Source organism: Streptomyces sp. NPDC096046 (assembly GCF_040303285.1).
In the GTDB taxonomy this organism is placed as follows: Bacteria; Actinomycetota; Actinomycetes; order Streptomycetales; family Streptomycetaceae; genus Streptomyces.
In genome coordinates this window covers 258,134-315,143 of sequence record NZ_JBEOSZ010000001.1, presented here as the reverse complement: position 1 = coordinate 315,143, position 57,010 = coordinate 258,134, and the positions used below count along the sequence as shown (strand labels likewise).

The 57,010-nt window shown below is 68.1% G+C and carries 50 protein-coding genes and 3 pseudogenes (2 of these 53 cut by a window edge); 26 read left to right on the top strand and 27 right to left on the bottom strand.

What is annotated here, in order from left to right; translation table 11 throughout:
* A protein-coding gene (gene thiC / locus ABTX62_RS01485; protein WP_352114271.1) for a phosphomethylpyrimidine synthase ThiC crosses the window boundary here: on the bottom strand, positions 1 to 1,750 show its 5' portion. The gene continues 53 nt to the left of window position 1, outside the view; 1,750 of the gene's 1,803 nt are visible here — the first part of the coding sequence; it begins with the start codon at positions 1,748 to 1,750; its stop codon lies beyond the left edge, outside the window.
* Positions 1,751 to 2,004: 254 nt separating this feature from the next.
* Between thiC and ABTX62_RS01480 the strand changes: the two genes are divergently transcribed.
* Positions 2,005 to 3,816: a YibE/F family protein gene (locus ABTX62_RS01480; RefSeq protein WP_502997884.1), complete on the top strand. Its 1,812-nt coding sequence runs from the start codon at positions 2,005 to 2,007 to the stop codon at positions 3,814 to 3,816.
* Between the two features lie 339 nt (positions 3,817 to 4,155).
* On the opposite strand, the gene ABTX62_RS01475 is transcribed toward ABTX62_RS01480, so the two are convergent.
* The 4 genes from ABTX62_RS01475 to ABTX62_RS01460 all read right to left on the bottom strand — a co-directional run bounded on the left by ABTX62_RS01475 (position 4,156) and on the right by ABTX62_RS01460 (position 6,439).
* Positions 4,156 to 4,590 (bottom strand): SsgA family sporulation/cell division regulator, encoded by a 435-nt coding sequence (locus ABTX62_RS01475; protein WP_031137704.1) that lies wholly within the window; start codon positions 4,588 to 4,590, stop codon positions 4,156 to 4,158.
* Positions 4,591 to 4,688: 98 nt separating this feature from the next.
* Positions 4,689 to 5,423: an IclR family transcriptional regulator gene (locus tag ABTX62_RS01470; protein WP_352114412.1), complete on the bottom strand. Its 735-nt coding sequence runs from the start codon at positions 5,421 to 5,423 to the stop codon at positions 4,689 to 4,691.
* Between the two features lie 320 nt (positions 5,424 to 5,743).
* Positions 5,744 to 5,956: a DUF5326 family protein gene (locus tag ABTX62_RS01465; protein WP_352114269.1), complete on the bottom strand. Its 213-nt coding sequence runs from the start codon at positions 5,954 to 5,956 to the stop codon at positions 5,744 to 5,746.
* A 165-nt stretch (positions 5,957 to 6,121) separates the two neighbouring features.
* Positions 6,122 to 6,439, bottom strand: a complete 318-nt coding sequence (locus tag ABTX62_RS01460; protein ID WP_352114268.1) for a cupin domain-containing protein — start codon at positions 6,437 to 6,439, stop codon at positions 6,122 to 6,124.
* A gap of 60 nt (positions 6,440 to 6,499) precedes the next feature.
* On the opposite strand from ABTX62_RS01460, the gene ABTX62_RS01455 reads away from it, so the two are divergent.
* From ABTX62_RS01455 to ABTX62_RS01435, 5 genes are all read left to right on the top strand, one after another.
* Entirely contained in the window at positions 6,500 to 6,877 is a 378-nt protein-coding gene (locus tag ABTX62_RS01455) for a phage holin family protein (protein WP_352114267.1), read from the top strand.
* A 5-nt stretch (positions 6,878 to 6,882) separates the two neighbouring features.
* Entirely contained in the window at positions 6,883 to 7,374 is a 492-nt protein-coding gene (locus tag ABTX62_RS01450; RefSeq protein WP_352114266.1) for a low molecular weight protein-tyrosine-phosphatase, read from the top strand.
* The gene (locus tag ABTX62_RS01445; protein WP_352114265.1) at positions 7,371 to 8,660 is read left to right on the top strand and encodes a cystathionine gamma-lyase; all 1,290 of its coding nucleotides are present in this window, start codon (positions 7,371 to 7,373) and stop codon (positions 8,658 to 8,660) included. Before ABTX62_RS01450 ends, ABTX62_RS01445 begins: the two co-directional genes overlap by 4 nt.
* Before the next feature lie 194 nt (positions 8,661 to 8,854).
* Entirely contained in the window at positions 8,855 to 9,760 is a 906-nt protein-coding gene (locus tag ABTX62_RS01440; protein ID WP_352114264.1) for a LysR family transcriptional regulator, read from the top strand.
* Between the two features lie 174 nt (positions 9,761 to 9,934).
* Entirely contained in the window at positions 9,935 to 10,417 is a 483-nt protein-coding gene (locus ABTX62_RS01435; RefSeq protein WP_352114263.1) for an NUDIX domain-containing protein, read from the top strand.
* Positions 10,418 to 10,426: 9 nt separating this feature from the next.
* On the opposite strand, the gene ABTX62_RS01430 is transcribed toward ABTX62_RS01435, so the two are convergent.
* Complete coding sequence (locus tag ABTX62_RS01430) at positions 10,427 to 12,052, bottom strand: globin domain-containing protein (RefSeq protein ID WP_502997883.1); 1,626 nt, start codon at positions 12,050 to 12,052, stop codon at positions 10,427 to 10,429.
* A 569-nt stretch (positions 12,053 to 12,621) separates the two neighbouring features.
* Here ABTX62_RS01430 and ABTX62_RS01425 point away from each other — a divergent pair.
* Positions 12,622 to 13,485 (top strand): GNAT family N-acetyltransferase, encoded by an 864-nt coding sequence (locus ABTX62_RS01425; RefSeq protein ID WP_352114261.1) that lies wholly within the window; start codon positions 12,622 to 12,624, stop codon positions 13,483 to 13,485.
* Positions 13,486 to 13,560: 75 nt separating this feature from the next.
* Here ABTX62_RS01425 and ABTX62_RS01420 read toward each other — a convergent pair.
* Together ABTX62_RS01420 and ABTX62_RS01415 are read right to left on the bottom strand one after the other, a co-directional pair.
* Positions 13,561 to 13,980, bottom strand: a pseudogene (locus ABTX62_RS01420) (GlcG/HbpS family heme-binding protein); the annotation flags it as partial.
* 66 nt (positions 13,981 to 14,046) lie between these two features.
* Entirely contained in the window at positions 14,047 to 15,255 is a 1,209-nt protein-coding gene (locus ABTX62_RS01415; protein WP_352114260.1) for an MFS transporter, read from the bottom strand.
* 141 nt (positions 15,256 to 15,396) lie between these two features.
* Here ABTX62_RS01415 and ABTX62_RS01410 point away from each other — a divergent pair, with 141 nt between their 5' ends.
* Together ABTX62_RS01410 and ABTX62_RS01405 are read left to right on the top strand one after the other, a co-directional pair.
* Positions 15,397 to 15,861 carry a MarR family winged helix-turn-helix transcriptional regulator gene (locus tag ABTX62_RS01410; RefSeq protein WP_352114259.1) on the top strand — a complete coding sequence of 155 codons (465 nt, stop codon included), beginning with the start codon at positions 15,397 to 15,399 and terminating at the stop codon, positions 15,859 to 15,861.
* A gap of 71 nt (positions 15,862 to 15,932) precedes the next feature.
* On the top strand, positions 15,933 to 16,385 hold the full coding sequence (locus ABTX62_RS01405; protein WP_352114258.1) for a GNAT family N-acetyltransferase: 453 nt from the start codon (positions 15,933 to 15,935) through the stop codon (positions 16,383 to 16,385).
* 62 nt (positions 16,386 to 16,447) lie between these two features.
* On the opposite strand, the gene ABTX62_RS01400 is transcribed toward ABTX62_RS01405, so the two are convergent.
* The 3 genes from ABTX62_RS01400 to dnaB form a co-directional block, all read right to left on the bottom strand.
* Positions 16,448 to 17,833 (bottom strand): serine hydrolase domain-containing protein, encoded by a 1,386-nt coding sequence (locus ABTX62_RS01400; RefSeq protein ID WP_352114257.1) that lies wholly within the window; start codon positions 17,831 to 17,833, stop codon positions 16,448 to 16,450.
* A 276-nt stretch (positions 17,834 to 18,109) separates the two neighbouring features.
* The gene (locus tag ABTX62_RS01395; protein ID WP_352114256.1) at positions 18,110 to 19,054 is read right to left on the bottom strand and encodes a DUF3626 domain-containing protein; all 945 of its coding nucleotides are present in this window, start codon (positions 19,052 to 19,054) and stop codon (positions 18,110 to 18,112) included.
* Positions 19,055 to 19,510: 456 nt separating this feature from the next.
* Entirely contained in the window at positions 19,511 to 20,992 is a 1,482-nt protein-coding gene (gene dnaB / locus ABTX62_RS01390) for a replicative DNA helicase (RefSeq protein WP_352114255.1), read from the bottom strand.
* Positions 20,993 to 21,452: 460 nt separating this feature from the next.
* Between dnaB and ABTX62_RS01385 the strand changes: the two genes are divergently transcribed.
* The gene (locus ABTX62_RS01385) at positions 21,453 to 22,790 is read left to right on the top strand and encodes an MATE family efflux transporter (protein WP_352114254.1); all 1,338 of its coding nucleotides are present in this window, start codon (positions 21,453 to 21,455) and stop codon (positions 22,788 to 22,790) included.
* Between the two features lie 172 nt (positions 22,791 to 22,962).
* On the opposite strand, the gene rplI is transcribed toward ABTX62_RS01385, so the two are convergent.
* The 4 genes from rplI to rpsF form a co-directional block, all read right to left on the bottom strand.
* Positions 22,963 to 23,409: a 50S ribosomal protein L9 gene (gene rplI, locus ABTX62_RS01380; RefSeq protein ID WP_062927880.1), complete on the bottom strand. Its 447-nt coding sequence runs from the start codon at positions 23,407 to 23,409 to the stop codon at positions 22,963 to 22,965.
* Between the two features lie 18 nt (positions 23,410 to 23,427).
* The gene (rpsR, locus tag ABTX62_RS01375; RefSeq protein WP_003949403.1) at positions 23,428 to 23,664 is read right to left on the bottom strand and encodes a 30S ribosomal protein S18; all 237 of its coding nucleotides are present in this window, start codon (positions 23,662 to 23,664) and stop codon (positions 23,428 to 23,430) included.
* Between the two features lie 45 nt (positions 23,665 to 23,709).
* Complete coding sequence (locus tag ABTX62_RS01370; RefSeq protein ID WP_352114253.1) at positions 23,710 to 24,300, bottom strand: single-stranded DNA-binding protein; 591 nt, start codon at positions 24,298 to 24,300, stop codon at positions 23,710 to 23,712.
* 70 nt (positions 24,301 to 24,370) lie between these two features.
* Positions 24,371 to 24,661 (bottom strand): 30S ribosomal protein S6, encoded by a 291-nt coding sequence (rpsF, locus tag ABTX62_RS01365; RefSeq protein ID WP_104779105.1) that lies wholly within the window; start codon positions 24,659 to 24,661, stop codon positions 24,371 to 24,373.
* A gap of 264 nt (positions 24,662 to 24,925) precedes the next feature.
* Here rpsF and ABTX62_RS01360 point away from each other — a divergent pair, with 264 nt between their 5' ends.
* From ABTX62_RS01360 to ABTX62_RS01350, 3 genes are all read left to right on the top strand, one after another.
* Positions 24,926 to 25,231 carry a hypothetical protein gene (locus tag ABTX62_RS01360; protein ID WP_352114252.1) on the top strand — a complete coding sequence of 102 codons (306 nt, stop codon included), beginning with the start codon at positions 24,926 to 24,928 and terminating at the stop codon, positions 25,229 to 25,231.
* Between the two features lie 164 nt (positions 25,232 to 25,395).
* On the top strand, positions 25,396 to 26,517 hold the full coding sequence (gene femX / locus ABTX62_RS01355; protein ID WP_031137685.1) for a peptidoglycan bridge formation glycyltransferase FemX: 1,122 nt from the start codon (positions 25,396 to 25,398) through the stop codon (positions 26,515 to 26,517).
* Positions 26,518 to 26,599: 82 nt separating this feature from the next.
* Complete coding sequence (locus ABTX62_RS01350) at positions 26,600 to 27,631, top strand: alanine racemase (RefSeq protein ID WP_283972227.1); 1,032 nt, start codon at positions 26,600 to 26,602, stop codon at positions 27,629 to 27,631.
* A 102-nt stretch (positions 27,632 to 27,733) separates the two neighbouring features.
* Here the strand turns inward: ABTX62_RS01350 and ABTX62_RS01345 are convergent, their stop codons facing one another.
* Positions 27,734 to 29,245 carry a glycosyltransferase family 87 protein gene (locus ABTX62_RS01345; RefSeq protein WP_352114251.1) on the bottom strand — a complete coding sequence of 504 codons (1,512 nt, stop codon included), beginning with the start codon at positions 29,243 to 29,245 and terminating at the stop codon, positions 27,734 to 27,736.
* 121 nt (positions 29,246 to 29,366) lie between these two features.
* On the bottom strand, positions 29,367 to 32,036 hold the full coding sequence (locus ABTX62_RS01340; protein ID WP_352114250.1) for a transglycosylase domain-containing protein: 2,670 nt from the start codon (positions 32,034 to 32,036) through the stop codon (positions 29,367 to 29,369).
* 402 nt (positions 32,037 to 32,438) lie between these two features.
* On the opposite strand from ABTX62_RS01340, the gene ABTX62_RS01335 reads away from it, so the two are divergent.
* The 4 genes from ABTX62_RS01335 (at position 32,439) to ABTX62_RS01320 (ending at position 36,237) form a co-directional block, all read left to right on the top strand.
* Positions 32,439 to 33,122 (top strand): PadR family transcriptional regulator, encoded by a 684-nt coding sequence (locus ABTX62_RS01335; protein ID WP_352114249.1) that lies wholly within the window; start codon positions 32,439 to 32,441, stop codon positions 33,120 to 33,122.
* Positions 33,123 to 33,166: 44 nt separating this feature from the next.
* Positions 33,167 to 34,249, top strand: coding sequence for an inositol-3-phosphate synthase (locus ABTX62_RS01330; RefSeq protein WP_283972223.1), 1,083 nt, complete (start codon positions 33,167 to 33,169; stop codon positions 34,247 to 34,249).
* A gap of 89 nt (positions 34,250 to 34,338) precedes the next feature.
* Positions 34,339 to 35,601, top strand: coding sequence for an MFS transporter (locus ABTX62_RS01325; protein WP_352114248.1), 1,263 nt, complete (start codon positions 34,339 to 34,341; stop codon positions 35,599 to 35,601).
* 123 nt (positions 35,602 to 35,724) lie between these two features.
* Entirely contained in the window at positions 35,725 to 36,237 is a 513-nt protein-coding gene (locus ABTX62_RS01320; RefSeq protein WP_352114247.1) for an LppU/SCO3897 family protein, read from the top strand.
* A 104-nt stretch (positions 36,238 to 36,341) separates the two neighbouring features.
* On the opposite strand, the gene ABTX62_RS01315 is transcribed toward ABTX62_RS01320, so the two are convergent.
* On the bottom strand, positions 36,342 to 37,787 hold the full coding sequence (locus ABTX62_RS01315; RefSeq protein WP_352114246.1) for a CCA tRNA nucleotidyltransferase: 1,446 nt from the start codon (positions 37,785 to 37,787) through the stop codon (positions 36,342 to 36,344).
* A gap of 265 nt (positions 37,788 to 38,052) precedes the next feature.
* Here ABTX62_RS01315 and ABTX62_RS01310 point away from each other — a divergent pair, with 265 nt between their 5' ends.
* From ABTX62_RS01310 to trxA, 7 genes are all read left to right on the top strand, one after another.
* Positions 38,053 to 40,458 (top strand): DUF6049 family protein, encoded by a 2,406-nt coding sequence (locus ABTX62_RS01310; protein WP_352114245.1) that lies wholly within the window; start codon positions 38,053 to 38,055, stop codon positions 40,456 to 40,458.
* A gap of 42 nt (positions 40,459 to 40,500) precedes the next feature.
* Entirely contained in the window at positions 40,501 to 42,798 is a 2,298-nt protein-coding gene (gene murJ, locus ABTX62_RS01305; RefSeq protein ID WP_352114244.1) for a murein biosynthesis integral membrane protein MurJ, read from the top strand.
* Positions 42,799 to 42,939: 141 nt separating this feature from the next.
* Positions 42,940 to 44,637 (top strand): protein kinase family protein, encoded by a 1,698-nt coding sequence (locus ABTX62_RS01300; RefSeq protein ID WP_352114243.1) that lies wholly within the window; start codon positions 42,940 to 42,942, stop codon positions 44,635 to 44,637.
* Between the two features lie 27 nt (positions 44,638 to 44,664).
* Positions 44,665 to 45,390, top strand: coding sequence for an RNA polymerase sigma factor SigM (gene sigM, locus ABTX62_RS01295; RefSeq protein WP_352114242.1), 726 nt, complete (start codon positions 44,665 to 44,667; stop codon positions 45,388 to 45,390).
* The gene (locus tag ABTX62_RS01290; RefSeq protein ID WP_352114241.1) at positions 45,387 to 46,319 is read left to right on the top strand and encodes an anti-sigma factor family protein; all 933 of its coding nucleotides are present in this window, start codon (positions 45,387 to 45,389) and stop codon (positions 46,317 to 46,319) included. The genes sigM and ABTX62_RS01290 overlap by 4 nt, the downstream gene beginning before the upstream one ends.
* A 167-nt stretch (positions 46,320 to 46,486) precedes the next feature.
* Positions 46,487 to 47,455 (top strand): thioredoxin-disulfide reductase, encoded by a 969-nt coding sequence (gene trxB, locus ABTX62_RS01285; protein ID WP_352114240.1) that lies wholly within the window; start codon positions 46,487 to 46,489, stop codon positions 47,453 to 47,455.
* Between the two features lie 44 nt (positions 47,456 to 47,499).
* On the top strand, positions 47,500 to 47,832 hold the full coding sequence (gene trxA, locus ABTX62_RS01280) for a thioredoxin (protein ID WP_030847066.1): 333 nt from the start codon (positions 47,500 to 47,502) through the stop codon (positions 47,830 to 47,832).
* A gap of 90 nt (positions 47,833 to 47,922) precedes the next feature.
* Here trxA and ABTX62_RS01275 read toward each other — a convergent pair whose 3' ends face one another.
* The 9 genes from ABTX62_RS01275 to rpmH all read right to left on the bottom strand — a co-directional run bounded on the left by ABTX62_RS01275 (position 47,923) and on the right by rpmH (position 55,020).
* Entirely contained in the window at positions 47,923 to 48,540 is a 618-nt protein-coding gene (locus ABTX62_RS01275) for a GNAT family N-acetyltransferase (protein WP_352114239.1), read from the bottom strand.
* Positions 48,541 to 48,865: 325 nt separating this feature from the next.
* Positions 48,866 to 49,966, bottom strand: coding sequence for a ParB/RepB/Spo0J family partition protein (locus tag ABTX62_RS01270; RefSeq protein WP_352114238.1), 1,101 nt, complete (start codon positions 49,964 to 49,966; stop codon positions 48,866 to 48,868).
* Positions 49,963 to 51,039, bottom strand: a complete 1,077-nt coding sequence (locus tag ABTX62_RS01265) for a ParA family protein (RefSeq protein WP_352114411.1) — start codon at positions 51,037 to 51,039, stop codon at positions 49,963 to 49,965. The genes ABTX62_RS01270 and ABTX62_RS01265 overlap by 4 nt, the downstream gene beginning before the upstream one ends.
* 417 nt (positions 51,040 to 51,456) lie before the next feature.
* Complete coding sequence (gene rsmG / locus ABTX62_RS01260) at positions 51,457 to 52,173, bottom strand: 16S rRNA (guanine(527)-N(7))-methyltransferase RsmG (RefSeq protein WP_352114237.1); 717 nt, start codon at positions 52,171 to 52,173, stop codon at positions 51,457 to 51,459.
* A 124-nt stretch (positions 52,174 to 52,297) separates the two neighbouring features.
* A complete protein-coding gene (locus ABTX62_RS01255; protein ID WP_283972210.1) occupies positions 52,298 to 52,810 on the bottom strand; it encodes a Jag family protein in 513 nt (170 codons plus the stop codon).
* Positions 52,811 to 52,825: 15 nt separating this feature from the next.
* On the bottom strand, positions 52,826 to 54,115 hold the full coding sequence (yidC, locus tag ABTX62_RS01250) for a membrane protein insertase YidC (RefSeq protein ID WP_352114236.1): 1,290 nt from the start codon (positions 54,113 to 54,115) through the stop codon (positions 52,826 to 52,828).
* A 3-nt stretch (positions 54,116 to 54,118) separates the two neighbouring features.
* Complete coding sequence (yidD, locus tag ABTX62_RS01245; protein WP_352114235.1) at positions 54,119 to 54,493, bottom strand: membrane protein insertion efficiency factor YidD; 375 nt, start codon at positions 54,491 to 54,493, stop codon at positions 54,119 to 54,121.
* Positions 54,490 to 54,861, bottom strand: a complete 372-nt coding sequence (gene rnpA, locus ABTX62_RS01240; RefSeq protein ID WP_078615240.1) for a ribonuclease P protein component — start codon at positions 54,859 to 54,861, stop codon at positions 54,490 to 54,492. The genes yidD and rnpA overlap by 4 nt, the downstream gene beginning before the upstream one ends.
* Positions 54,862 to 54,882: 21 nt before the next feature.
* The gene (gene rpmH, locus ABTX62_RS01235) at positions 54,883 to 55,020 is read right to left on the bottom strand and encodes a 50S ribosomal protein L34 (RefSeq protein WP_005482975.1); all 138 of its coding nucleotides are present in this window, start codon (positions 55,018 to 55,020) and stop codon (positions 54,883 to 54,885) included.
* Positions 55,021 to 55,394: 374 nt separating this feature from the next.
* On the opposite strand from rpmH, the pseudogene dnaA (ABTX62_RS37840) reads away from it, so the two are divergent.
* Both dnaA (ABTX62_RS37840) and dnaA (ABTX62_RS01230) read left to right on the top strand, forming a co-directional pair.
* Positions 55,395 to 55,742: pseudogene (dnaA, locus tag ABTX62_RS37840) on the top strand (chromosomal replication initiator protein DnaA); the annotation flags it as partial.
* A gap of 138 nt (positions 55,743 to 55,880) precedes the next feature.
* Positions 55,881 to 57,010, top strand: a pseudogene (gene dnaA / locus ABTX62_RS01230) (chromosomal replication initiator protein DnaA); its annotated part runs 472 nt beyond the window's last position; the annotation flags it as partial.

Here is a 57,010-nt window from a genome sequence, read left to right as displayed (position 1 = left end):
ACTTCTGGAGCATCCCCTCAGCGATCTCCTCGGACGAGGCCCCCTCAGCCGCTGCCCCACCGAACCGCTCTGTGATGCTTTGGCTAATCTTCATGCTGCAAAACTTGGGACCGCACATCGAGCAGAAGTGGGCCGTCTTGGCCGGTTCTGCGGGCAGGGTCTCGTCGTGGAACTCCCGTGCCGTGTCCGGGTCGAGGGCCAGGTTGAACTGGTCCTCCCACCGGAACTCGAAACGGGCGTCGGACAGCGCGTCGTCCCACTCCTGCGCACCCGGGTGTCCCTTGGCGAGGTCGGCTGCGTGGGCGGCGATCTTGTAGGTGATGACGCCGGTCTTCACGTCATCGCGGTTCGGCAGGCCCAGGTGCTCCTTGGGCGTGACGTAACAGAGCATCGCCGTGCCCCACCAGGCGATCATCGCGGCACCGATGCCGGAGGTGATGTGGTCGTACGCCGGGGCGACGTCCGTGGTCAGCGGGCCGAGCGTATAGAACGGAGCTTCATCGCAGATCTCCTGCTGAAGGTCGATGTTCTCCTTGATCTTGTGCATCGGGACATGGCCCGGGCCCTCGATCATGGTCTGCACGTGGAAACGCTTCGCGACCTGGTTGAGTTCCCCGAGCGTGCGCAACTCCGCGAACTGCGCCTCGTCGTTGGCGTCCGCGATCGATCCGGGCCTGAGACCGTCGCCGAGCGAGTACGTGACGTCGTACGCGGCGAGGATGTCGCAGAGCTCCTCGAAGTTGTCGTACAGGAACGACTCCTTGTGGTGCGCGAGGCACCAGGCGGCCATGATCGAGCCGCCGCGGGAGACGATGCCGGTCTTGCGGTTCGCCGTCAGCGGCACGTACGCCAGGCGCACGCCCGCGTGGACCGTCATGTAGTCCACACCCTGCTCGGCCTGTTCGATGACCGTGTCCTTGTAGATCTCCCAGGTCAGCTCCTCGGCCCGGCCGTCGACCTTCTCCAGAGCCTGGTAGAGCGGCACGGTGCCGATCGGGACGGGGGAGTTGCGCAGCACCCACTCGCGCGTGGTGTGGATGTTGCGGCCGGTGGACAGGTCCATGACCGTGTCGGCGCCCCAGCGGGTCGCCCAGGTCATCTTCTCGACCTCCTCCTCGATGGAGGACGTCACGGCCGAGTTGCCGATGTTGGCGTTGACCTTCACCAGGAACCGCTTGCCGATGATCATCGGCTCGATCTCCGGGTGATTCACGTTGGCCGGCAGCACGGCCCGGCCCGCGGCGATCTCGTCCCGCACGACCTCCGGCGCCACGTTCTCCCGGATGGCCACGTACTCCATCTCGGGCGTGATCTCGCCGCGACGGGCGTACGCGAGCTGTGTGACCGCCTGCCCCTCCCTGCCCCGGCGGGGCTGACGCGGCCGACCGGGGAAGACTGCGTCCAGGTTGCGGAGGCCGCCGCGGGGCGAGGTGTGCTTGATGCCGTCGTCCTCGGGACGGACAGGACGGCCCGCGTACTCCTCGGTGTCGCCGCGGGCGATGATCCAGTTCTCGCGCAGCGGCGACAGGCCCCTGCGGACATCGGTGTCGACGAGTGGATCGGTGTACGGGCCCGACGTGTCGTACAGCGTGACCGACTGGCCGTTGGTGAGGTGCACCTGACGGACCGGCACGCGCAGGTCTGGGCGAGAGCCCTCGACATACGCCTTGTGCCAGCCGATGGACTTCCCGGCCCCCTCGGACTTCTCGTCCTGAATGGAGGCAGGCGTGCGTGCGTCCTTGCTGGTCATGAGACCTACTCCCTACGCCGGCATTACCCGGTAACAGGTTCGGCGGTCGACGCAGCGGCTTCCGTCCGGCGACGTTCCGTGTGAAACATCACTCGACTCCGGCGATGTTTCATGTGAAACATCGCTGGGACGGAGGTCAGCGCCCTCTCAGCCCGGTGCTCCGAGCTCCCGCGTGTACAAAAGGTGCCTCCACGCTAGCGGCAATTCTGGCGCGGTGAACAGAGGGCCCCCCTCGTTCTTGCGATGATCGGTCGGTGACCACGACGCAGCGACCCCCCTACCCTCCGCCCGAACCGCCCCGCGGATCCGGCGCCGGAAACGGCAACGGCCGTGGTGACGGCCATGACAGCACCGCCGGGGCCCGGCAGGAGCAGGCTCAGAGACAGGGCCCTGGGTCTGGCTACGGGCGCGGCGGGAGCTACGGTTCCGGAGGCGGCGGTGCGCGTGGTTCCGGCTCGGGCGGTGGACACAGCTCTGGCTTCGGCGGCGGATACCGATCGGACTCCGGCGATGAGTACGGCTCGGGCTCCGGAGGCGGATACGACTCGGGTCCGGGCGGGCCGTACGGTTCTCGTTCCGGCGGAGAGTTCGGGCCGGGCGCCGGTGGCGGCCCTGGTGCCGGTCCTTCCGGTGGCGGCCACGGTGGCCCCACCGGCGGGCAGGACTCCGGTTCTGGCGGCGGGCGCGGTTCCGGGTCCGGCAGAGGTGACGGGCACGGCCACGGCGGGGGCGACGGACCCGGCCCCGGCTCCGCACCGGGTGGCGGCCACGGTCATTCCCATAGTCACAATCACGGCCCGGCGACGCCCGTTTCCCTGCATCTGCGCAAGGTCATCGCGGCGGTCCTGATCCCGTTCGCCGTAGCGGTGCTGGTCGGTCTCGCCGTGTTGTGGCCGGGCGGCGCCCCGCCGCACGAGCGCACCGGCGTCGGCTTCGACCGGCAGACGCAGGAGGCCACGGTCACCAAGGTGGTCGAGGTGAGCTGCCAGGAGGCCGGCGCCTCGGGCGTTCCGCCGACCGGTGACACCTCCACCGCGGAGGGTTCCTCGGCGGTGCAGCAGGAGAAGGGCACCTGTAAGAGGGCCACGATCCGGGTGGACAGCGGCAACGACAAGGGCCGTACGTTCACCGAGATCGTCCAGCCGGACCAGTCCCGCCAGTTGCACGAGGGCCAGGAGGTCGTGGTCGCCTACGAGCCCTCTGCGCCGGAGGACCTCCAGTACTCGGTCACCGACATCAACCGCCGTCTGCCCTTGGGGCTGCTCGCGGGCATCTTCGCGCTCGCCGTCGTGGTCGTCGGGCGGTTGCGAGGTGTCATGGCCCTGGTGGCGCTGGCCATGAGCTTCCTGGTGCTGAACTTCTTCATCCTGCCGGCGATCCTGCAGGGCTCGAATCCCTTGATCGTGGCGGTGGTGGGTGCGAGCGCCATCATGCTCATCGCCCTGTATCTGTGTCACGGCCTGTCCGCCCGGACGTCCGTGGCGGTGCTCGGCACGCTCATCTCCCTGGTGCTCATCGGCATCCTGGGCTCGGTGTTCATCGACTGGGCCGCGCTCACCGGCAACACCGACGACAACACCGGGCTCATCCACGGCCTCTATCCGACGATCGACATGAGTGGTCTGCTGCTGGCCGGCGTCATCATCGGCTCGCTGGGCGTACTCGACGACGTGACGGTCACCCAGACCTCGGCGGTCTGGGAACTGCATGACGCCAACCCGTCGATGGGCTGGCGCGGGCTCTACCGCGCGGGCATCCGGATCGGCCGTGACCACATCGCCTCGGTCGTCAACACGCTCGTCCTCGCCTACGCGGGCGCGGCGCTGCCGTTGCTGCTGCTGTTCTCGATCGCGCAGAGCAGTGTGGGGACGGTCGCCAACAGCGAGCTGGTGGCGGAGGAGATCGTGCGCACGCTGATCGGTTCGATCGGCCTGGTCGCCTCGGTGCCGGTCACCACGGCCCTGGCGGCGCTGGTGGTCTCGGCCGACCGCCCCGGAGCGGTGCCCGCCGCAGAAGCCGCAGCGGTCCCGGCGCGCGGGGGGAAGGGCCGGCGCCGGAAGCGCTGACGCCTCCGCGCCTGCCGTAGGTGGCCTGAGCCTGAGTCCTGCGCAAGCCTTGAACAGTGGTGGGGAAGACACCCACGCTCAGGCCCCGTGCCGGGCTCTTGGTGTCGGGGCACCTGGGGCCCAGGGTGCCTCGGGCTCGGCCGCTTACCCGCGCCTCCAGCGGTTCAGCCGCATCCCACGCTTCCGGCGCCTGAGCCGCCTGCATCATCTCCGGCGGCGGAAGAGTCCGCCTGCCGCGAGAAGATCGCCCGGTCATACGACCATCGCAGGAAGAAGCGTTCCTGCACAGCTCGGCGGCATCCGGTGAAGCGTTCCTCCACCGTGCCGCCGGGCCATGTCTCAACCAGCGCCCTGCTCCGCCAGGATGCGGTCCAGGGCCTCGTCCAAGTGAGCGTCGAAGTCGGCGAGCGACCCCTCCTGGCCCAGCGGCACCAACTTGTCCGTACGGTCGAGGAAAGCGACGAGCGGTGCCGTCGACGACCGGAACAAGGCCTGGTCGCTGCCCACCTGAAGCCTGATCAACACCTCGCCCAGCGTGTCGGGTTCGACGGGCGTGACCCGCACATCGCCCTCCCCGCACGGTCGGCCGACGCCGTCGATCAACAACTCCCGCCCAAAGGCCCACGTCACGGGGGCATCGCCGGGCAAATGGAACGTCAGCCGGACGGCATAGGGATCACTGGACTCATAGCGCAGCTCCACCGGAATGCGGAAGGAGAGCTCCTCGGACACAAGAAAGCTCATCATGACCTCTGCTTGCACGGACTCGCGCATCGATAACCCCGTCATTCGCCGTGACTGGCCGGGAACGAACCTCTGACACCTGATGGAATCTTGCTTAACGTACACAGCAGATCACAAGGAGTGAGTTTTCACATACTGATAGAGAGGGCGAGCGAGCCGAGCGAGCGCCCGATCTCGGCCTGCAGCTGCCGGGCCGCGGGCAGCAACCGATCGGCCTGGTGTGCGGGGAGTGAAATGGCCATCGTCGCTGCCGTGGTGCCGAGCGTGAGCGGGATCGCGGCGCAGACCGCGCCCAGGGCGTACTCCTGACGCTCGATCACCGGTTCCATGCGCCGGATGCGTTCCAGACGCCTCAGCAGGCTGTGGTTGTCGCGCACGGTGTACGGCGTGAGCGGCTGTACCCGGTAGCGGTCGAGGTGGTCACGCCGTGCGTCCTCGTCCAGCTGGGACAACAGGCACTGCCCGACGGCGTGCGCGTGCCCGGTCTCCCGGAAGTCGGCCCACTCCTCGACGGCCGGATTGTTCGGGGTGTCGGAGACGCACATGACCTCGATCTCGCCCTCGCGGTACACCGCGTAGTAGACGGGCACGCCGAGGACGTCCCGCCAGTGCGCGAGTGCGTCGACCACCGTGCTGCGACGTTTCTGCCGCGCTCCGCTGCTGCTCAGCCGCTCCGCCGCCTCACCGAGGAAGAACAGGCCCTTGTCCCGGCGCAGATAGCCCTCGTGCACGAGCGTGCGCAGCAGGTGATAGGTCGTCGGCAGCGCCAGCCCCGTCTCACGGGCCAGTTGCTTGGCGGGGGCGCCGTACTCGTGCACGGCGACGGTCTCCAGCAGGCGCATCGCGCGCTGCACGGACCCGATGAGGGTCGGCGCAGGGGCGGGTGCGGAGAGGGCCGGTGGCCCGGGAGGTGCCGCCGAGCGTGGTTGTGCGGGGACGGTGTGGAGGTGGACGGGTGCGGTGTCAGCCGGGACCAAGGGTCTCTCCCGAAGCGCGAGGGGGGCAGACCGTGCGGAGGAACACGGGTGGGGTGAATGCCGCTCGCGGGGAAGTCCCCGCGTCGAGTTCCGGACTCTATTCGTCTGCCACCGCGTGCAGACGGCCCCGCCGGGAAACTTCCCCCGCCCGAGGGAACCGGTGATTCCAGGTGTTTCCCGCTACCCCCACCGGTTTCCCACCGGTCTCACCAGTCGTTGCGCGACGAGGAGCTCGATGTGAACTTCCGTACGACGTAGATCAGTCCCCCGACCAGTGCCACGAAGACCAACACCTTGAAGAGCAGTCCGATGACGAACCCGACCACGCTGGCGATCAGTCCGCCGAACACGACCAGGGCGATGACCGGCACCGCGATCCACTTCACCCACCACGGCAGTCCCGTGAAGATCTCTCGCATAGCCCTCGTCCTTGCCTCTCCGCCCGTTCGAGTGCCGGGTCCGGTCGTTCTTACTGGATCTCTGACGTCCTGCACTCGATGCTAGGTCCGGGGAGGGGTCGAACGGGGGCCTCGCACCCCTTGTCCTCCCCTGACCGATCCCCTAGGGAACCCTGAGGCGGTCCGTCACCGCTCGGGCGGAGAGAAGACCACCAGCACCCTCAGGTCCTCGGTGATGTGGTGGAACCTGTGGGTCACGCCCGCCGGCACGTAGATCACGCTACCGCGCGCCACCTGGGTCGTCTCCAGGCCGACGGTGATCGCGGCCCGGCCGCTCACAACGAAGTAGACCTCGTCCTGATGGTGCGGCTTCTGTGGATCCTGCGCGCCCGCGTCGAGGGCGTACAGGCCGACCGACATGTTCTGCTCCCGCAGAAACTGCAGGTAGGCACCGTTGTTGGCGGCGCGCTCCGCCTCCAGTTCATCCAGCCGGAATGCCTTCATCGCCTTGCCCGCCCCTGCCTCTTGTGCCCATGTCCGATCACGTCTGCCACGATCAGACACATGATGAATTTCGTAGTCAAGACGATCGCCAACGCGGGTGCCCTGGCAGTCGCCGTATGGCTGCTCGACAAAATCACCCTGACCGGTGACAGCACGGGCAAGAAGGTCGGCACCCTGATCATCGTGGCACTGCTCTTCGGCCTGGTGAACTTCCTCGTCAAGCCGGTCGTCAAGCTCCTCAGCCTTCCGCTGCTGATACTGACGCTCGGGCTGTTCACCCTCGTCGTGAACGCGCTGATGTTGCTGCTCACCTCGTGGTTGGCGGACACGCTCGACCTGAGCTTCCACGTGGAGGGCTTCTGGACGGCCGTCCTGGGCGGTCTGATCATCTCGGTCGTCTCCTGGGCCCTGCACGTCGTCCTGCCCGACCGGGACTGAGCACCATGACGTACCGCGTCTGTTTCGTCTGCACGGGCAACATCTGCCGTTCCCCGATGGCTGAGATCGTCTTCCGCGCGCGGGTGGCGGAGGCCGGCCTCGACGGGCTGGTGGAGGTCGACAGCGCCGGCACCGGCGGCTGGCACGAGGGCGACGGCGCCGACCCGCGCACGGTGGCCGTCCTGGAGGACAACGGCTACGCCGGCGGCCACACCGCCCGGCAGTTCCAGCCGTCCTGGTTCTCCCGCCTCGATCTGGTGATCGCGCTCGACTCCGGCCACCTCGGAGCTCTGCGCCGCCTCGCCCCCACGGAACAGGACGCGCAGAAGGTACGACTGCTGCGCTCGTACGATCCCGCCACCGACGAGGACCTCGACGTACCGGACCCCTACTACGGGGGCATGGACGGCTTCGAGGAGTGCCTTGAGATGGTGGAGGCGGCGAGCACAGGGCTGCTCGCCGCAGTACGCGAGAACGTGGAAGGACAGGCGGCATGAGTGATTCCGCGAGGGGTGAGGCGGACCGGGCGACGGGCGACGCGGACCGGGTACAGGAGGCCGCGAGCCGGGTGACGGGCGCAGCGGGCCGAGCGGCGGGCGTCGTGGACGACGTGACGGCCGCCGTGGACGAGGCGACGGGTGCCGCGGGCCTCGCTGCCGCGGACGCCGGTGACGGCACGCGCGCGGTGCGGGCCGGGCTGCCCGAGCCGGTCAAGCACGAGCCCACCCTGCCCGGTCCCGTGTTCGCCGCTCACTTCCACCTGCCGGGCGACCCGACCGGCCCCTACACCTACGGCCGCGACGAGAACCCGACCTGGACACTGCTCGAGCGCGCCATCGGCGAGTTGGAGGCGCCCGGCCCGGACGGTGCCGAGACGCTCGTCTTCGCCTCCGGCATGGCCGCGATCTCAGCGGTGCTCTTCTCCCAGTTGCGCACCGGTGACGTGTGCGTCCTGCCCGACGACGGCTATCAGGCTCTGCCGCTGGTCCGCGCTCAGCTGGAGTCCTACGGCATCGAGGTGCGCACCGCGCCGACCGGCGGTGACGCCCAGCTCGACGTCCTCGACGGCGCGAAGCTGCTGTGGATCGAGACCCCGTCGAACCCCGGGCTGGACGTGTGCGACATCAGACGGCTCGCCGAGGCGGCACACACGCGTGGCGCCCTGGTGGCCGTCGACAACACCCTCGCGACGCCGCTCGGCCAGCGTCCGCTGGAACTCGGCGCCGACTTCGCGGTGGCCAGCGGCACCAAGCAGCTCACGGGCCACGGCGACGTCCTGCTGGGTTATGTCGTCGGCCGGGACGCGGAGGCCATGGCCGCCGTACGCCGCTGGCGCAAGATCGTCGGTGCGATCCCCGGACCCATGGAAGCCTGGCTCGCGCACCGTTCGATCGCGACGCTCCAGATGCGGGTCGACCGGCAGAGCGCGACGGCCTTGACGGTCGCCGAGGCGCTGCGTGAACGGCCCGAGGTGTCGGGCCTGCGCTACCCGGGGCTCCCCGACGACCCCTCGCACGCGGTCGCCGCGCGGCAGATGCGGTGCTTCGGGTGCGTGGTGTCGTTCACGCTGCCCACGCGCGCACATGCCGATCGCTTCCTGGACGCGCTGCGGCTCGTGGACGACGCGACGAGCTTCGGCGGAGTGCGGTCCACGGCTGAGCGACGCGGGCGCTGGGGCGGGGACGCGGTGCCGCAGGGCTTCATCCGCCTGTCGGTCGGTGCCGAGGACCCCGAGGACCTGGTGGCGGACGTGCTGCGTGCGCTGGACGCGTCGGCCGCCTGACATCCCCATGGACGGTCCGAGCCTCCCCCCTTGTGGCTCGGACCGTCCTCCGGTTCCCCGCGCAAGAACCGCGCGACCAAGGCTAGTTGACTGTCTGTCAGTGTCCAATCACCGTAGCGACAGGGGCCTATCGACTTATTTATAGTTGAGCGCGGCCGGGGGCATGAGCGGGGCCGAAGAGGGGAGCTTGCGCGGTGGATCTGGCCTTGCTGCGGACCTTCGTGACCGTGCACCGAGCCGGCTCCTTCACTCGCGCCGCCGCCCTGCTCGGCCTCTCCCAGCCGGCCGTCACCTCGCAGATACGGACGCTGGAACGGCAGCTGGGCCGCCCCTTGTTCCTGCGGCAGGCCCGCGGCGTGACCCCGACGAGCATCGGCGACGAACTCGCCCACAAGGCCGCACCGCATCTCGACGCCCTGGTGGAGATCACCGAGACCGGCCTCGACGACGACTCCTCCTTACGGACGCTGCACCTCGCAGGTCCTCCGGAGTTCACCGCCGAACGAGCCCTGCCCGCCCTCACGGAGCTCACCGGCGAGGACGGTCAGGGCTTCGCCTTGCGCGCTTCGTTCGGGAGTGCCGAGGAAGCCCTGGAAGGGCTTTCCGCCGGGCATCATGATCTGGCCATCAGTACAGCCCAGCCACGCGGCGCCCTGCTCACGGCGACCGCGCTCTGCGACGAGGAGCACGTCCTGGTCGCCGCCCCGCGCTGGGCCGAGGAGACCGGCGCCGGGCAGCCGGACGGCAAGCCGATACCGGCCGTGAAGCAGGTGCCCGTGGTGGAGGTGCACGAGTCGCTGCCCTTCGTCTCCCGCTACTGGGCCTCTGTCTTCGACTCGCCCCCGGCCGCCCCGGGCACCGTCATCGTTCCCGACCTGCGTGCGGTCCTGGCCTGTGCGGTCGCGGGGGCGGGGCTGGCGGTGCTGCCCCGCTATCTGTGCGCGGCGGCGCTGGAGCGGGGCGATGTCGTGCTCCTGTACGAGCCTGCGGTGCCGCCGTTGCGAACGTATTTCCTCGTGGTCCGCACCGGGACGCTCGCCATGCCTCATGTCGCGCGGGCGCACGACTGGTTGCTGCGGTCCGCGGCCGACTGGTGCTGAGGCGCTCGGGGTCGAGCGCGGGCCGTGCCGAGGTGCGCTGCGGGGCGCCCCGACGGGCGGTGGCGGGCGCCATGGCGCGGATGCCGGGCGCTCGGGACGGTGTCTGACTCTGAGGGCTCGAGTGGTCACGTTTCGCGATGTTTCACGTGGAACCAGCCGGGCCACATTTCACTCATGACCGTCCGACCCGTGGTCAAGCGCACCGCCCGCGCCGTTCTGCTGGACGGTGACGACCTGATCTTGATCAAGCGCACCAAGCCTGGTGTGGATCCCTACTGGCTCACCCCCGGCGGCGGGGTCGAGCCCAGCGACTCGACCGTCGTCGATGCCCTCCACCGCGAGGTGTACGAGGAGCTCGGCGCGAAGGTCACCGATGTGGTGCCCTGCTTCGTGGACACCATGGAGCACATCGGGGAGGACGGTGGTGCGAGCGGTGTGAAGGTGCAGCACTTCTTCGTCTGCCGCCTGGAGTCCCTGGACCCTTCTCTGCGTCACGGTCCTGAGGTCGACGAGCCCGTCGGTGAGTACGAGATCGTGCGTGTGCCCTTCACCCGGGTCGGGATCGCGTCCGTCCATCTTGTGCCGCTGTCGCTGCGGCACTACCTGGACGGCAACATCGAGGGTGTTCTCGCCATGCACGCGCCCGACCTGGGTTGAGGCGCCTGTTCAGTTCCCGGCCGCGACCAGTTCCTCGACGGAGTCGTGCCGTATGCGGTCCGACGGGATGCCGAGGTCTCTCAGGGCGTCCACACCGCTGCGGATCATCCCGGGCGGACCCGAGAGATAGGCGTCGAACTCGTTCCACGGCCCGTAGGCGCGGATCGCGTCCGGCAGCTGCTGGTGCGCCTGCTGGTCGATGATCGCGCGGACCGAGAGCCAGGGGTGGATCTGCTGGAGGCGGAGCATGGTGTCGATGTCGTACAGGTCATGGTCGGTGCGGGCCCCGTAGAAGACCTCCACCGGCCGGCGGTCCCCGTGCTCGGCGACATCCTCGATCAGAGCCTTGATGGGCGCGATGCCCGTGCCGCCGCCCAGGCAGAGGAGGCCACTGGCTGTGGTGTGGTCGACGGTCATCGAACCCGCAGGCGGGCCGAGCCGGATGATGTCGCCGGGGCGTGCGCGGTGTACCAGGGCGTTGGACACCCAGCCGGCCGGAACGGCCTTCACGTGGAAGGACAGCAGACCGTCGGAGCGGGGGGCCGAGGCGAAGGAGTAGTGCCGCCAGATCCGCGGCCACCAGGGCGTCTCCAGGCTGGTGTACTGCCCGGCGAGGAAGGGGTACGGCTGGTCGGAGCGGACCGTCACGACGGCGACGTCCGGGGTTCTCAGCTCGTGCGTGACGATCTCGGCGTACCACCACGCCGGTGCACGCAGTTCGTCCGCGGCCGCCGCATCGATCATGACCTGGGAGATCGTGGTGTAGGCCCGGACCCAGGCCGCCTCCATCTCCGGGCTCCAGACTTCGGCGGCGTACTTGCTCAGCGCGCCGATGAGGCATTCGCCGACGGCCGGGTAGTGCTCGGCCCGCGTCCCGTACTTCCGGTGGCCCCGGCCGAGGTTCTGCAGGTAGTCGACGAGGACGTTCTTGTCGTCGATGTGCTCGGCGGCCGTGAGCAGCGCCCTGAGCAACCGGTCCCGCTGGGTGTCCATCGCGGCCGGGAACAGCGACCGCAGGTCGGGGTGACGGACGAAGAGCAGGGCGTAGAAGTACGACGTGACCTTGTCGGAAACAGGGGCGACCTCGGCCATGGCGCGGCGGATGAGTAGGGCGTCGGGGGACGCCGCTTCGCCCGGGGCTGTGGCGGCTGGTGCCGAACTCGACGCCGGTGCGTGCCGCTGGGAGGGAACACGCGGCTCTGGAGCGGCAGACGGAGGCGCCGCCACGGTGGAGGCGAAGGGCGCCGGGGTGAGCGCTGTGGGTGCGGGACCCGGCGACGAGGCGGCGGCCTGACGTGAGAACGCGTGAGACGGGTCGTGCTGCGCGGCTGAACGGGTGGACGTGGGGATCTCGTTCGGGGATTCACGAACGGAGTCCGGCCCATCGGCGTTAGCGCCGCCGGGCGACGAGGCGGGTGGCTCGGACATGCCGTCCTCCGGCACATCCGGGGCGGGCCTGGACGTTCCCACGGGACGTATCACGGCCGGTCGGCGTCCGTCTGCCGTCCCGGGTCGGCTTTCCGGCGATGTCGTCGGGTTCTTGCGGGGTGTGAACCAGCCGCCCCCGCCGCCAGAAGTGCCGTTGTCGGCCGACGTGGTGGTCGGAGCGTCCATGGTGTGCCTCGCCTCGAGCATCTTTCGGTCGGTCTGCGCACTTCCTCGGTCGGAAGGTGCCTGCTTCCCCCGTGGACGGTCTGCGTTCCCCTCCTTGTCGCGGCCAATACGGTCACATTCAACCTGTATTCCAGCTCCGTACGGACAAGTAAGGCGAGAGTGTGACATTGGCCGCAGCAACTCTCATCGCGCTTCTCACTCGCCCGGACGCTTCGGTCGCACACCCGGAACGCGGGTCTTCGATCTCTCCGTCCCGTTATGCTGCACGCCCCTGGACCCGGCCCACACGGAACGTGCCGGCTCGCCCCGGACGCGAACCGGAGTCGACCCTACCGGCCGCCACTGTGCATACAAGTCCCGCCTTCACCCGTCGCGAATGAGGGCACGACGCGTATCGGCGAGTCGGCCAACGATGTGACGGGGAACCCCGTTCACGGCCTCGATCGGACACCAGATGTTCTTACGTGTTTCACGTGAAACATCCAGTCCCGGTCCGTGCGTCGGCCGAGCGGTGACAACTGGCCAAAAGGTCGTATGTCTCCGTCGAAACAGGTGGACGCCGGGGTGCCTTGTCAGACAGCCTGACCCGCGTGCCGACTCCTTCTCTTGCCTCATTGTCCATCCGTCGTCTGACGCTCCGCGATCAAGCCGCCTGCGCCGACGGGTCCGAGGATCGGGGGTGGCCACGGGAGGAGCACAAGTGGGCTTTCCTTCTCACGGCCGGGAAGGGCTACGGCATCGACGACCCCGAGGGGGGCCTCGTCAGCGCCTGTGTCGTCACCGAGTACGGGCCGCAGGATCCCGCCCTCGCCGCGATCGGCATGGTTCTGGTCGCCGGACGGCATGCCCGCAAGGGCGTGGGGCGCCGACTGATGCGCCACGTCGTCTCCGCAATGGGCACCACGCCTCTCACCCTGCACGCGACGCCGCACGGCCGACCCCTCTACGAGGAACTGGGCTTCAAGACCATCGGGCGGGCAGAGATGGTCGCCGGGCGCTTCACTCCCGGCGGACCGGAGTCGGAAGTGGCCACCCGTGCCGCGACCGCCGAGGACATCACCGCGATCCTCCGGCTCGACGAGCAGGTGTTCGGGGCCGACCGTACGCACATCGTCACCCGGTTGCCCGCTTTCGCGGACCAGTTGCGCGTGGCCGAGGAGCACGGGCGCATCATCGGATACGCGGCGGCCTGGCCCAACATGGACACCCACGTCGTCGGCCCGCTCATCGCGCGCGACACATCGGTGGCCCAGGCGCTCATCGCCTCACTCGCCGCGCACACCGACCGTCCCCTGCGCACCGACATCGACGTGCGGCACGAAGAGCTCCTCGCATGGGTGAAGGAGCGCGGTCTGGAGGCCGTCGCCTTCAACTCGGTGATGTCCTACGGCATCTCCGAGTCGCTCGGAGACTGGAGCCGGCGGTTCGCACCGGTCACCGTCGCGGCGGGCTGAAGAGCCGCGATACGACGACGCCGGCTCCCCATGGATCGGGAAACCGGCGTTGTCGCGCTGACGCGGGCCAGGTCGAGCGAGGGCCTCCACAGCGGTCGCGGCGAAGCCGTGGTCCTGTTCCGGGGCACCCCCACCGACGCCGATCGCGCCGATCAGGCGGCCGTCGCGGTGCACCGGCACACCACCGGTGATGAACAGCAGCGGCCGGTCGAGGGCGGTCGGCAGCGTGTGGAAGAGACCTCAAGGCTGTACCGCGTCGGCGAGGTCGGCGGTGGGCGCGTTCAGCTGGAGAGCCGTGTAGGCCTTGCGGGTGCTGGTCTCGCCTGAAATCAGCACGGCACGGTCATCGCGACGGAAGGCGAGCAGATGGCCGCCCACATCCAGAACGGTGACGCTGATCGTGACGCCCGCGGTCTCAGCGGCACGGTGGGCGACGGCGACGAGGACCTCGGCGTCACGGGTGGTCAGCGGGGCCACAGCGGTCGTGGTGCTCATGAGGGGGTTCTCCTGGACGGCTTGCAGGGGTGCTGAGGCATGTAGGGGTCGGGACGTTGAGACTGCTCAGTGGTGGGCAGCGACCCGCTGCTCCGTCGGCGCGGGTCCTGTGACGACGGTGCTGGAACCACCGGAACGACGCTCCAGGGCGGCCGAGACGACGGCCAGAACCAGGGCTCCGGCAGCCAGGGCGGCACCGACCCAGTTGGGGGCGGTATAGCCGAGGCCGGCCGCGATCACGAGTCCGCCGAGCCAGGCGGATAGGGCGTTGCCGAGGTTGAAGGCGCCGATGTTCACTGCGGAGGCCAGGGTGGGAGCGCCGTGCGCCTGGTCGAGGACCCGCTTCTGGAGCGGCGGCACGGTGGCGAAGCCCAGGGCACCGATCAGCGTGATGGTGATCGCCGACAGCAGCTTGTCGTGCGCGGTGAGGGTGAACAGCGCCAGGACGACGGCCAGGGCACTCAGGGCGATGTAGAGCATCGGCATCAGGGCGCGGTCGGCGAACTTGCCACCGACGAGGTTGCCGCCGACCATGCCGAGGCCGAAGAGGACCAGTAGCCAGGTGACGGAGCCGTCGGCGAAGCCCGCGACGTGGGTCATCATCGGCGCGATGTAGGTGATGGCGGCGAAGACACCGCCGAAGCCGAGGACGGTCATGGCCATCGCAAGCAGCACCTGCACGTTCTTGAAAGCGGCCAGCTCGTGTCGCAGGCGCACGCCCTCTGTCTCGGGCATGTCGGGGACGAGCCGGGCGATGCCGACCAGGCCGATGACACCGAGCGCGGCGACGATGCCGAAAGTCACCCGCCAGCCGACGGACTGCCCGACGAGAGTGCCCAGCGGGACGCCCACGACGTTGGCGACAGTCAGACCGGTGAACATCATGGCGATGGCTCCGGCCTTCTTGTCGGGGACGACGAGGTCGGCCGCGACCACCGAGCCGATGCCGAAGAAGGCTCCATGCGCCAGCGAGGCGACGATCCGGCCGATCAGCATGACGGAGAAGGCCGGGGCGAGGGCCGAGAGCAGGTTGCCCGCGATGAACAGGCCCATCAGCAGCATCAGCATCCGCTTGCGGGAGATCTTGGTGCCGAGCACGGTCATCAGTGGGGCGCCGAACATGACGCCGAGCGCGTAGCCGGTGACCAGGTACCCGGCCGTGGGGATGGACACCCCGTACTCGCTCGCGACCTCGGGCAGCAAGCCCATGATCACGAACTCTGTCGTTCCGATCCCGAAGGCCCCGATCGCTAGGGCCAGAAGCGCGAGAGGCATGGAGGGGTTACCTTCCCGGACGATTGCAGGAGCACTTTACGTGCGTTCACAATAGTTGTACACACGGGATATTTGCATACGCTGCCTATTGCGGTCCTGCTCTATCCTGGAGGCAGCCGCTCCGGGACGGAGGAAACGCCAATGACAGCGACGGACCCCGCGCTCACCGCTCTCGCCCAGAGCTGGTGCGCCCTCTCCCTGCTCCACGGGAGAATCGAGGCCCGCATCGAGCGCGCTCTGCAGGCACAGCACGACCTCAGCGCGCGCGAGTACTCCCTGCTGGACGTGCTCAGCCGACAGCACGACGGGGACGGAGGCCATCTCCAGATGAAGCAGGTCGCCGACGCCGTCGTCCTCAGCCAGAGCGCCACCACGCGTCTGGTCACCCGGCTGGAAGACCGCGGTCTTCTGGAGCGCTACCTGTGCCCGACCGACCGCAGGGGCATCTACACGAACGTCACCGCGGCTGGTCTCGAACTCCTGCAAGCGGCGCGGCCCACCAATGACACCGCCCTGCGCGAGGCTCTCGACGAGGCGGCGAAGAACCCCGAGCTGGCCCCGCTGGTCCGGGTCGTGGAGACGCTGCAGACCCCGGTGCCCGCCTAGGGTCGTGTCCCCACAGGGCCTCGCCGCGTGCGACAGCTCCGCGCGGGCCGTCTCTGCGTAGAGTGCGACTCATGGGAGATCTTGAAATACGTGCCGCCGTGGCCGACGACGTCCAGGCGATCGTCACCATGCTCGCGGATGATCCGCTGGGCGCACAGCGCGAGTCCCCGGACGATCTCGCCCCGTACCTGGCCGCTCTGGAGAGGCTCAGCGCCGAGCCGAACCAGCACCTGGTCGTGGCGGTTCGGGAAGGCCGGGTCGTCGGAACTCTCCAGCTCACGATCATTCCGGGGCTGTCTCGACGCGGCGCGATCAGGTCGATCGTCGAAGGGGTGCGCATCCATGCGGACGAGCGCGGCAGCGGCCTGGGGACTCAGCTCATCGAGTGGGCGATCGACGAGTCCCGGAACCAGGGCTGCCAGTTGGTCCAGCTGACGTCCGACAAGACGCGCGCCGATGCCCACCGCTTCTATGAGCGACTCGGCTTCACGGCCTCCCACACGGGCTTCAAGCTCCAGCTCTGACCGTCGCGATGATGTGTGTGGATGCCCTGTTTCACGTGAAACAGGGCATCCACACGCACCACCTAGCCGATGCCGCGCCATCCCTCGGGGTCGACACCGCCCGGCACAGGAGCCCCCTCGTCATACGGCCGGCGCGTGAACATGAACGAGCCGAGGTCCAGGTGGCTCACGGACCCGTCCGGTCGCCGCACGGCCTTCAGGAGCTCGCCGGCGTAGTAGCTCTCCAGCCCTGTCCATGTACCGTCACCGTTCGGGCGGAACCGTGAGCGACGGCCGCTGCCGGACAGCGGTCCCAGGGAAACGTGCCCGTCGGCCGTAAGCCGCAGAGCGAAAGCGTGCGTCCCCCAGTACCACTGGCCCGTCAACTCCAGCAGCGACGGGTCGACGTCGTTGAGCGGCTTCCACGGTGCAGGGATGCGCGGCTCCGCCTCGGCGACGATACGGACCAGGTCCGCGGCGACGGTGAACAGCATCGGCCCGGACGTGGCATTGGCCAAGGCGATCGCCACCACGTCGTCGTCGACGCTGATCATCAGGCAGGCGAGGAAGCCGGGCAGTGAACCGGTGTGGCCGACGAGGGACCGTCCGTTCCGCCGCCGGATCTCCATGCCCAGACAGTAGGCGTAGCCGCTCGCCACGTCCGCCGCCTCGTGGGGCGCGGCCGGCGTCCTCATCTCCCTCAGCGACTCGGTGCTCAGTACCCGCTCGTCGCCGTTGACCAGAAAGACCGCGAACCGCGCCAAGTCCGCTGCGGTAGCCCAGAGTTGACCGGCCGGCGCCATGCGGCCCAGATCCTCGGTGGGCTCGGGAAGCATCACGTCGGCCCAGGGATGCACGGCCCAGCCGCCCGCATGGGGCGCCTGCGGTCGCACGCTCGTGCGGTGCAGCCCCAGAGGTTCGAGCACTTCACGCCGAAGGACCTCCTCCCAGGGGGCGCCGCGGAGTTTTTCGATGAGTGCGCCGAGCAGCGCATAGCCCGGGTTCGAGTAGTGGAACCTGCGGCCGGGCGGGGTCAGCAGGGGCCGCTCACCCAGGACGTCGGCGAGTTCGGGACGCAAGGATCCCGGGCTTCGCTCCCACCACGGCCCCGGTGTCTCGGCCGCCAATCCCCCCGTGTGTGCGAGCAGTTCGGCGACGGTCGCCTCTCCCACTCCGGTGCCCGGCAGGTGTTTCTCCAGCGGATCCCCGAGGTCGATCGCGCCCTCGTCGCGGAGCCGCAACACGAGAACCGCCGTGAAGGTCTTGGTGATCGAACCGATCCGGTACTGCACGTTGTCGTCCGGCGCGTGGCCTTCCACCGAGGTCCGCGTGCCCGTCCACACCGTCGCCCCGTCCCGCACGACGGCCGCGACGAGCGACGGAGCCCGTCCCTCGGCCTGTGCGACGGCGATCCGGTGCAGCAGAGCACGACGTGTGCCGGGGAGCAGCTCACCCTGAGATGTCGTCATGGGCCCAGTTCACCTGCCCCAGCAGCCTCTCGTCGAGCACATGGGGGGCGGGCCTGTGAGGCGAGGTGTAGCATCTCGCGGCTCGTATCATGGCGCGGGTGCGGTGACCTGCGTCTTCTCCGGTTGTCTCGCAGCTTGGCCAGCCGACTTTGTCTCAGCGCCGTGTCATTTCCTCGGCTGGCAAACGTCAGTGCACGCGTTGTGTGGCCAGGTCCAGCCAGTGCTCCGCATCGGTCGGTGTGAAGTGCCTGATGGCCCAGTCGACCATGCGAAGGCTCATGTGGACCCATGCAGGCCGCAGGATGCCAATGAACGGTGGGTCACCGGCTCGCCGGCTCCGGGGGACAACGGACCGGCTGAGTCGCGCGCTTCAGCGTTCGTGCGAAGTAGCGAGCCGAAGCGCGCCAGGCAGTGCCAGACTTTCTTGAGCGCCTGTGGGTCGTAGCGGTCTGTGTGGGCAGCCTCTCCAATGCTCCGGGGATCAAGCCAACCGTCGACCGCGATCTCGGCGCCTAGATCGACGTACTCCTGTCCGCGGTAGTCCGGGTGGCGTCGCAAGTGATCCACGGCCAGTCGGAAGCCGGGATGCCACTCAATGGCGCATGGGAGTCGGCGGGCCATGTCTTCCACGGCCGTGCCGCGATAGCTGGGATCTAGGACCAGGGATTCGACGTCGCAGTCGAATCTGACCGGCCCATGAATCTGCGCTTCGATGTGGCCGTCCAAGGCATCGAGGCCGTCGGCCTCGGCCAGCTCAAGGAGCGAAAAGCGGTTTGCAACTCCGAACGCCGGGGGGTCGGTGGAGCTGTCTGGGTAGCAGAACGTGGCTCGCGCGAGAGTCTTGATTGTGAGCCTGAAGTGCGAGGAGCCGAATCGAGGTGCCCCGCCGACAGCCTCTCGCCGGTAGTTCAGCGCTCCGTAAACGGGGCGTTCGCCAGCGGCGGCATGGTCGTAGGCACCTCCGAAGATACGGCTTTCCCAGCGCCACCTGTCCCCGCCTGGGTAGGCGGTCAGACCACCATTGCCGGTGCCGGTCACGAACTGCGACCGGTAAATTCCGTCCTCCGCCATCTTGAGCAGGATCGGGCGATCGCCCGCCATGCGGTCGGGGTGGAAGTTCATCGTCAGCCGCAGTCTGCGGTTGAGCGGCCCTCCCGAGGACAGGGCCGCGACGTGACGCAGAGCCCTCTCCTGCGGGGACCAGGCGACATCAGTACCCATCCGCGCAGTGTGCCCCAACATCATCTGTGACCACACCGGGTTTGGAGATAGGGGCGTGCCAGGACGTCCTTCGGGACTTCGCGGCGAGCTCGCTGACGGATCTGGACGGTGGATCGCGCTGAGCACTCGGTCACCTCGGCTGCGAAGGCAGGGTGTTCGTCCAGGAGATAGCGGATGGCGGCGATGCTGGTGTCGAGCACGCGGGCCGCATGTTGGACGGGGCGCTTGCGCTGGCGAACGAGCTGGTGGAGGCGGGGGATGCCGATGTCATCCGGGTCGGATCCGGGCAGGTCGAGACCGCTCAGCGGCGTGAGAGCAGACGCCTGGGCTCGGAGCCAAGTAGCCCGAAAGAGTGAACGCGCCGACCTGCTTGTCCCACGGCCACTGCATAAGTGCAGCCGATATGAAGCAGAGCGTGAGACGGTGCAGCGAAACCTGAAGCCCTACAAGGTGGGATCAGGTCTGCGCCATGTCCACGAACCGTGAGTAATGACCCTGGAAGGCGACCGTGATGGTCGCCGTCGGGCCGTTTCGGTGCTTGGCCACGATCAGGTCGGCCTCGCCCGCACGCGGTGACTCCTTCTCGTAGGCGTCCTCGCGATGCAACAGGATGACCATGTCGGCGTCCTGCTCGATGGAACCGGACTCACGCAGGTCGGACACCATCGGCTTCTTGTCCGTACGCTGCTCGGGACCACGGTTCAGCTGGGAGAGGGCGATGACCGGGAGCTCCAGCTCCTTGGCGAGCAGCTTGAGGTTACGGGACATGTCCGAGACCTCCTGCTGACGGCTCTCTGCCCGCTTGGAGCCACCCGACTGCATCAGCTGCAGGTAGTCGATGACGACCAGCCTGAGGTCGTTGCGCTGCTTGAGACGACGGCACTTGGCACGGATCTCCATCATCGACAGGTTCGGCGAGTCGTCGATGTAGAGCGGGGCCGCAGAGACGTCGGGCATCCGCCGGGCCAGGCGCGTCCAGTCCTCGTCCGTCATCGTCCCGGACCGCATGTGGTGGAGGGCGACCCGGGCTTCGGCGGACAGCAGACGCATGGCGATCTCGTTGCGCCCCATCTCGAGCGAGAAGATCACACTCGGCAGGTTGTTCTTGATCGAGCAGGCCCGCGCGAAGTCCAGAGCGAGCGTGGACTTACCCATGGCCGGACGTGCCGCGATGACGATCATCTGGCCGGGGTGCAGGCCGTTGGTGAGGGAGTCGAAGTCGGTGAACCCGGTGGGCACACCGGTCATCTCGCCGCTGCGCGAGCCGATCGCCTCGATCTCGTCGAGCGCGCCTTCCATGATGTCGCCGAGCGGCAGATAGTCCTCGCTGGTCCGCTGCTCGGTGACCGCGTAGATCTCCGCCTGGGCCCGGTTGACGATCTCGTCGACGTCGTCGTCGGCCGCGTATCCCATCTGCGTGATGCGGGTGCCGGCCTCGACGAGGCGGCGCAGCACGGCCCGTTCGTGGACGATCTCCGCGTAGTACGCGGCGTTGGCCGCCGTGGGCACCGTCTGGACGAGGGTGTGCAGATACGACGCCCCGCCGACCTTGTTGATCTCGCCGCGCTTGGTGAGCTCGGCCGCGATCGTGATGGGGTCCGCTGGCTCGCCCTTGGCGTAGACGTCGAGGACGGCCTGGTAGATCGTCTCGTGGGCCGGTTTGTAGAAGTCGTGACCCTTGAGGATCTCGACCACGTCGGCGATGGCGTCCTTGGACAGAAGCATGCCGCCGAGGACGGACTGCTCGGCGTCCATGTCCTGCGGTGGTACCCGCTCGAACGACGGGGCCGATCCGCCGTCCCAGGCCCCGCCGTCCCTGCCGCGCTCGTGCTGCTCGCCGCGGCCCCGGCCTCCGTCACCGCGCCGGCGGGAGGCGGGCAGACGATCACTGGGACCGCTGTCGGCCCACGGGTCGTCCAAGGGCTCGGAAATGCTCACCGAGCCACCTCCTCACGTCCGCCGAAGCAGACCTAGCCGTGCCCCTCTGTTCTACGGCACGGCACTGACAAATAAGAGGCCCAACTCCGGTTGGCGCGCGCCGGGTTTGTGGTGTTTTGAAAACCGGCGGACGGAGCGGGCGCCGGACCACCGTAGGCCTCTCGGCACCGTCAGCCAATCTGGTTATCCACAGGCCATGTGGACGGCGGCCCAGATGCTGTGGAGAACTCCTCGAAACCTGTGCACGAGCCGGTGGACAGGCCTGTGAACAAACAGCGGGACCACCAAGGCAAACCCTTCTGACCTGCTGCGTTACCGTCCACCGGCTGTGCAGAAGAAAAACTTTCCCAACCGGCGCAAGATCGTCTCGAACAGTGCACAGCAGTGCGCACACCGAGACGGACAGTAAGGGTCAAAAAAGCTTTGCATCACTTACCTGTGGACGATTAGATTGGTGCACATGACACAGGCTCCCGCGCGCCGCCGCCACGGCCGTAGACAGCACGACCGAGAGATCGTCGCACTGGCTGTGCCCGCCTTCGGCGCCCTCGTCGCCGAGCCCCTCTTCCTCATGGCCGACACCGCGATCGTGGGCCATCTGGGCACAGCCCAACTCGCCGGCCTCGGCATCGCCTCGGCCCTCCTGATGACCGCCGTCAGCGTCTTCGTCTTCCTCGCCTACGCCACCACAGCGGCGGTTGCCCGCCGAGTCGGCGCGGGCGACCTGCAAGCCGCCATCCGGCAGGGCATGGACGGCATCTGGCTGGCACTGCTCCTCGGTGCTGCCGTCGTTGTCGTCGCCCTGCCGACGGCGCCCCACCTCGTGGACCTCTTCGGTGCGTCGGAAGCGGCAGCCCCCTATGCGACCACATATCTGCGCATCTCCGTGCTCGGCATACCGGCGATGCTCGTCGTGCTCGCCGCGACCGGCGTGCTGCGTGGCCTGCAGGACACGAAGACCCCGCTCTACGTCGCCATCGCCGGTTTCATCGCCAACGGTGCCCTCAACGCCGGACTTGTCTACGGCGCCGACCTGGGAATCGCCGGATCCGCATGGGGAACCGTCATCGCCCAGTGCGGCATGGCGGCGGTCTACCTCGCCGTGGTGCTACGAGGAGCCCGCAAACACGGCGCTTCGCTGCGCCCGGACGTCGCCGGGATCAGGGCCTCCGCGCAAGCCGGGGCTCCCCTCCTGGTCCGGACCCTCTCTTTGCGGGCGATCCTGATGATCGCCACGGCGATCGCTGCCCGCCTCGGAGATAACGACATCGCCGCCCACCAGATCATCCTCTCCCTGTGGAGCCTGCTGGCCTTCGCCCTTGATGCCGTCGCCATCGCCGGGCAGGCCATCATCGGGCGCTACCTCGGAGCCGGTGACGCCCAAGGCGCCCGAGACGCGTGCCGTCGCATGGTGGAGTGGGGCATCGTCGTCGGCGTCGTCCTCGGAGCCCTGGTAGTCATCACCCGGTCGGCATTCCTGCCCCTGTTTACCAGCGACCCAGCGGTCAAGGATGTGGCGCTGCCCGCCCTGGTCATCGTCGCCCTCTCCCAGCCGATCTCCGGCATCGTCTTCGTTCTGGATGGGGTCCTGATGGGCGCAGGCGACGGACCTTACCTCGCCTGGGCCATGCTGCTCACCCTGGCCGTCTTCACACCGGTCGCTCTACTGGTCCCGGTCCTGGGCGGCGGGCTGACCGCCCTCTGGGCCACGATGACGCTGATGATGAGCGTACGGATGCTGACGCTGTGGCTCCGCGCCCGCTCAGGGCGCTGGATCGTGACGGGCGCGACCCGCTGACGTTTCACGTGAAACGCTCCCTGTTTCACGTGAGCACGATCGGGTCCACCGAACGCGCTGTTTCACGTGAAACACACGCGCCGTTTCGGTCGGCAGACACCCAGCACATACGAATAGGGCCACACCCCGCAGGGTGCGGCCCCATCGCTTACTGCTTCAGCAAGCGCGGCACTCAGGCCGCGACGACCTCGATGTTGACCTTGGCGGCAACCTCGGGGTGCAGACGCACGGACGTCTCGTGAGCGCCCAGCGTCTTGATCGGCGAGCCGAGCTCGATGCGGCGCTTGTCGACCTCGGGACCACCAGAGGCCTTGATCGCCGAAGCGATGTCGGCCGGCGTGACGGAACCGAAGAGCCGACCGGCGTCGCCGGAGCGAACGGCCAGACGGACCTTGACGCCCTCGAGCTGGGCCTTCACAGAGTTGGCCTGCTCGATGGTCTGGATCTCGTGGATCTTGCGAGCACGACGGATCTGCTCGACGTCCTTCTCGCCACCCTTGGTCCAGCGGATAGCGAACTTCCGCGGGATCAGGTAGTTGCGAGCGTAACCGTCCTTGACGTCAACGACGTCGCCCGCGGCACCGAGGCCGGAGACCTCGTGGGTGAGGATGATCTTCATGAGTCGGTCACCCTTCCCTTATCGCGCGGTGGAGGTGTAGGGCAGCAGCGCCATCTCACGGCTGTTCTTCACGGCCGTGGCGACGTCACGCTGGTGCTGGGTGCAGTTGCCGGTCACGCGGCGGGCACGGATCTTGCCGCGGTCGGAAATGAACTTCCGCAGCATGTTCGTGTCCTTGTAGTCCACGTACGTGACCTTGTCCTTGCAGAAAGCGCAGACCTTCTTCTTCGGCTTGCGCACAGGCGGCTTAGCCATGGTGTTTCTCCTGTGTGATCAAGAAGTATGAGTGCGAACCCGCCCCTAGAAGGGGGGCTCGTCCGAGTAGCCGCCACCGCCGCCGCCGCTGGAGTTTCCACCCCAGCCGCCGCCACCGCCCTGGTTGCCACCGGCGGGAGCGCCGGTCGCCCACGGGTCGTCGGCGGGAGCGCCGCCGCCCTGCTGGCCGCCACCGGAGCCGCCGCCCCAGCCGCCGCCACCCTGGGCGCCACCGCCACCACCGCCGCCGAAGCCGCCCTGGCCACCTCGGCCACTGGTCTTGGTGACCTTGGCCGTGGCGTTGCGCAGGCTGGCGCCGACTTCCTCGACGTCCAGCTCATAGACCGTGCGCTTGACGCCCTCACGGTCCTCGTAGGACCGCTGCTTCAACCGGCCCTGCACGATGACGCGCATGCCTCGCTGGAGCGACTCCGCGACGTTCTCCGCCGCCTGACGCCAGACCGAGCAGGTCAGAAAGAGGCTCTCGCCGTCCTTCCACTCGTTCGTCTGGCGGTCGAAGGTGCGGGGGGTGGACGCGACACGGAACTTCGCGACCGCCGCACCGGAGGGGGTGAAGCGCAGCTCGGGGTCGTCGACAAGATTGCCGACGACCGTGATGACGGTCTCGCCTGCCATGGGGGAACCTCTCGGCGGGTTTGCTCTGGCTGCTTGCTACTCGAATCCCGGGATCAGCTGAGCTGGAAGCTCAGTGCATCTCGGGACGGAGGACCTTGGTCCGGAGGACCGACTCGTTCAGGTTCATCTGGCGGTCGAGCTCCTTGACGACCGCAGGCTCGGCCTGCAGGTCGATGACCGAGTAGATGCCCTCGGGCTTCTTCTTGATCTCGTACGCGAGACGACGACGGCCCCAGGTGTCGACCTTCTCGACCTTTCCGCCGCCGTCACGGACGACAGAAAGGAAGTTCTCGATCAGCGGAGAGACAGCGCGCTCCTCGACCTCGGGGTCGAGGATGACCATCACCTCGTAGTGACGCATGTGGAACCCACCTCCTTTGGACTCAGCGGCCACGGTCGTTCCGTGGCAGGAGGGTTGTGATGCGTAGGCAACGGTATCGGCCACCACTGACAGTCGGGGGTTCTGATGAGGAGCCCCTGCCATGAGATGGGCAGACACCGGTGCGGACGGTACAGAGTACCCGCACAGCGGCTTGCGGTTGAAATCCGGCCGCCAGGGCAGCCAATCTGTACACATCGGGTGTGTACGGCGCTACGATGCGCCGACTTTCGCAGGAGGTGCCCTATGGCACAGGCATTGCGACCGAACACCGCCGGCGGCCTCTTCGCCACGGACGGCAAGCCCCATCCCCTCCAGGACGCCCTGCTCGCGGCGACCCTGGTCCTGGGCCTCCTGTCGTTCCTCACGGCGATCATCGAGGAAGACCTGCATCTGCTCAGTTCCTGGGCCGGCCTGGTGGGCATCCTCACGGGCGCGTACGGCCAGTGGATCTCCGAGACGACCCGGGAACGCTTCGGCCTGATCCTGGGCCTGGGCGCCTCGGGTGTCGGGTTCTTCCTGGGCATGGCGCACGGCGGCCTCATCGGCTGACGCCAGGGCACCCCGCTTCGAACTTCGCTCTCGCCCCGGCCGGCCTCGGGCCGGGGCGAAGGTCCCGTACGCCCAACCGGCGCGCTCCCCAGGCGCAGTAGGCTTCGCGCGAGAGCCGGAGCCCCTGAACCCATGGGGACACACCAGCCCGAGGAGCGCCCCGAATGAGCCTGACCCTGAGGACCATCAGTCGCGAGCAGCATCTGGCCTACATCCAGAGCCTGCCGTCGGCGAGCCACATGCAGGTCCCGGCCTGGGCTGATGTCAAGGCGGAGTGGCGCTCCGAGAACCTCGGATGGTTCGACGACCGCACCGGCGAGATGGTCGGTGCCGGCCTGGTCCTCTACCGGCAGCTTCCCAAGATCAAGCGTTACCTCGCCTACCTGCCCGAGGGCCCGGTCATCAACTGGTTCGCGCCGAATCTGCAGGAGTGGCTCGAGCCGATGCTGGCGCACTTGAAGCAGCAGGGTGCCTTCTCCGTGAAGATGGGCCCGCCGGTGATCATCCGGCGCTGGGAGGCCCCCTCCATCAAGCAGGGCATCCAGAACCCCGACGTCAAGCGCCTGCGGGACATCGAGGCGGACCACATCGAGCCGCGTGCCTTCGAGGTCGCCGACAAGCTGCGCCGCATGGGCTGGCAGCAGGGTGAGGACGGCGGCGCCGGCTTCGGCGACGTCCAGCCCCGTTACGTGTATCAGGTGCCGCTGGCGAACCGCTCCCTGGAAGAGGTCCACAAGAACTTCAACCAGCTGTGGCGCCGCAACATCAAGAAGGCCGAGAAGGCCGGTGTCGAGGTCGTCCAGGGCGGTTACCAGGACCTCGAGGAATGGCAGCGGCTGTACGAGATCACAGCTGTGCGCGACCACTTCCGTCCGCGCCCGCTGTCGTACTTCCAGCGCATGTGGACGGCCCTCAACACCGAGGACCCCAACCGCATGCGGCTGTACTTCGCCCGGCACAACGGCGTGAACCTGTCCGCTGCGACGATGCTGATCGTCGGCGGGCACGTGTGGTATTCCTACGGCGCCTCCGACAACATCGGCCGCGAGGTCCGGCCCTCGAACGCGATGCAGTGGCGGATGCTGCGCGACGCCTACGCGCTCGGCGCCACCGTCTACGACCTGCGCGGCATCTCCGACTCGCTGGACGAGACCGACCACCTCTTCGGCCTGATCCAGTTCAAGGTGGGTACCGGCGGCCAGGCGGCCGAGTACCTCGGCGAGTGGGACTTCCCGCTGAACAAGCTGCTGCACAAGGCGCTCGACATCTACATGTCGCGTCGCTGATGTCCCGTTCAGTGCTTCTATACCTCTGACACACGGCAACCGCTGATATACGGCGACCACGAGAAAGGTTCCAGGTCCGGCCATGGCGCTCACGCTCTACGTCGACACCGCGCGCTGGCGTGCGCACCACAAGCACGTGCAGGAGCAGTTCCCGGGCCTCGTGCCGGTCTGCAAGGGCAACGGCTACGGCTTCGGGCACGAGCGGCTGGCGGAGGAGGCCACACGGCTGGGCTCGGATGTCCTCGCCGTCGGCACGACGTACGAGGCCGCCAGGATCAAGGACTGGTTCGGCGGGGACCTGCTGGTGCTGACGCCCTACCGGCGTGGCGAGGAGCCGGTGCCGCTGCCGGACCGGGTCATCCGGTCCGTCTCGTCGATAGACGGTGTGTACGGCCTGGTCGGTGCCCGCGTGGTGATCGAGGTGATGTCCTCGATGAAGCGGCACGGCATCAGCGAGCAGGACCTGGCCCAACTGCACGCCGCCATCGAGAACGTCCGCCTGGAGGGCTTCGCCATCCACCTGCCGCTGGACCGGACCGACGGTTCGGACGCCGTCGAGGAGGTCATCGGCTGGATGGACCGCCTGCGTGCCGCCCGGCTGCCCCTGCACACCATGTTCGTCAGCCACCTCAAGGCCGACGAACTCGCCCGGCTCCAGCAGCAGTTCCCGCAGACCCGGTTCCGGGCCCGCATCGGCACGCGGCTGTGGCTGGGGGACCACGACGCCACCGAGTACCGCGGCGCGGTCCTGGACGTCACGCGGGTCGCCAAGGGCGACCGCTTCGGCTACCGCCAGCAGAAGGCCGCCTCCGACGGTTTCCTGGTGGTCGTGGCGGGCGGTACGTCGCACGGGGTGGGCCTGGAGGCCCCCAAGGCGCTGCACGGGGTCATGCCGCGCGCCAAGGGCGTCGCCCGCGCCGGTCTCGCGACGGTGAACCGCAACCTTTCCCCGTTCGTCTGGGGTGGCAAGCAGCGCTGGTTCGCGGAGCCGCCGCATATGCAGGTCTCGATCCTGTTCGTGCCGGCGGACGCGCCGGAGCCGAAGGTCGGTGATGAGCTCGTGGCCCACCTGCGCCACACCACCACGCAGTTCGACCGGATCATGGACCGCTGACCGGCGCGCCGCGGCGTCCCTCGCAGCGCAGCAAGAAGGCCGTACCCGGCTACCCGTGTACGGCCTTCGGCGTTCCCGGCTATGCCCTCCGGCGCCGTTCGCTCAGAGCGAACCGTCCGTAGCGCCCGGTCTGCCCCACTCGACCGACGGCTCGTCGCACTGGGCGGTCATGTGCCGTCGGCCGCGGGCCGCGGGGCTGAGAACGAAGACGTCTTCGGCCTTGTCGAGCACTCCGCCCGAGGGGTCGTCGTCACCGGACCGCCGCACCGGATCCCGCTCCGGCATGAAGATGTCCCGGACGACCATGACGCACAGATACAGCGTCCCCAGCAGATGCAGGCCGATGGCCCAGTGGTAGCCGTCGGTGGGAAGCCCCTTGTGGGCCTCTCCGCTGGTCGTGTACGCGAGGTACAGCCAGATCCCCAGGAAGTACGCCACCTCGCAGGCCTGCCAGATCAGGAAATCCCGCCACTTCGGCCGGGCGAGAGCGGCCAGCGGCACCAGCCACAGGACGTACTGCGGCGAGTAGACCTTGTTGGTGAGGATGAACGCCGCCACGATCAGGAAGGCGAGCTGGGCGAACCGCGGGCGGCGCGGGGCGGTCAGCCCGAGCGCCGCGACAGCCGCACAGCACACCAGCATCAGCAGCGTGGCGAGCGTGTTGACGGTGTCGGTGCTGAGCGGGTCGTCCGAGTTCTGCGCCATGATCAGCCAGAACGAGCCGAAGTCGACGCCCCGCTCCTGGCTGAATGTGTAGAACTTCGACCAGCCCTCGAAGGCGAAGAGCATCACCGGTCCGTTCACGACGACCCACGCGACGATCGCGCCGCCCAGAGCCGTCCCGAACTCACGCCACCTGCCCGCACGCCAGCACAGCACCATCAGCGGCCCCAGGAGCAGGAAGGGGTAGAGCTTGGCGGCCGTGGCGAGCCCCAGCAGGACGCCAAAGGCGAGAGAACGGCCACGTGACCACATCAGCATCGCCGCGGCCGTCAGAGCGACCGCGAGCAGGTCCCAGTTGATGGTGGCGGTCAGGGCTGCGGCGGGCGCCAGGGCGACCAGGAGGCCGTCCCAGGGGCGCCGGGCGTGGGTACGGGTGACGCAGACGGCGATGACCGACGCACACACCATGAGCATTCCGGCGTTGACCATCCAGTACCACTGCTCCTGGAACTGGATGGTGCCGCTGCCGGGCGTGAGCCAAGAGGCGACCTCCATGAAGACACCGGTGAGAACCGGGTACTCCAGGTACTGCATGTCGCCGGGAAGCCGGTCGAAGTACGGCACGAGCCCGTCGGCGAAGCCGCGCCCCTGGTAGAGGTGGGGGATGTCCGAATAGCACGCGTGCGTGTACTGGGAACTGGCGCCGAAGAACCAGGCGCCGTTGTAGCAAGGCGCCTTCTGGACCAGGCCGAGGGCGAACATGCCGATCGCCACCAGCGCGATCACCCGCACGGGAGTCCACCAGGACGTCCCGAGCAGGGCACGCCGCCCGAGCGGGCCGCCGATCAGCTCGCTGCCGGCCGCGGCGACCTCGTCCTCCTTGGTCGGCCGCGCCGGGTCCGGCTCATGGACGCTCGCTTGCGTCGATTCTGCACTGGGCATGCCGCACATCCTGCCGTACGTGTCTGGATACGCCGAGGGCCGCCGTACCCGAGGGGGACGGCGGCCCTTGTTTCACGTGAAACGTCTTCGCGTTTCACGTGAAACACCCAAGCCGGGCAATCTTCGGTGGCTATCCTTCAGGGCCTCCGAAGATGCCTCCGTTGCCGTTGCCTCTGGTGTTGCCGCCGTCCAGGCCCGTATCGGTCGGCGAGGGCTCGGGGGAAGCACCTCCGTCTGTGCCGCCGGTGCCGGTGCCGCCGGTGCCGGTGCCGCCATTCTGCGCGCCACCGTCGTCCTCACATCCGAAGAACCCGCAGGTGTCGCTCGGCGTGGGCGACGGAGACGCCGGGCTCTCGCTGGGCGTCGCGCTCGGCGACTCGGTCACCGTCTCACTGGGCTCCACGCTGGGCGTCGGCTTCGGCGACGGGGCACCCACCCCGTCCTGGATCTTGCCGATCTTCTCTGCGTCCGGGAAACCGAGATCGGGCTCACCGCTCAGCGCGGCCTTCATGTACTCGGTCCACACCAGTGTGGGGACGTCGCCACCGTGGATGGACTTCTCACCCGCCGTGCCGTTCATGGACAGCAGCTTGGCGCTCTTGGGGTCCTCACGGAACATCGCGACCGAGGTGGACAGTTGCTGGGTGTAGCCGACGAACCAGGCCGACTTGTTCTCGTCGGTGGTACCGGTCTTGCCGGCCGCCGTACGGCCCAGGGCCAGCGCCTTCGTACCCGTGCCGTTCTGGATGACGTTCTCCAGGACATCAGTGACGTTGTGGGCCACGTTCTCAGGCATGGCCTGCGTGATCCTCGGCTTGTCGAAGCCCTGGATTTCCTGCCCGTTGTATTTGACGCTGGTCACCGAGTACGGGGCGGCCTGCTTGCCCGCTGCGGCGAATGTCGCGTAGGCGTCGGCCATACGGATCGCACTGGGCGTCGACGTCCCCAGCGCGAACGAAGCGTTGAGATCGGCGAAGCTGCTCCTCAGGATGCCGGACTTCTCGGCCAGGTCGGCCACGTTCTTCATCCCCACGTCCATGCCAAGCTGCACGAACGGGGTGTTGACCGACTGCTCCATCGCCTTGCGCAGCGAGATGTAGCCCCAGGGGTACTCACTCTCGTTCTTCTGGAAGAACGGGGTGTTGTCCTTCTTCAGGACATAGGAGCCGTCGTTGTTCTTGACCTTGAGGCGGTCGTTGCCGTTGTACTTGCTCAGCGGTGAGAGAGGGCCGTCGCTCCGGTAGGTGCCGTGCTCCATCGCCGCGGCGAGCACGAACGGCTTCCACGTCGAACCGACGGGGACACCCGAGGTGTCCGCGTTGTTGTTGAAGTGGCCGTTCTCGTAACCCGAACCGCCGTAGAGCGCGACGATCGCACCGTCCTTGGGTTTCACCGACGCCGCACCGAACTGGACGTGCTGGTCCAGCTCACGATTCTTCGGGTCGAGCTTCTGCTTCTCGATCTTCTTGACGGCCTCCGCCAGCGCCTCGACGTTCTCCTTCTTGAACGTCGTCTTGATCTGGTAGCCGCCCAGGTCGAACTGCTTCTCGGAGATGTTGGAGTGGTTCAGGACGTACTTCTTGGCCGTGTCCACCAGGTACCCGATCTGGCCGGTCATGCCCTTGATCGCCTTACGGGGCTGAGGCGTGGGGTACCTCTTGATCGCTTCCTGGTACTCCGCGTCCGTGATCCTCTTGTCGTTGTGCATCTGCTCGAGAATCCAGGCCCAACGGGCTTCCGACCGCTTGCGGTTCGCGCTGGCGGTCGCCGTCTTGTCGATGCCGTCATTGCCCGCGGGGTCGTAGTACGTCGGGCCCTTCAGCAGGGCAGCGAGGAAGGCGCACTCACTCGCCTTGAGGTCCTTCGCTTCCTTGCCGTAGTAGGCCTGGGCGGCGGCCTGGATGCCGTAGGCGCCACGGCCGTAGTACGAGGTGTTCAGGTAACCCTGAAGGATCACCGGCTTGTCGACCTTCGTGCCCACCTTTATGGAGATGAACATCTCCTTGAACTTGCGGGTGAGCGATTGTTCCTGACTCAGGTAGGTGTTCTTCACGAACTGCTGGGTGATCGTCGAACCGCCCTGCGTGTCACCGCCCCGCGCCATGTTCGCCAGAGCTCGGGCGATGCCCATGGGGTCGACGCCCTTGTCCTCGTAGAAGGTCTTGTTCTCGGCCGAGATCACCGCCCACTGCATGGCCTTGGGGATCCGGTCGATCGTGACGTTCTGCCGGTTCTGGCCACTGCCCGCCGCGATCATCTGTTTGCCGTCGGCCCAGTAGTAGACGTTGTTCTGCGACAGGGCCGCGGCGTTCTCCTCGTTGGGGACGCCCACCATCGCGTAGCCGATGCCCGCCACGGCCAGCAGGCTGCCGAAGAAGCCGACGCACAAGCCAGAGACGAGCTTCCAGGACGGCATCCAGCGCTGCCAGCCGTACTTGCCGGCCCGCGGATAGTCGATCAGCCGCTTTTTGTCGGGGACGGCGGCCGCGCGTCCCCTGCCCCGGCCGGGCCCGTTCGGGCCGCCGGGGCCGGTACGCCGGCCACCCCGGGTCGGTTCGGCCGCTCTGCGGCGGCTACCACCCGTGCTTCTCTGCGTCGCACGGCGGGCCTCGGCACGGCCGCCGTACTGACGCTCCTCACCTCCTGAGTCGTAGGCGTCCGACCCATAGGAGTCGGACGGAGACCCGGTGGCGCCTCGCGGTGCCGCACGGCGGCCGGAGGACGAGCCGGACTGGCCGCGTCGGGCCGCGGCACGTCCGCCTCCCTGCGGCTGCGGCGGTTTGCGACGGTGCTCGCTCATCGAACGACTACTCCTCGGGCAGGCGCACCCTTGCGCGCCTGGAAACGGCGGCTGGTTTCCGGTCCCCCCGAAGTACGGATGCGGTCGGCTCCGCATTCATCGGTCCCGTATGCACCCCTACTACACCGTGGACGACGACGCTCTCAGGCGTCACTTGGTTCCCGGTGATGTGCATGGCGCACAGACTACGCACCGTCAAAACCTGCCGGGCCCCGAACTTCACCTCAAATCAGGCAGATCGCGTCCCACAAAACGGTGATGTGATCCCGTTCACCCGACCCCCTCTTGTCGCATCCGGAAGGCCGTTCTATCGTGCTGATGTATCGAGTCGATACATCAGCACGACACATCGGTCCGACACATCGGCCCGATACATGCGCACCGCGGCGAGAGGAGGCGACGATGAGCCGGCGTGCCGGGATCCTCGAGTTCGCCGTACTCGGTCTGCTCCGCGAATCTCCGATGCACGGGTATGAGCTGCGCAAGCGGCTCAACACGTCGCTGGGTGTGTTCCGTGCGTTCAGCTACGGGACGCTCTATCCCTGTCTCAAGACGCTGGTCGCCAACGGCTGGCTGATCGAGGAGCCGGGGAACACTCCCGAGGACGCCCTCGCCGCTCCCCTCGCGGGGCGCCGCGCCAAGATCGTCTACCGATTGACGGCGGAGGGTAAGGAGCACTTCGAGCAGCTGCTCTCGCAGACCGGGCCCGACGCGTACGAGGACGAGACCTTCGCCGCCCGTTTCGCCTTCTTCGGGCAGACCTCACGCGATGTCCGCATGCGCGTGCTGGAGGGCCGCCGCAGCCGGCTGGAGGAGCGCCTGGAGAAGATGAGCGCTTCCCTCGCCCGGACCCGGGAGCGCCTGGACGACTACACGCTCGAGCTTCAGCGCCACGGAATGGAGTCCGTGGAGCGCGAGGTGCGCTGGCTGAACGAGCTGATCGAGAGCGAGCGGGCGGGGCGGGACCTCAAGGGTCCGGCCGCCGAGAAACCCGCCTCGCGTGACACCACATCTGGAGCGTCGGGCGGCCTGCCCCGGCCGGGGGGCGACCCCCGGCCGGATACGCCCGACGACACCGCCACGTGAGAGCCCGTTCAGGGCCTCACTCGTACACACAGGGAGCAACCGGAATGGGTTCGGTTCGCGTAGCCATCGTCGGTGTGGGCAACTGTGCCGCATCGCTGGTGCAGGGAGTCGAGTACTACAAGGACGCCGACCCGGCGTCCAGGGTGCCGGGCCTGATGCACGTCCAGTTCGGCGACTACCACGTTCGCGACGTCGAGTTCGTCGCCGCGTTCGACGTGGACGCCAAGAAGGTCGGCCTCGACCTGGCGGACGCCATCGGCGCCTCCGAGAACAACACCATCAAGATCTGCGACGTACCCAGCACCGGTGTGACGGTGCAGCGCGGCCACACCCTCGACGGCCTCGGCAAGTATTACCGGGAGACCATCGAGGAGTCCGCCGAGGAGCCGGTCGACGTCGTCCAGGTCCTCAAGGACCAGCAGGTCGACGTCCTCGTCTGCTACCTGCCCGTCGGCTCCGAGGACGCGGCGAAGTTCTACGCGCAGTGCGCCATCGACGCCAAGGTCGCCTTCGTCAACGCCCTTCCGGTCTTCATCGCGGGCACCAAGGAGTGGGCCGACAAGTTCACCGAGGCGGGCGTGCCGATCGTCGGTGACGACATCAAGTCCCAGGTGGGCGCAACCATCACGCACCGTGTGATGGCGAAGCTGTTCGAGGACCGGGGCGTCATCCTGGACCGCACGATGCAGCTGAACGTCGGCGGCAACATGGACTTCAAGAACATGCTCGAGCGCGACCGCCTCGAGTCGAAGAAGATCTCCAAGACGCAGGCCGTCACCTCCCAGATCCGCGACCGCGAACTGGGCGAGGGCAACGTCCACATCGGCCCGTCCGACTACGTCGCCTGGCTGGACGACCGCAAGTGGGCCTACGTCCGTCTCGAGGGCCGCGCCTTCGGCGACGTCCCGCTGAACCTGGAGTACAAGCTCGAGGTCTGGGACTCCCCGAACTCCGCCGGCGTCATCATCGACGCCGTGCGCGCCGCGAAGATCGCCAAGGACCGGGGCATCGGCGGCCCCGTGCTCTCCGCGTCGAGCTACTTCATGAAGTCCCCGCCCGTGCAGTACTTCGACGACGAGGCCCGCGAGAACGTCGAGAAGTTCATCAAGGGTGAGGTCGAGCGCTGACGCACCGCAACCAGTCGCTCCTGCCAGGGCTGTGAGGGTCCCCGGGTCGTACGACCCGGGGACCCTCCCCGTATGTGAGGCTGGTCCCCATGGCCGTCGTCCGTGACCTGCGCGTCCTGTTGCGCTTCCAGGGTTTCCGACGCCTGCTCGCCGTGCGTCTGCTGTCCCAGGGTGCCGACGGCGTCTATCAGGTCGCACTCGCCGCCTATGTGGTCTTCTCGCCGGAGAAGCAGACCTCGGCGGCCGCGGTCGCCTCCGCGATGGCGGTTCTGCTGCTCCCCTACTCCCTCGTCGGCCCCTTCGCCGGTGTCCTGTTGGACCGCTGGCGGCGCCGTCAGGTCCTGTTGTTCGGCAGTCTGTCGCGCGCCCTGCTGGCCTGCGTGACGGCCGCGTTGATCCTCAGTCCGGCTCCGGACTGGCTCTTCTACGTCTCGGCGCTGTGCGTCACCGCGGTCAACCGCTTCGTCCTGTCCGGCCTGTCGGCCGCCCTGCCGCGCGTGGTCGACGCCGATCGCCTTGTCCTCGCCAACTCCGTCTCACCGACCGCCGGCACGTTGGCGGCGACCGCTGGTGGCGGACTCGCCTTCGTCGTGCGCCTGGTGGTGGCGGACTCCGATGCCGCCGTGGTGCTCGTGGGAGCAGGTCTGTATCTGTGCGCGGCCCTGGCGTCACTGAGCATGGCGCGTGAACTCCTCGGCCCGGACCGGCCCTTGGCTCGTGAGCGGATCGGGACAGCCCTCACGGACACCGCTCGCGACCTGGCGGCAGGCGTACGTCATCTGGCCGCGCCAGAACGCCGTGAGGCCGCCTGGGCTCTCGCGGCGATGTCGCTGATGCGGTTCTGCTACGGCGCCCTACTGGTCATGCTGCTGATGCTGTGCCGGTACGCCCTCACCTCGACCACGGACGACGGACTCACCTTGCTGGGACTGGCGTTGGGCGTCTCCGGCGCCGGGTTCTTCGCGGCCGCCGTGGTGACACCCTGGACCGCGGGGTGGCTGGGGCCGGGGCGTTGGATCGTCGTGTGCGCGGGGTCAGCGGCGGTGCTGGAACCTGCCTTCGGGCTGCCGTTCGCCACCGCCCCGCTGCTGGCCGCGGCCTTCGTCCTGGGGCTGACCACCCAGGGCGCGAAGATCGCCACGGACACCATCGTCCAGTCCTCCGTCGAGGACGGTTTCCGTGGCCGGATCTTCTCGGTTTACGACGTCCTCTTCAACGTTTTCTTCGTCGGCGCGGCCGCTGTGGCGGCCCTGATGCTGCCACCGGACGGCCGATCCGTGCCGCTGGTGATCACGATCGCCGTTATCTACGCGACAGTAGCTGTGACTATGGTCCGATTTGGCCGCCAGTAAGTGTCACATCAATGACACAGAGCCACTACTGACTACTGCGCTGTCAGTGGGGACCGCTACCTTACGTGGGTCTTATCTCGCGACATGTTCGCGTCACTCACGATGTTCTAGGGGGACCCCCAAGTGACCACTCCGCCGCCCCAGGGCAATCCGTTCGCACAGGGCCAGCCCGCGGCTGCACCCCAGGCTCCGTTCCCGCCGCAGGGCGGTTACCCTCAGCAGCCCGGGCAGCCCGGCCTCCCGCCCCAGGGCGGCGCTCCGTATGCTCCGGTCCCCTCACAGCCCTCCGGTCGCAAGCTAAGCTCCAAGACGATCAAGAACGTTGTCATCGTCATAGCCGTGGCGACCATCGCCATCGTCGGCTACGTGACCAGCCGAGACGACGCCAATACGGCCGCCGTCGGCGACTGCATGCACCGCGGCAGCAGCAGCGACAACAACCCGGACCTCGAAGTGGTGAAGTGCGACGACGCGAAGGCCCAGTTCAAGGTGCTGGCCAAGATCGAAGGCTCCTACCTCACCGAGACGCTGGCTTCCAGCAAGTGCGAGGCCGAGGCCAAGGACTTCCAGTACACGTACACCGAGAGCGGTGACGGCAAGGACTTCCTGCTCTGCCTGAAGGACTACAAGAAGTAGACAAACGACAGGAGGGGCGGTGTTTCACGTGAAACACCGCCCCTCTGTCCGCCTCGGCGCGCTGCCCCGGGTCGTGCTTCACGTGAAACATGACCCCGTGCACCTCAGCTCTCCTGTTCGGCCCACCACTCCTTGAGTGCGGCCACCGCGGCGTCCGGCTCCATCGGCCCGTTCTCCAGGCGCAGCTCCAGCATGTGTTGGTACGCACGACCGATGACCGGACCGGGGCCCACTCCGAGGATCTCCATGATCTGGTTACCGTCGAGGTCCGGACGGATCGAGTCCAGCTCCTCCTGCTCCTGCAGCTTGGCGATCCGCTCCTCCAGCCCGTCATACGCACGTGACAGAGCCGCCGCCTTGCGCTTGTTCCGCGTCGTGCAGTCCGAGCGGGTCAGCTTGTGGAGGCGATCGAGGAGCGGCCCTGCATCACGGACGTAGCGCCGAACCGCCGAGTCCGTCCACTCACCGGTGCCGTAGCCGTGGAATCGCAGGTGGAGTTCGACCAGACGCGAGACGTCCTTCACCAGCTCGTTGGAGTACTTCAGGGCCGTCATGCGCTTCTTGGTCATCTTGGCCCCGACCACCTCGTGGTGGTGGAAGGAGACCCGGCCGTCCTTCTCGAACCGGCGGGTGCGCGGCTTGCCGATGTCGTGCAGCAGGGCAGCCAGGCGGAGGGTGAGGTCGGGACCGTCCTCCTCCAGGGCCATAGCCTGCTCCAGGACGATCAATGTGTGGTCGTAGACGTCCTTGTGGCGGTGGTGCTCGTCACGCTCCAGCCGCAGAGCCGGCAACTCGGGCATCACGCGATCGGCGAGGCCCGTCTCGACGAGCAGCGTCAGCCCCTTGCGCGGCTGCGGGGAGAGGACGAGCTTGTTCAGCTCGTCCCGTACCCGCTCGGCCGAGACGATCTCGATACGCCCGGCCATCTCCATCATCGCCGTGACGACCTCGGGAGCAACCTCGAAGTCGAGCTGAGCCGCGAAGCGCGCGGCCCTCAACATGCGCAGCGGGTCGTCCGAGAAGGACTCCTCCGGGGTGCCGGGCGTACGCAGCACCCGCGCCGCGAGGTCCTCGAGCCCGCCGTGCGGGTCGACGAACTCCTTCTGCGGCAGCGCCACCGCCATCGCGTTCACCGTGAAGTCACGGCGGACCAGATCCTCCTCGATGGAGTCTCCGTACGACACCTCGGGCTTGCGCGAGGTGCGGTCGTAGGCCTCCGAGCGGTAGGTGGTCACCTCGATCTGGTAGCCGTCCTTGTGGGCACCGACCGTACCGAAGGCGATCCCGACCTCCCAGACAGCGTCCGCCCAGGGGCGCACGATCTTGAGGACGTCCTGGGGGCGGGCGTCGGTCGTGAAGTCCAGATCATTGCCGAGTCGGCCCAAGAGCGCGTCCCGTACCGAGCCGCCGACCAGGGCGAGTGAGAACCCGGCCTCCTGGAAACGGCGGGCGAGGTCGTCGGCGACAGGAGCGACCCGCAGGAGCTCACTCACCGCGCGGTGCTGCACCTGGCTCAGGACACTGGACGTTTCTTCGTTGGCGTTCGGCACAACAGAAGAGGGTACGTGGCTCGGGCCACCGCGAGCTCCTCCTAATCTCTTGCGGAAGCATGGGGACAGGTCCGTCATCCATCTACAAGACCAACTCTTGAGTCGTAAAGAGCCGCTTCCTCCCGTAGGCCCGTATAACGGACCGCAAGGTACTGGTCGACGATCTTGTGGAACGGACCGCGGCACTTCCCCTCAGCGCGCATCGTTACCATGCGTGGACGCACATTCCGACGACCACTGACGACGACGAGGGACGGACGAGCGCGTGGCCGAGGCGGCAGACTTCCAGGGGACCAGTGCCTCACCTGCCCGCCGGTGGCTGCGGCGCACCGGGGCTCTGCTCGCCGGCGCGCCCCTGCTGGCCGGAGTCCTCCAGCTGCCCGCCGCCAGCCCGGCCGGCGCGGCCGGGCTGGAGGTCCCACAGGCTGCCTCCAGCGCGGGCTCGGTATCGGTCGCGGTCGACTCGCTCACCCCCAGCGTCCCCTCCGAGAGCGACACGGTCACCGTGTCGGGCACGGTGACCAACAACGGCAAGCAGACGGTCACCGGCGCCCATGTCGACCTTCAGGTCGGCCCACCGCTCGAGACCCGCTCGGCGATCGACACCCTCGTCAGGAAGAGCGCCGACCTCCAGGGGCCCTCCGGGCAAAAGGTCGGCGGGAAGTACACCGAGAAGTTTTCCGCGCTCACCCCCGGCGTCGCGGAACCCTTCAGCATCTCCGTGCCGGCCGACAAGCTGGATCTCGGCCGTGACGGTGTCTACCAGCTGGCCGTCGCGCTCTCCGGTGAGACCGCCGCGCGGCCCTGGGACCAGGTTCTCGGCATCCAGCGCACGTTCCTGCCGTGGCATCCGGAGGAGGCGGACACCAAGACGAAGACCACGTTTCTGTGGCCTCTCGTCTCCAGCGCCCACATGACCGCCGAGACAGGGTCGAACGAGCAGCAGACACCGGTCTTCCGCGACGACGAGCTCGCCGAGGAGATCGCCCCGGGCGGCCGCCTCGACCAGATGGTGTCGCTGGGCAAGGGCCTCGACATCACATGGGTGATCGACCCGGACCTGCTGGCGTCCGTCGACGCGATGACGGGGAACTACCAGGTCCGCGGTGCGGACGGCACCACCACTCCGGGCAGGAACCAGGAGGTCGCCAAGCGCTGGCTGGCCGACCTCCAGCAGGCGGTCACGGGTGAGGAGGTGACCGCCCTGCCGTTCGGCGACCCGGACCTGGCCTCCCTCGCCCACAAGGGCACGAACGTCACCGGCTCGCTCAGCCACCTCAAGGAGGCCACCGATGTCGCCGCCGAAACGGTGGACACGATCCTCCACGTGCAACCGTCCACGGACTTCGCCTGGCCGATGGACGGCGCCGTCGACCCGTCGATCGTGAAGGTCGCCACGTCGGCGGGTGCCGACAAGGTGATCGCCCGCAGCGACAGCCTCCAGGACGACCTGTCCTACACGCCCTCCGCGGCCCGCCCCATCGGCGGCGGCACCACGGCCGTGGTCGCGGACTCCCGCATGTCCACTGCCTTCCAGGGCGACCTGACCAGGGCCTCCGCCTCCACACTCGCCGTGCAGCGCTTCCTGGCGCAGAGCCTGACGCTGAACCTGCAGACCGGCAAGCAGCGCAGCGTCGTCATCGCCCCGCAGCGGATGCCGTCCGTGAGCCAGGCACAGGCCATGGCGGAGGCCTTGGCGGCCCTCCAGGCCGGGAACTGGTCCGAGTCGCAGGACCTCACGGCCGCGGCCGAGGCCAAGCCCGACCCGGCTGCCAACACGAAGGTGCCGCCGGCTGCCGCGTACCCCCCCTCGTTGGTCAAGCATGAGCTGCCGCGGGCCGCCTTCGAGCAGATCGCCAGGACCCAGGGCAAGCTCGACAAGTTCAAGGTGATCCTCACCCGCCCGTCCCGGGTGGTGACACCGTTCGGACGGGCCATGAACCGCGAGATGTCCACGTCGTGGCGCGGCCGGGGCGTCGCAGCGGTGGGGTACCGGGATGGCATCGAGTCGTACCTGAACGGGCTGATCGACGGGGTCAAGCTGATCGAGAAGTCGGAGACCAAGCTCTCCGGTCGTAGCGCGACGATCCCCGTGACCGTCCAGAACAACCTCGTCCAAGGCGTCGAGCACCTGAGACTGCGGCTCACCTCACAGAACCCGACGCGACTCAAGATCGGCGGCGACGCCTACGAGGAGCAGCCCGTCACCGTCAACGGCGGCCACGCCCAGTCGGTGAAGTTCACCACGTCCGCCAACGCCAACGGCCGGGCCAAGGTCGTCGCCCAGCTGTACACGGAGGACGGCCGGACGTACGGTGCGCCGGTCACCTTCGACGTGAGGGTCACCGAGGTCACGCCCACGGTGATGCTGGTCATCGGCGGTGGAGTCCTGCTCCTGGTCCTGGCCGGCTTCCGGATGTACACCCAGCGCAAGCGCGCCGCCGCCCGCGAGGCCACCGAGGACGACACGGCCGAGGCGGACACCGAGGCCGACGACCCGCAGGGCCAGGCCGGTGCTCCGCAGAACCCGGAGGTCTCCGGCGCACGTCTCGAGAAGGACACCGAGGCCGGCTCACGGGCCGACGCCCCGGAGCAGCCGAGTGACCCGGCCCCGGACACCGCAGCGGAAAGCGCCGACCCGTCCGGCACGGGTGAGAGAGTGGACCGTTGAGAAATCGTGGCCGGTGGGCCGGGACGATGAGGTGGGGTAACCATGAACGCGCCGTACGACGGTGACCGCGGCCGGGCCGCGGGCAGCCCGGGCCACCCCGATGCGGGCGGGCCTGAGGGCTCACCGCCCGAGCACGGCCAGGCGCCGCCGCAGCCGCCCGCGGACATCTACCTCCAGGACGCCTACGCTCAGGACCCCTACCGGGCACAGGACCTCTCCACCCAGGACCCGGTCGGTGAGGCGCTCTACGACCGCGCCGCGCACCCGCCGCCCCCTCCCGGCTCGTACCAGCCGCAGCAGCAGCTCTACGGCCAGCCGCCGACCTCGTCCTACGCGCCCGATCCGCAGGTGTGGGCGCAGACGCCCCCGCCGGAGCCGGACGGCCCGACGCGGCACCTGCCGTACGGCGACGACGCCCGCACCACCCAGTTCGTGGGCGTGGACGACCTCGTCTCCCAGGCGGGCGAGCCGCGCCAGGAGCCGGACGCGTTCGCGCATCTCTTCCGGGACCAGCAGCAGAGCAGCGGCCACCCGTCCTACGAGTCGCCGTCGGTCCCCGGCCCCTCCCCGGCCCCGGGACAGACGGCACAGGGCCCGTACGCACCGCGGGACCAGTACGCGACGCCCGGGCGGGCCGCGGCGACAGTGCCGCCCCTCGTGGACGGGACGCCGGCACCTGAGCCCGCCGCCTCGTCCGCTCCGAAGAAGGGCGGACGCGCCGCGGGCCTGATGAAGTCCAGCGCCGTGATGGCGGCGGGCACGATGGTCTCGCGCCTCACCGGCTTCATCCGCTCCGCGCTGATCGTGTCGGCGCTGGGCGTCGGCCTCCTCGGTGACACCTTCCAGGTCGCCTACCAGCTGCCGACGATGATCTACATCCTCACCGTCGGCGGCGGTCTCAACTCCGTCTTCGTGCCGCAGCTCGTGCGCGCCATGAAGGAGGACGACGACGGCGGCGAGGCCTACGCCAACCGCCTGCTCACCCTGGTCATCGTGACGCTCGGCGCACTCACCGCTCTCTCGGTCCTCGGCGCGCCGCTCCTGATCCGCATGCTGTCCGCCCCGGTGGCCAGCGACCCGGCCGCGAACCAGGTCGCCGTCACCTTCGCCCAGTACTTCCTGCCCACGATCTTCTTCATGGGCATCCATGTGGTGATGGGCCAGATCCTCAACGCCCGCGGCAAGTTCGGCGCGATGATGTGGACCCCGGTCCTGAACAACATCGTCATCATCGTGACGCTGGGCATGTTCATCTACGTCTACGGCACCGCGGCCGACTCCGGGATGAAGGCCACGACCATCCCACCGGAGGGCCAGCGCCTGCTGGGCATCGGCGTCCTGCTCGGCCTGGTGGTCCAGTCCATCGCGATGATCCCCTACCTGCGCGAGACCGGCTTCCGGCTGCGGCTTCGCTTCGACTGGAAGGGCCAGGGCCTCGGCAAGGCCGTCACCCTCGCCAAGTGGACGGTCCTGTTCGTCCTCGCCAACCAGGCGGGCGCGATGATCGTCATCCAGCTGTCCACGGCGGCGGGCAAGGCCTCACCGGTCGACGGCACCGGCTTCGCCGCCTACGCCAACGCCCAGCTGATCTGGGGCCTGCCCCAGGCCATCATCACGGTCTCCCTCATGGCCGCCCTGCTGCCGCGCCTGTCACGCTCGGCCGCCGAGGGCGACGGTGGCGCCGTCCGCGACGACATCTCCCAGGGTCTGCGCAACACAGCGGTCGCGATCGTGCCGATCGCGTTCGGTTTCCTCTCCCTCGGCATCCCGATGTGCACGCTGATGTTCGGTTCCTCGGGCACCAGCGAGGCCACCAACATGGGCTTCATGCTGATGGCGTTCGGACTCGGCCTGATCCCGTACTCGGTGCAGTACGTGGTCCTGCGTGCCTTCTACGCCTACGAGGACACCCGAACTCCCTTCTACAACACGGTCATCGTGGCCGCGGTCAACGCCGGCGCCTCGGCGATCTGCTACTTCGTGATCCCGTCCCGCTGGGCCGTAGTCGGCATGGCCGCCTCCTACGGCCTGGCCTATGCGATCGGCGTCGGTGTCGCCTGGCGCCGACTGCGCAAGCGGCTCGGCGGAGACCTCGACGGAGCCCGTGTCCTGCGGACTTACGCCCGGCTGTGCATCGCGTCCGTACCGGCCGCCCTGCTCAGCGGCGCGGCCTGCTACGGCATCGGCCTCTCGCTCGGCCAGGGCCCCGCAGGCTCGTTCGCCGCGGTCCTGGCAGGCGGCGCCGTGCTCCTCGGGGTCTTCTTCGTCGCCGCCCGCCGCATGCGCATCGAGGAACTCAACTCGCTGGTCGGCATGGTCCGCGGACGCCTGGGACGCTGAGTCGGGGGGTAGGCGCACAACCATCGTCGGCCACCGCGTGTCGTGCACAGCGGCGGACTGTGGGCACAATTGGTTTCGGCGTCGGACGGCGCGCAACGGAAGTCGGGCGGGCGCGCAATGGATGGGGAGGCAGGAACGACGGTGGCGGAACGGAGTACGGCTGCCGTCGACGTGGCAGACAACAGCGGCGAGACGTCGCTGACCGCGCAGGCGGACCAGTCCACGGCCGACGGGGTGGCCAAGAACCGGGAGCGGGACACGGACAGCGACGAGGTACAGGAGACGACCGGGACCGACGGTGCCGGAAAGACCTCGCCACCCGAACTGCACAGTGGTCACAAACTCGCCAGACGCTACCGCCTCGAGGAGTGCGTCACCCGTCTGGACGGTTTCAGCAGTTGGCGTGCCGTGGACGAGAAGCTGCGGCGTGCCGTCGGTGTGCACATCCTGCCCGCCGACCACTCGCGTGCCCGCTCCGTCCTGGCGGCGGCCCGCTCCTCCGCCCTCCTGGGCGACCCGCGCTTCGTCCAGGTGCTGGACGCGGTGGAGGAGAACGACGTCGTCTACGTCGTCCACGAGTGGCTTCCCGACGCGACGGAACTGACCACGCTCCTCGCCTCCGGGCCTCTGGAACCCTACGACGCCTACCAGATGGTCAGTCAGGTCTCCTCCGCCATGGCCGCCGCCCATCGTGAGGGCCTTGCCCATCTGCGGCTGAACCCCAACGCCGTGCTGCGCGCCTCGACCGGCCAGTGGCGCATCCGCGGCCTCGCCGTGAACGCCGCCCTGCGCGGCGTCGCGTCCGACACCCCGCAGCGCACCGACACCGAGGCCATCGGGGCCCTGCTGTACGCGGCGCTCACTCAGCGCTGGCCGTACGAGAGCGACGCCTACGGCCTGTCAGGCCTACCGAAGGACATCGGCCTGATCGCGCCCGACCAGGTACGCGCCGGTGTGCACCGCGGTCTGTCCGAGCTCGCCATGCGCGCGCTCGCCAACGACGGTGCCACCGCCTCCCGGCACGAGTCGCCGTGCACCACGCCGGAGGAGCTGGTGAAGGCGATCGGCGAGATGCCCCGCATCCGCCCGCCGGAGCCGGCGTTCACCGCCCCGCCCGAGTACCAGCGCACGACGTACCAGCAGGGCACGTACGGCCGCCAGGCCCCGCGCCCCGGCGTCACCCAGCAGATCCCGAGCCCGCCGCCTCCGCTCCAGACCCGCACGGGCAAGGCCCTGAAGTGGGCCGTCTCCGCACTGCTGATCGCCGCGCTGGGCCTCGGCAGCTGGCAACTGGCGGACGCGCTGATGGACCAGGGCGGCAAGAACGATGACCCCGGCCAGACGCATACGAACGACGGGAACGACAAGGGTCGCAAGAAGCCTGCACCCAGCAAGCCGATCGCCATCAGCAGCGCCCGAGACTTCGATCCCCTCGGGGATCGGACAGAGAAGCCGTCAGACATAAGGAAGGTCTACGACAACAGCACGGCCACCTATTGGCAGACGGACTACTACCTGAGCGCGGACTTCGGCCGCCTGAAGTCGGGCGTCGGCATCATCCTCGATCTGGGTAAGGCCCAACAGGTCGGGAAGGTGACCGTCACATTCGTGGGGGACACCTCGGTCGAACTCCGCAGCCCGAGCTCGGACGCGAGCTCGGAGCCGACGTCCCTCGACGCCTACACCACGGTTGCCAAAGGTTCCGGGACGACCGTCCAGCTCAAGCCCGGCAAGCCCTTCAAGAGCCGGTATCTCCTGGTGTGGCTGACAAAGCTGCCGTTGCAGCCGGACGACGGCAAATGGCGCGGCAGGGTGGCGGACATCAAGGTGACCAGCTGACGGCATCTGCCTCGAGGAAGGAGGCCGATGGCAGACGGCACCGGATATGACGGAGTGAGCGATCAGGACCTCCTCGCCCGCCACGTCCAAGGGGACCCCGACGCCTTCGGTGAGGTCGTGCGGCGGCATCGCGACCGGCTCTGGGCCGTCGCGCTGAGGACGCTGGGCGACCGCGAGGAAGCCGCTGACGCCGTGCAGGACGCCCTCGTGTCCGCTTACCGGGCCGCCCACACCTTCCGGGGCCAGTCGGCCGTCACGACATGGCTGCACAGGATCACGGTGAACGCCTGCCTCGACCGCGCCCGCAAGGCCGCCTCCCGGAAGACCTCTCCCGTCGACGACACTGAGCGGCTGGAGCAGCTGCTGGAGCCGCACGAGTCGGCCTCGGCCCCCGCCGAGCGCAATGATCTGCACCGGCAGCTCATCGAAGCGCTGAGGACCCTGCCGGCCGACCAGCGTGCCGCGCTGGTCCTGGTGGACATGCAGGGTTACCCGGTCGCCGAGGCGGCCCGCATTCTCGACGTGCCCACCGGCACGGTGAAGAGCAGATGTGCGCGTGGGAGAGCCAGACTGCTGCCGCTGCTCACCCATCTACGGCCGGACAGCACCGGTGGGGGCAAGAACCCGGGCGGAGAACGGAACCGGACTCAGGGGCCGGCCGTCCCACCCGCAGCGGGGCCGCACCGAGCGGAACCCCCGACCACAGGACCGAGCGACCCAGCTGCTGTGAAGGGCGGAGGTGGACGAGCGTGACGTCGACGACAGACATGGCCGGGCACCCGGACGTCGCGGAGATCTCCGACCTCGCCGAGGGCCTGCTCTCTTCGTCCCGGACCACCGACCTCCGTCGGCATCTGGACGAGTGCGAACTCTGCGCGGACGTGTACGCCTCCCTGGAGGAGATCCGCGGACTGCTCGGCACGCTGCCGGGTCCACCGCGCATGCCCGCCGATGTCGCGGGCCGCATCGATGCGGCGCTTGCCGCCGAGGCTCTGCTGAACGCCGACGGCCCGGAGTCCGAGGAGAGCGCGGAGCCGACGGGCGCTCCCCTTCTCGCGCACGACGACCGCGGTGCGCATGTTTCACGTGAAACATCGACGCCCACCGACCGGCCTGCCGGTCGCCCCCACTCCTCCAGCACCGGCCCCGGCCGCAAGGGCCGCACGCGCCTCGGGCGCCGCAGAATCGCCGTCCTGGGAACCGTCTTCACGGTGGCCGCCTTGGGCCTGGGTTCCGTCCTGCTGTCGTCGCTCGACGACAGCAACCCGCCCCACGACACGGCGGGTGAGCGGCAGAACACCTCCGCGGACACCTTCTCCGAAGGGAAGCTGCGAAAGCAGGTCACCGATCTCCTGGCCGAGAACAAGACCGAGGACAAGACCGAAGAAGACGGCGGCTCCCGCACCCCCTTCGGCACGGCGACCGCGCCCGGCGACCAGCACAGGGTCTTCAAGGGAGCCGTGGTACCCGGCTGTGTCCGCGACGGCATCGGGCGGGACGACACCGCTCTGGCGACGCGGAGCGGCACGTATCAAGGGAAGAAGGCCATGCTCGTGCTGCTTCCCGATGCTTCCGACGCCACCCGGGTCACCGCCTACATCGTCGACGCGACCTGTGTGGATCACTCGGCATCCGATGCGGTGGGCGAGGTGCTCCTGAAGCGCACCTACCCGTCCGCCTGAGCAAGCGCTTCGTCTCACCTACTGGGGTCACCTCACAGTGCCCCATCATCGTGTGCCCGGACACAGCGGGAATGCGCGCCCCTTAGGATCCGTTGGGTGGGGTGAGAGTTCTCCTGGAGAAGCTCCTACCGCTCGACCGACGCAGTCCAGAGACGAGGAATCAAGCCGTGAGCGACGTCCGTAACGTGATCATCATCGGCTCCGGGCCCGCCGGCTACACGGCGGCGCTCTACACCGCGCGCGCGTCGCTGAAGCCACTGGTGTTCGAGGGCGCCGTCACCGCAGGCGGTGCCCTCATGAACACCACCGACGTCGAGAACTTCCCCGGCTTCCAGGACGGCATCATGGGCCCCGAGCTCATGGACAACATGCGCGCCCAGTCAGAGCGCTTCGGGGCCGAGCTCGTTCCGGACGACATCGTGGCCGTCGATCTGAGCGGTGAGATCAAGACCGTCACGGACACCGCCGGCACCGTCCACCGGGCCAAGGCCGTCATCGTCGCCACCGGCTCGCAGCACCGCAAGCTCGGACTGCCGAACGAGGACGCCCTCTCCGGCCGCGGCGTGTCGTGGTGTGCCACGTGTGACGGCTTCTTCTTCAAGGACCAGGACATCGCCGTGATCGGTGGTGGTGACACCGCGATGGAGGAGGCCACCTTCCTCTCCCGGTTCGCCAAGTCGGTGACCATCGTCCACCGGCGTGACACGCTGCGCGCCTCCAAGGCCATGCAGGAGCGTGCCTTCGCCGACCCGAAGATCTCGTTCGTGTGGGACAGCGAGGTCGCCGAGATCCAGGGCGACCCCAAGCTCTCGGGCCTGAAGCTGCGCAACCTCAAGACCGGTGAACTCTCGGACCTTCCGGTGACCGGTCTGTTCATCGCCATCGGCCACGACCCGCGCACCGAGCTCTTCAAGGGCCAGCTCGACCTGGACGAAGAGGGGTACCTGAAGGTGGAGGCGCCGTCGACGCGCACGAACCTGGCCGGTGTCTTCGGTGCCGGTGACGTCGTCGACCACACCTACCGTCAGGCGATCACCGCAGCCGGTACCGGCTGTGCCGCAGCTCTCGACGCCGAGCGCTACCTCGCCGCCCTGGCGGACGAAGAGCAGCCCGAGCCCGAGAAGACCGCTGTCTGACCCTCCCTACCCGCCCCACGCACCAACCAGTTAAGGAGCCCGCCGTGGCCGGCACCCTGAAGAATGTGACCGACGACTCCTTCGAGCAGGACGTCCTCAAGAGCGACAAGCCTGTTCTGGTGGACTTCTGGGCCGCCTGGTGCGGTCCGTGCCGCCAGATCGCGCCGTCCCTCGAGGCCATCGCGTCCGAGTACGGCGACAAGATCGAGATCGTCAAGCTGAACATCGACGAGAACCCGGGTACGGCCGCCAAGTACGGCGTCATGTCCATCCCGACCCTGAACGTCTACCAGGGTGGCGAGGTCGCCAAGACCATCGTGGGCGCGAAGCCGAAGGCCGCGATCGTTCGCGACCTCGAGGAGTTCATCGCCGAGTGAACCGGCGGAGCCGTCGCATCGACGGTGCATGTTTCACGTGAAACACGAATGGGCCAACCCGGAAGGGTTGGCCCATTCGTCTGCCTGCACCTACAGGGGTCGCAGCGCCGGCTCCTTCTGCACGGCTCCCAGAAGGCGGTCCAGTGCCATCTCGACGTCTTCCTTCCAGGAGAGGGTCGACCTCAGCTCCAACCTCAGCCGAGGGTGAGTGGGGTGCTGTCGAACCGTCTTGAAGCCCACCGCCAGAAGATGATCGGCGGGCAGCACACAGGCAGGTTCCTTCCACCGTGCGTCTCCGAAGGCCTCGATCGCCTTGAAGCCGCGCCTCAACAGATCCTTGGCGACCGTCTGCACCATCACCCGGCCCAGCCCCTGTCCCTGGTAGCCGGGCACGATGAACGCCGTCATCAACTGCACCGCGTCGGGCGAGACCGGGCTCGTGGGAAACGCCGTGGATCGGGGGACATAGGCCGGGGGAGCGTAGAGCACGAAACCCACCGGCACGTCGTCGACGTACACGACCCGTCCGCAGGATCCCCAGTCCAGCAAGACCGCTGAGATCCAGGCTTCCTTCTCCGAATCGGATGTGCCCGCCTTCAGCGCGGCCTCACCGCTGACCGGGTCGAGCTCCCAGAAGACACACGAGCGGCAACGCTTGGGAAGGTCCTGGAGGTTGTCCAGCGTGAGCGGTACGAGCCGGCGGCCCATGAAGGGTGATCCTCGCTTCCTTCGCCCGCCGCCGCGTCGCGGGCGGCTGTCAGAGCGCTCCGTTCCTTGAGGAGACTGCCGATGAACCCACCGACCGCCCCCAGCCCCAAACCGGCGCTCACCAGCCCGGTGCGGCTCATGGTGCGCATGGCCCCTGTCCTCCCTCTCAGAGGTACTGCCGAGTGGTTGCGCCGTGCCCCGAGCGCATCGTATCCACGATGCGATTCCATCGATACCGCCAAAAAGGAAAGAACGAGCCACGTTCCGGCACACACCGGACACGACTCGCTCTTACGCGACCCACCAGAGACTCCTTGCCGGAGGCTCAGGACTCGCTCTCCTCGGAGTCGCCCTCCAGGAGACTCGTCTGCAGGACCGGGCCCTCACCGGGGGCGAGCGAACCGAGGATTCGCTCAAGGTCCTCCATCGAGGCGAACTCGACGGTGATCTTGCCCTTCTTCTGCCCCAGGTCGACCTTGACCCGCGTCTCGAAGCGGTCCGAGAGCCGTGTGGCGAGGTCGGACAACGCGGGAGAGACCCGGGTACCGGCACGCGGACCCTTGGGCTTCTGAGCCTTCTGAGGCCGAGACCCCATCAGGGTCACGATCTCCTCGACGGCCCGTACCGAGAGCCCCTCGGCCACGATGCGGTGGGCCAGCCGGTCCTGCTCCTCCGAGTCCTCGACGGAGAGCAGTGCCCGCGCGTGGCCGGCGGAGAGCACCCCGGCGGCGACCCGACGCTGCACGGCCGGCGAGAGCTTGAGAAGACGCAGAGTGTTGGAGACCTGCGGGCGGGAGCGACCGATGCGGTCCGCCAGCTGGTCGTGCGTGCAGTTGAAGTCCCTCAACAACTGGTCGTAGGCGGCTGCCTCTTCCAACGGGTTGAGCTGAGTACGGTGCAGGTTCTCCAGCAGAGCGTCGAGGAGGAGCTTCTCGTCCTCCGTGGCCCGCACGATCGCCGGGATGGCCTCCAGCCCCGCCTCGCGGCACGCCCGCCAACGGCGCTCGCCCATGATGAGCTCGTAGCGGGCGGGACCCGCCTGCCGCACGACGACCGGCTGGAGGAGCCCCACTTCCTTGATGGAGGTGATGAGCTCGGACAGCGCGTCCTCGTCGAAGACCTCACGTGGCTGTCGCGGGTTCGGCGTGATGGAGTCGAGGGGGAGCTCGGCGAAGTGCGCACCGATGGGTGCGGCGGGTACGGCGGGAGCACTCGGCTGGGAAGGCTCCTCTGTTTCACGTGAAACAGTCGGCAGCGTGGCCACCTTCGCTGCGGCCACCCCCCGTTCGTTCGGCAGTGCAGGCAGTCCTGCGGGGGATGTAGAAGCAGCCCCCTGGGCCGCAGCCTGGGCCACCGACTTCTCCGTCGGCGCAGCAGGGATCAGTGCGCCGAGACCACGACCCAGCCCCCTCCGTCGCTCGCTCACTGGACACCTTCCACCATGCTCGGATCGTTCTGTTGTGCGCCGATGTGGGCCTGCGTCGCGTCATAACTGATGCCGACGCCCCTCAGCGCGATCTCTCGTGCCGCCTCAAGATAGGAGAGGGCACCACTCGATCCAGGATCGTAAGTCAGGACCGTCTGCCCATAACTCGGCGCCTCGGAGATACGGACGGAACGGGGAATGCTCGTCCGCAGTACCTCGTCACCGAAGTGGGTGCGCACCTCTTCCGCGACCTGGGAGGCGAGGCGCGTCCGGCCGTCGTACATGGTGAGCAGAATGGTCGACACATGCAGGTCGGGGTTGAGGTGCCCCCGTACCAAGTCGACGTTACGCAGCAGCTGCCCCAGGCCTTCCAGCGCGTAGTACTCGCACTGAATGGGGATCAGCACTTCCTGGCCCGCCACGAGCGCATTGACCGTCAACAGACCAAGGGAGGGCGGGCAGTCGATGAGGATGTAGTCCAGTGGCTGCTCGTACGCCTGGATCGCGCGCTGGAGCCGGCTCTCCCGCGCCACCAAGGAAACCAGCTCGATCTCCGCACCGGCGAGATCGATCGTGGCAGGGGCACAGAAGAGGCCCTCGACATCGGGCACCGGCTGGACGACCTCGGAGAGCGGCTTGCTCTCCACCAACACGTCATAGATGGACGGAACTTCGGCGTGATGGTCGATACCCAGCGCGGTAGACGCATTGCCCTGTGGGTCGAGGTCGACCACCAGGACCCGGCCACCGTGGAGCGCCAGCGATGCGGCAAGGTTGACGGTTGTCGTCGTCTTACCCACACCGCCCTTCTGGTTGGCGACCACGATGATTCGGGTCTGCTCAGGCCGTGGCAGGCCCTCACCGGCACGACCCAGAGCCTCCACCGCCAGTTGGGCAGCACGACCGATGGGAGTGTCGTCCATCGGAGGCGGTGTTTCACGTGAAACATCCGCCCCCATCGACTCGGTACGGGGACCGGGGACCGGTTCGGTCATCGGTCCCGCGATGTTGGCGTCGGACCGCAAGGATTCACTCTCCTCGACTTCAGGCTCGCAATGAACAGAGCCTCCCATGCCTTCGGGGTCGTGAACCAGTGAGGCCTGGTGTTCTGTGGAGAAATCCACCTCTGTGGATACCTCCGGTACCTCATCGAGTGAACCGAGAGGCTTTCGGTCGCGGGGTTCGGCCGCAGCGCGGCCACGACTGATGATGCCGTGCAGCAGTGAGCGACGTTTCACGTGAAACACGATGCACAGCAGCCGTGGCTGGACTGACGCGACACTCCGGCATGCATAGGTTTGGCAGCTTGTGTGGAGTACGTCTCGTCCTCAGGACGGATCAGTGCCACCGTGACGGATCGAGATCTCTGATCAGCAGCTCCAAGACGCATCAGCATCTCCAGGAGGGGTGAACGTCTCCAGGTTGAGTGAGCGTCTCCAGGATGGATGAGTGTCACCAGGAACGGGCCGACGGCGTCGGAACGCCTCAGCTCAGCGACGTCGACGCGTCCGCCCGGTGCGAGCCGCCTTGGCGCGCTTCGCGGCGAAGCGCACACCGCCCGGGCTTTCCCCGACCTCGACCCGAACGACGGTGGACAACGGGTCCACCACGCCCTCACCCACATGCAGGATGGATGTCTCCACCGCCCCCAGCTTGCTCAGTGCCGACGACGCGCTCTTCAGCTCCTCTTCGGCGGTGTCGCCCTTGAGCGCGAGCATCTCGCCGTACGGCCGCAACAGCGGGATCCCCCACGTGGCGAGCCGATCGAGCGGCGCGACGGCCCGGGCCGTCACCACATGAACAGGCTGGATCTTCCCCATGACCTCCTCGGCGCGGCCCCGCACCACGGTCACGTGATCGAGGCCGAGCAGCTCGACGACCTCGCTGAGGAAGTTGGTGCGCCGCAGCAACGGTTCCAGCAGCGTGATCTTCAGGTCGGTGCGGACCAGCGCCAGCGGAATACCGGGGAGACCGGCACCCGAGCCGACATCGCACACCGTCACGCTCTCGGGCACGACCTCCGAGAGCACGGCGCAGTTCAGCAGGTGCCGCTCCCACAGGCGGGGCACTTCACGCGGGCCGATGAGACCGCGCTGCACGCCCGCCTCAGCGAGCAGCTCGGCGTACCGCACCGCATCCGCGAAGCGGTCACCGAACACCTCGCGCGCCTGCTCGGGCGCGGGGGGAAGCTCCGCTGCCTCCGTCACGGGGGACCGTCCTTCCGTACCGCGTCGGCGCATCAGGCGCCGACACCAGAACCACCAGAACTATCAGGCTGACAAAGTTCGGCCCCGCCTGCTCAACAGACGGGGCCGGGGAACGTGAAGGCCGTCAGGCGGGCAGCACGACGACGAAGCGCTGCGGCTCCTCGCCCTCGGACTCGCTGCGCAGCCCCGCGGCCTTCACCGCGTCGTGCACGACCTTGCGCTCGAAGGGCGTCATCGGCTCCAGCTTCACGGCCTCACCGCTGCTCTTGGCCTCCGCGGCGGCCTTGGCGCCCAGCTCAGACAGCTCGGAACGCTTCTGAGCCCGGTATCCCGCGATGTCGAGCATCAGACGGCTGCGGTCACCGGTCTCCCGGTGCACGGCCAGACGAGTGAGCTCCTGGAGCGCCTCCAGTACCTCGCCGTCACGACCGACCAGCTTCTGCAGATCACGGCCGCCCGTGTCGCTGATGATCGAGACGGAGGCACGGTCGGCCTCGACGTCCATGTCGATGTCGCCGTCGAGGTCGGCGATGTCGAGCAGACCCTCCAGGTAGTCCGCCGCGATCTCGCCTTCCTGCTCCAGGCGAGTCAGGGTGTCTGCACCCTCGGCAGCGGCGGAGGTGGTGCCTTCCGTCACGGGATGGACTCCTTCTTACTTCTTGGACGGGGACTTGGGCCGCTGCGGACCCTTGCGCTGTCCGGACTGGGCCTTGCTGCGGGTACCGCCGGCGGGCTTCGCGCCGCCCTTCTTGGCAGCGGCGGCGGGCTTGGCGTCCTCGGGCTCGTCTGCCTTGGTCAGCGACGTCTTCGGTTCGTTCTCACCGGCCGCCTTCACGCCGGTGGAGCCGCCGTGCTGACGCTGCGACTTGCTCTGCCGCTTGGGCTGCTGGCGCTTCGGGATACCGGCGGCGGTGGTCGGCGAACCGTCTTCGGCCTGGGCGGCGGCCGCGGTCTCGCTCTTGATCACGGTGCCGTCGGCCTGGGCGGCGAGGCCGGCCTTGCTGAGGCCGTTGATGAACTTGCGCTCGTACTCGTTGCGGTCGCGGCCCTTGGCGACGATCGCCTTGACGATGGCGCGGTCGCGACGCTTGCCGACCTTGTCGTGCCGCGTGACGTGCTTGGTCAGGCGCTCCAGGTACTCGGCCTGAGCCTTGGAACCCGGGGTCGGGTTGTTGCGGATGACGTACATCTGCTGGCCCATGGTCCACACGTTGGTGGTCAGCCAGTACACGAGGACACCGACGGGGAAGTTGATGCCGAAGACGGCGAACATGACCGGGAAGACGTACATCAGCATCTTCTGCTGCTGCATGAACGGCGTCTTCACCGTGGTGTCGACGTTCTTCGTCATCAGCTGGCGCTGGGTGAAGAACTGCGACGCCGACATCAGGACGATCATGATGGCGGTGACGACGCGGACATCGGTGATGGAGGATCCGAGGGCCTCCACCTTCCCGGCCCCGTCGGTGAACTTCGCCGCGAGCGGCGCCCCGAAGATGTGGGCCTTCTGCGCGCTTTCCAGCAGACGGTCGTTGATCACACCGATGGTGTCGTTCGACGCGATGCTGTTCAGCACGTGGTAAAGGGCGAAGAAGAACGGGGACTGCGCCAGGATGGGAAGGCACGAGGAGAGCGGGTTGGTGCCCGTCTCCTTGTACAGCTTCATCATCTCTTCGGACTGACGCTGCTTGTCGTTCTTGTAGCGCTCCTGGATCTTCTTCATCTCGGGCTGGAGCGTCTGCATGGCCCGGGTCGCCTTGATCTGCTTCACGAAGAGCGGGATCAGGCAGATGCGGATCAGGATCACCAGGGACACGATCGACAGGCCCCAGGCCCACCCGGTGTCAGGGCCGAAGAGGGCGCCGTACACCGAATGGAACTGGACGATGACCCAGGAGACGGGTGTGGTGATAAAGCTGAAGAGGCTGGCAATCGTGTCCACTAATCATGCTCCTTGGGCATGGGACGGTGTCTCTGCGGCCGGGCTCGAAGGACTCGACGGACTTGTGGGAGAAGTCTGTCCCTCGGTGGCCGGTCCGGCGGCGGAGGGCCCGCCCTTGCGTGCACGCCACGCGGTGCGCAGCATTTCGTGCCACCGGGGGCGCTTGCGCGGCGGGACATGGTCCACACCGCCCAGCGACCACGGATTGCATCGCAGGATGCGCCAGGCCGTGAGTGCCGATCCCTTGAGGGCACCATGCCGGTCGATGGCCGTGAAGCCGTAGTGGGAGCACGACGGGTAGTACTTGCAGACCGGTCCGAGCAGCGGACTGATCGTCCACTGATAGAGCTTGATCAGAGCCAGCAGCGGGTACTTCATCGCGCGCCCCCTCCCAGCAACCGCTGGAGAGCGGCATCCAGGTCTCGGGCCAGCTGTGCATGGTCGGCGTCGCCCGATCCGGGCAGCGCTCGTACGACTACCAGGCTACCGGGGGGCAGCTGGGCAACTCGCTCGCGCATCAGGTGGCGAAGCCTGCGCTTCACCTTGTTGCGCACGACCGCGCCACCCACTGCTTTGCTCACGACGAAACCCGCACGCGTCGGGGGAGCGCTCTCCCCAGGCGCGTGCGGGTCCGTGGAACCGCTACGTAGGTGGACGACGAGGAGCGGGCGTCCGGCCCGGCGCCCTCGTCGTACCGCGGTCGCGAAGTCCTCGCGCCGCCTCAGCCGATGCTCGGTAGGCAGCACGACGTCATGACCTGATCGGGATCAGGCGGACAGGCTGGCGCGACCCTTGCTGCGGCGGTTCGCGAGAATCGCGCGACCGGCACGGGTGCGCATCCGCAGGCGGAAGCCGTGGGTCTTCGCGCGACGACGGTTGTTCGGCTGGAAGGTGCGCTTGCTCACTCGAGGGCTCCAGAAGAAATCGGTGGTTGCGGGGTGCCGTCTTGGCTGTCACCGTGCGCCCACGAGTAGCTCGCAGTTACGCCCGAGTGCACCGCTGACCGATCACCCAAATGATCTGTGCCCATCGGAGGCAGGCGGCAGCAGCCATCGACAACTCGACCTGGTTACGGTACGCGCGGCTACGCCATCCGGTCAAACCGGGAGTCGCCGGGAGACACTTGTCCACAGGCTGGGGACAACAACTTGAACCGTACCGGCCGCCCTGACTACCGTGACGGAACTCCGATTCGTTCCCTTATCCCTGCGCCACCCGATTTACATCCCGAGCCGTCCCAGAACCACACGTTCGTGGGACCTGTGAGAGAGCGTGCCCTGTGGCTGACGTACCTGCCGATCTTGCCGCAGTGTGGCCACGCGTATTGGAGCAGCTCCTCGGGGAGGGCCGCAGCCAAGGGGTCGAAGGGAAGGACGAGCACTGGATCCGCCGCTGCCAGCCGCTGGCGCTGGTCGCGGACACCGCCCTGCTCGCCGTACCGAACGAGTTCGCGAAGGGCGTGCTCGAAGGCCGGCTGGCGCCGATCGTCAGCGAGACGCTGAGCCGTGAGTGCGGCCGCCCGATCCGGATCGCGATCACCGTCGACGACTCCGCGGGCGACCCCCCGGCCCCCCAGGCCCCCCAGACCCGCCACCAGTCGCGCTACGAGGAGCCCGAGCCTCCGGCCACCCGCCCTGACCGCGACGGATACGACCGCACGGACCGGGACGGATACGACCACCGGGACCGGGACGGATACGAGCGCCCCAACCAGAACGGCTACGAGCGCAAGGACCGCGACGGTCATGACCGCCGGGACCGCGACGGCTATGAGGGGTACGGCCGCCACCGGGCCGACCAGCTGCCCGGTCAGGCCGGTGACCAGCTTCCGCCTACGCGCGCAGATCAGCTTCCCTCGGCGCGTCCCGCCTACCCCTCCGAGTACCAGCGCCCCGAGCCCGGCGCCTGGCCGCGTCCGTCGCAGCAGGACGAGTACGGCTGGCAGCAGCAGCGCCTCGGGTTCCCCGAGCGTGACCCGTACGCGTCACCGGGGCAGGACCCGTACGGCTCCCAGGACGCGTACAACCCCCAGGACTCCTACGGATCGGGACCGGCGAAGGACACCTACGGATCGAAGGACTCCTACGGTCCACCCTCCCAGGACTACCGCCCCCAGCCCGCGGAGCGCCCCTCCTACGAGCAGCAGCGCTCCGAATACGAGTCGTCACGCGGCGACTACGAGCAGCGTGACCCGGTTCGCCGGGAGTTGCCCGATCCGCCGGCCGGCTCGGGGCACGTCCACCGGGGCGGCCCGGTCGGCCCGAACCTGCCCACGACCGGTGCGCCCGGCCCCCTGGCAGCGCAGCCCGCGCCGGCGGCCGGCCCGGGTGAGCCCACCGCCCGGCTGAACCCGAAGTACCTCTTCGACACGTTCGTCATCGGCGCCTCCAACCGCTTCGCGCACGCGGCCGCGGTCGCCGTGGCCGAGGCGCCGGCCAAGGCGTACAACCCCTTGTTCATCTACGGGGAGTCCGGGCTCGGCAAGACGCACCTGCTGCACGCGATCGGGCACTACGCCCGCAGCCTCTACCCGGGCACCCGGGTGCGGTACGTGAGCTCCGAGGAGTTCACCAACGAGTTCATCAACTCCATCCGCGACGGCAAGGGCGACAGCTTCCGCAAGCGGTACCGCGAGATGGACATCCTGCTCGTCGACGACATCCAGTTCCTCGCGGACAAGGAGTCGACGCAGGAGGAGTTCTTCCACACCTTTAACACGCTCCACAACGCCAACAAGCAGATCGTGCTGTCCTCCGACCGGCCGCCGAAGCAACTGGTCACACTGGAGGACCGGCTGCGGAACCGTTTCGAGTGGGGTCTGATCACGGACGTCCAGCCGCCCGAGCTGGAGACGCGTATCGCGATCCTCCGCAAGAAGGCGGTGCAGGAGCAGCT

What these genes read in the sequence shown, in the direction of transcription:
- ABTX62_RS01475 (WP_031137704.1), bottom strand. Translation starts at nt 4,590, where the DNA reads ATGCGCGAGTCCGTGCAAGCAGAGGTCATGATGAGCTTTCTTGTGTCC.
- ABTX62_RS01465 (WP_352114269.1), bottom strand. Translation starts at nt 5,956, where the DNA reads ATGCGAGAGATCTTCACGGGACTGCCGTGGTGGGTGAAGTGGATCGCG.
- ABTX62_RS01460 (WP_352114268.1), bottom strand. Translation starts at nt 6,439, where the DNA reads ATGAAGGCATTCCGGCTGGATGAACTGGAGGCGGAGCGCGCCGCCAAC.
- ABTX62_RS01455 (WP_352114267.1), top strand. Translation starts at nt 6,500, where the DNA reads ATGATGAATTTCGTAGTCAAGACGATCGCCAACGCGGGTGCCCTGGCA.
- ABTX62_RS01450 (WP_352114266.1), top strand. Translation starts at nt 6,883, where the DNA reads ATGACGTACCGCGTCTGTTTCGTCTGCACGGGCAACATCTGCCGTTCC.
- ABTX62_RS01445 (WP_352114265.1), top strand. Translation starts at nt 7,371, where the DNA reads ATGAGTGATTCCGCGAGGGGTGAGGCGGACCGGGCGACGGGCGACGCG.
- ABTX62_RS01435 (WP_352114263.1), top strand. Translation starts at nt 9,935, where the DNA reads ATGACCGTCCGACCCGTGGTCAAGCGCACCGCCCGCGCCGTTCTGCTG.
- ABTX62_RS01430 (WP_502997883.1), bottom strand. Translation starts at nt 12,052, where the DNA reads ATGCTCGAGGCGAGGCACACCATGGACGCTCCGACCACCACGTCGGCC.
- ABTX62_RS01415 (WP_352114260.1), bottom strand. Translation starts at nt 15,255, where the DNA reads ATGCCTCTCGCGCTTCTGGCCCTAGCGATCGGGGCCTTCGGGATCGGA.
- ABTX62_RS01410 (WP_352114259.1), top strand. Translation starts at nt 15,397, where the DNA reads ATGACAGCGACGGACCCCGCGCTCACCGCTCTCGCCCAGAGCTGGTGC.
- ABTX62_RS01405 (WP_352114258.1), top strand. Translation starts at nt 15,933, where the DNA reads ATGGGAGATCTTGAAATACGTGCCGCCGTGGCCGACGACGTCCAGGCG.
- ABTX62_RS01400 (WP_352114257.1), bottom strand. Translation starts at nt 17,833, where the DNA reads ATGACGACATCTCAGGGTGAGCTGCTCCCCGGCACACGTCGTGCTCTG.
- ABTX62_RS01395 (WP_352114256.1), bottom strand. Translation starts at nt 19,054, where the DNA reads ATGGGTACTGATGTCGCCTGGTCCCCGCAGGAGAGGGCTCTGCGTCAC.
- ABTX62_RS01385 (WP_352114254.1), top strand. Translation starts at nt 21,453, where the DNA reads ATGACACAGGCTCCCGCGCGCCGCCGCCACGGCCGTAGACAGCACGAC.
- rplI (WP_062927880.1), bottom strand. Translation starts at nt 23,409, where the DNA reads ATGAAGATCATCCTCACCCACGAGGTCTCCGGCCTCGGTGCCGCGGGC.
- rpsR (WP_003949403.1), bottom strand. Translation starts at nt 23,664, where the DNA reads ATGGCTAAGCCGCCTGTGCGCAAGCCGAAGAAGAAGGTCTGCGCTTTC.
- ABTX62_RS01370 (WP_352114253.1), bottom strand. Translation starts at nt 24,300, where the DNA reads ATGGCAGGCGAGACCGTCATCACGGTCGTCGGCAATCTTGTCGACGAC.
- rpsF (WP_104779105.1), bottom strand. Translation starts at nt 24,661, where the DNA reads ATGCGTCACTACGAGGTGATGGTCATCCTCGACCCCGAGGTCGAGGAG.
- ABTX62_RS01360 (WP_352114252.1), top strand. Translation starts at nt 24,926, where the DNA reads ATGGCACAGGCATTGCGACCGAACACCGCCGGCGGCCTCTTCGCCACG.
- femX (WP_031137685.1), top strand. Translation starts at nt 25,396, where the DNA reads ATGAGCCTGACCCTGAGGACCATCAGTCGCGAGCAGCATCTGGCCTAC.
- ABTX62_RS01350 (WP_283972227.1), top strand. Translation starts at nt 26,600, where the DNA reads ATGGCGCTCACGCTCTACGTCGACACCGCGCGCTGGCGTGCGCACCAC.
- ABTX62_RS01345 (WP_352114251.1), bottom strand. Translation starts at nt 29,245, where the DNA reads ATGTGCGGCATGCCCAGTGCAGAATCGACGCAAGCGAGCGTCCATGAG.
- ABTX62_RS01340 (WP_352114250.1), bottom strand. Translation starts at nt 32,036, where the DNA reads ATGAGCGAGCACCGTCGCAAACCGCCGCAGCCGCAGGGAGGCGGACGT.
- ABTX62_RS01335 (WP_352114249.1), top strand. Translation starts at nt 32,439, where the DNA reads ATGAGCCGGCGTGCCGGGATCCTCGAGTTCGCCGTACTCGGTCTGCTC.
- ABTX62_RS01330 (WP_283972223.1), top strand. Translation starts at nt 33,167, where the DNA reads ATGGGTTCGGTTCGCGTAGCCATCGTCGGTGTGGGCAACTGTGCCGCA.
- ABTX62_RS01325 (WP_352114248.1), top strand. Translation starts at nt 34,339, where the DNA reads ATGGCCGTCGTCCGTGACCTGCGCGTCCTGTTGCGCTTCCAGGGTTTC.
- murJ (WP_352114244.1), top strand. Translation starts at nt 40,501, where the DNA reads ATGAACGCGCCGTACGACGGTGACCGCGGCCGGGCCGCGGGCAGCCCG.
- sigM (WP_352114242.1), top strand. Translation starts at nt 44,665, where the DNA reads ATGGCAGACGGCACCGGATATGACGGAGTGAGCGATCAGGACCTCCTC.
- ABTX62_RS01275 (WP_352114239.1), bottom strand. Translation starts at nt 48,540, where the DNA reads ATGGGCCGCCGGCTCGTACCGCTCACGCTGGACAACCTCCAGGACCTT.
- ABTX62_RS01265 (WP_352114411.1), bottom strand. Translation starts at nt 51,039, where the DNA reads ATGGGAGGCTCTGTTCATTGCGAGCCTGAAGTCGAGGAGAGTGAATCC.
- yidD (WP_352114235.1), bottom strand. Translation starts at nt 54,493, where the DNA reads ATGAAGTACCCGCTGCTGGCTCTGATCAAGCTCTATCAGTGGACGATC.